The 54,110-nt window shown below is 67.4% G+C and carries 61 protein-coding genes (1 of these 61 cut by a window edge); 36 read left to right on the plus strand and 25 right to left on the minus strand.

Translation table 11 applies throughout. The features are described from left to right. Positions 1-67: 67 nt before the first annotated feature. The 13 genes from PKE80_RS00690 (at position 68) to PKE80_RS00745 (ending at position 8,950) form a co-directional block, all read left to right on the plus strand. The gene (locus PKE80_RS00690) at positions 68-994 is read left to right on the plus strand and encodes a heme o synthase (protein WP_271180858.1); all 927 of its coding nucleotides are present in this window, start codon (positions 68-70) and stop codon (positions 992-994) included. Positions 995-1,003: 9 nt separating this feature from the next. Continuing rightward, positions 1,004-1,117, plus strand: a complete 114-nt coding sequence (locus PKE80_RS25415; RefSeq protein WP_488168474.1) for a cytochrome c oxidase system small membrane protein — start codon at positions 1,004-1,006, stop codon at positions 1,115-1,117. Next, positions 1,117-1,704 carry a cytochrome c oxidase assembly protein gene (locus PKE80_RS00695; RefSeq protein WP_008831554.1) on the plus strand — a complete coding sequence of 196 codons (588 nt, stop codon included), beginning with the start codon at positions 1,117-1,119 and terminating at the stop codon, positions 1,702-1,704. The genes PKE80_RS25415 and PKE80_RS00695 overlap by 1 nt, the downstream gene beginning before the upstream one ends. Positions 1,705-1,786: 82 nt before the next feature. Further along, positions 1,787-2,608 carry a cytochrome c oxidase subunit 3 gene (locus PKE80_RS00700; RefSeq protein ID WP_008831555.1) on the plus strand — a complete coding sequence of 274 codons (822 nt, stop codon included), beginning with the start codon at positions 1,787-1,789 and terminating at the stop codon, positions 2,606-2,608. Positions 2,609-2,696: 88 nt separating this feature from the next. Next, positions 2,697-3,251, plus strand: a complete 555-nt coding sequence (locus PKE80_RS00705) for an SURF1 family cytochrome oxidase biogenesis protein (RefSeq protein ID WP_271180859.1) — start codon at positions 2,697-2,699, stop codon at positions 3,249-3,251. A 253-nt stretch (positions 3,252-3,504) separates the two neighbouring features. Continuing rightward, positions 3,505-4,908, plus strand: a complete 1,404-nt coding sequence (gene thrC, locus PKE80_RS00710) for a threonine synthase (protein WP_271180860.1) — start codon at positions 3,505-3,507, stop codon at positions 4,906-4,908. Continuing rightward, on the plus strand, positions 4,908-5,795 hold the full coding sequence (locus tag PKE80_RS00715) for a class I SAM-dependent methyltransferase (protein ID WP_069708866.1): 888 nt from the start codon (positions 4,908-4,910) through the stop codon (positions 5,793-5,795). The genes thrC and PKE80_RS00715 overlap by 1 nt, the downstream gene beginning before the upstream one ends. A 157-nt stretch (positions 5,796-5,952) precedes the next feature. Beyond that, the gene (locus PKE80_RS00720; protein ID WP_008830633.1) at positions 5,953-6,324 is read left to right on the plus strand and encodes a dihydroneopterin aldolase; all 372 of its coding nucleotides are present in this window, start codon (positions 5,953-5,955) and stop codon (positions 6,322-6,324) included. Then, positions 6,321-6,680, plus strand: a complete 360-nt coding sequence (locus PKE80_RS00725; protein WP_008830634.1) for a Rossmann fold domain-containing protein — start codon at positions 6,321-6,323, stop codon at positions 6,678-6,680. The genes PKE80_RS00720 and PKE80_RS00725 overlap by 4 nt, the downstream gene beginning before the upstream one ends. Then, positions 6,677-7,696, plus strand: a complete 1,020-nt coding sequence (moaA, locus tag PKE80_RS00730) for a GTP 3',8-cyclase MoaA (RefSeq protein ID WP_271180861.1) — start codon at positions 6,677-6,679, stop codon at positions 7,694-7,696. Before PKE80_RS00725 ends, moaA begins: the two co-directional genes overlap by 4 nt. 1 nt (position 7,697) lies before the next feature. Continuing rightward, positions 7,698-7,952 carry a MoaD/ThiS family protein gene (locus tag PKE80_RS00735; protein WP_271180862.1) on the plus strand — a complete coding sequence of 85 codons (255 nt, stop codon included), beginning with the start codon at positions 7,698-7,700 and terminating at the stop codon, positions 7,950-7,952. 1 nt (position 7,953) lies between these two features. Beyond that, positions 7,954-8,394 carry a molybdenum cofactor biosynthesis protein MoaE gene (locus PKE80_RS00740; RefSeq protein WP_271180863.1) on the plus strand — a complete coding sequence of 147 codons (441 nt, stop codon included), beginning with the start codon at positions 7,954-7,956 and terminating at the stop codon, positions 8,392-8,394. A 124-nt stretch (positions 8,395-8,518) separates the two neighbouring features. Continuing rightward, positions 8,519-8,950 (plus strand): hypothetical protein, encoded by a 432-nt coding sequence (locus tag PKE80_RS00745; protein ID WP_271180864.1) that lies wholly within the window; start codon positions 8,519-8,521, stop codon positions 8,948-8,950. A gap of 109 nt (positions 8,951-9,059) precedes the next feature. Here PKE80_RS00745 and PKE80_RS00750 read toward each other — a convergent pair whose 3' ends face one another. The 4 genes from PKE80_RS00750 to PKE80_RS00765 all read right to left on the minus strand — a co-directional run bounded on the left by PKE80_RS00750 (position 9,060) and on the right by PKE80_RS00765 (position 11,783). Then, positions 9,060-9,767, minus strand: a complete 708-nt coding sequence (locus PKE80_RS00750) for an HPP family protein (RefSeq protein ID WP_248005723.1) — start codon at positions 9,765-9,767, stop codon at positions 9,060-9,062. A gap of 16 nt (positions 9,768-9,783) precedes the next feature. Continuing rightward, positions 9,784-10,116, minus strand: a complete 333-nt coding sequence (locus tag PKE80_RS00755) for a hypothetical protein (RefSeq protein ID WP_069708871.1) — start codon at positions 10,114-10,116, stop codon at positions 9,784-9,786. A gap of 305 nt (positions 10,117-10,421) precedes the next feature. Beyond that, positions 10,422-11,000, minus strand: a complete 579-nt coding sequence (locus PKE80_RS00760) for a nitroreductase family protein (protein ID WP_271180865.1) — start codon at positions 10,998-11,000, stop codon at positions 10,422-10,424. 84 nt (positions 11,001-11,084) lie between these two features. Beyond that, positions 11,085-11,783 (minus strand): pirin family protein, encoded by a 699-nt coding sequence (locus PKE80_RS00765; protein ID WP_008830642.1) that lies wholly within the window; start codon positions 11,781-11,783, stop codon positions 11,085-11,087. Positions 11,784-11,898: 115 nt separating this feature from the next. Between PKE80_RS00765 and PKE80_RS00770 the strand changes: the two genes are divergently transcribed. Beyond that, the gene (locus tag PKE80_RS00770) at positions 11,899-12,813 is read left to right on the plus strand and encodes a LysR family transcriptional regulator (protein ID WP_271180866.1); all 915 of its coding nucleotides are present in this window, start codon (positions 11,899-11,901) and stop codon (positions 12,811-12,813) included. A gap of 40 nt (positions 12,814-12,853) precedes the next feature. After that, on the plus strand, positions 12,854-13,603 hold the full coding sequence (gene ygfZ, locus PKE80_RS00775; RefSeq protein WP_211149554.1) for a CAF17-like 4Fe-4S cluster assembly/insertion protein YgfZ: 750 nt from the start codon (positions 12,854-12,856) through the stop codon (positions 13,601-13,603). 22 nt (positions 13,604-13,625) lie between these two features. Here the strand turns inward: ygfZ and PKE80_RS00780 are convergent, their stop codons facing one another. The 4 genes from PKE80_RS00780 to rplU form a co-directional block, all read right to left on the minus strand. Next, complete coding sequence (locus PKE80_RS00780; RefSeq protein WP_008830645.1) at positions 13,626-14,189, minus strand: GNAT family N-acetyltransferase; 564 nt, start codon at positions 14,187-14,189, stop codon at positions 13,626-13,628. Positions 14,190-14,377: 188 nt separating this feature from the next. Beyond that, entirely contained in the window at positions 14,378-14,938 is a 561-nt protein-coding gene (locus PKE80_RS00785) for a GNAT family N-acetyltransferase (protein WP_271180867.1), read from the minus strand. A 282-nt stretch (positions 14,939-15,220) separates the two neighbouring features. After that, entirely contained in the window at positions 15,221-15,490 is a 270-nt protein-coding gene (gene rpmA, locus PKE80_RS00790; RefSeq protein ID WP_008828936.1) for a 50S ribosomal protein L27, read from the minus strand. Positions 15,491-15,514: 24 nt separating this feature from the next. Next, positions 15,515-15,811, minus strand: a complete 297-nt coding sequence (gene rplU, locus PKE80_RS00795; RefSeq protein ID WP_008828935.1) for a 50S ribosomal protein L21 — start codon at positions 15,809-15,811, stop codon at positions 15,515-15,517. A 250-nt stretch (positions 15,812-16,061) separates the two neighbouring features. Here rplU and PKE80_RS00800 point away from each other — a divergent pair, with 250 nt between their 5' ends. Further along, positions 16,062-16,604 (plus strand): hypothetical protein, encoded by a 543-nt coding sequence (locus tag PKE80_RS00800; RefSeq protein WP_271180868.1) that lies wholly within the window; start codon positions 16,062-16,064, stop codon positions 16,602-16,604. A 91-nt stretch (positions 16,605-16,695) separates the two neighbouring features. Continuing rightward, positions 16,696-18,021 (plus strand): dihydroorotase, encoded by a 1,326-nt coding sequence (locus PKE80_RS00805; RefSeq protein WP_271180869.1) that lies wholly within the window; start codon positions 16,696-16,698, stop codon positions 18,019-18,021. A gap of 24 nt (positions 18,022-18,045) precedes the next feature. Here the strand turns inward: PKE80_RS00805 and rarD are convergent, their stop codons facing one another. After that, entirely contained in the window at positions 18,046-18,933 is an 888-nt protein-coding gene (rarD, locus tag PKE80_RS00810) for an EamA family transporter RarD (protein WP_271180870.1), read from the minus strand. A gap of 254 nt (positions 18,934-19,187) precedes the next feature. On the opposite strand from rarD, the gene PKE80_RS00815 reads away from it, so the two are divergent. Together PKE80_RS00815 and PKE80_RS00820 are read left to right on the plus strand one after the other, a co-directional pair. Continuing rightward, positions 19,188-19,628 (plus strand): glycine zipper 2TM domain-containing protein, encoded by a 441-nt coding sequence (locus PKE80_RS00815; RefSeq protein WP_271180871.1) that lies wholly within the window; start codon positions 19,188-19,190, stop codon positions 19,626-19,628. A 251-nt stretch (positions 19,629-19,879) separates the two neighbouring features. Next, a complete protein-coding gene (locus tag PKE80_RS00820) occupies positions 19,880-20,593 on the plus strand; it encodes a hypothetical protein (RefSeq protein WP_271180872.1) in 714 nt (237 codons plus the stop codon). 123 nt (positions 20,594-20,716) lie between these two features. Here PKE80_RS00820 and PKE80_RS00825 read toward each other — a convergent pair whose 3' ends face one another. Beyond that, the gene (locus PKE80_RS00825; protein WP_036525909.1) at positions 20,717-22,162 is read right to left on the minus strand and encodes a succinylglutamate-semialdehyde dehydrogenase; all 1,446 of its coding nucleotides are present in this window, start codon (positions 22,160-22,162) and stop codon (positions 20,717-20,719) included. Between the two features lie 113 nt (positions 22,163-22,275). After that, positions 22,276-23,673 (minus strand): protein adenylyltransferase SelO family protein, encoded by a 1,398-nt coding sequence (locus PKE80_RS00830; protein ID WP_271180873.1) that lies wholly within the window; start codon positions 23,671-23,673, stop codon positions 22,276-22,278. Positions 23,674-23,749: 76 nt separating this feature from the next. Here PKE80_RS00830 and PKE80_RS00835 point away from each other — a divergent pair, with 76 nt between their 5' ends. The 5 genes from PKE80_RS00835 to PKE80_RS00855 all read left to right on the plus strand — a co-directional run bounded on the left by PKE80_RS00835 (position 23,750) and on the right by PKE80_RS00855 (position 29,454). Next, positions 23,750-24,628: an alpha/beta fold hydrolase gene (locus PKE80_RS00835; RefSeq protein ID WP_008828927.1), complete on the plus strand. Its 879-nt coding sequence runs from the start codon at positions 23,750-23,752 to the stop codon at positions 24,626-24,628. A gap of 14 nt (positions 24,629-24,642) precedes the next feature. Further along, complete coding sequence (locus tag PKE80_RS00840) at positions 24,643-25,770, plus strand: glycosyltransferase (RefSeq protein ID WP_271180874.1); 1,128 nt, start codon at positions 24,643-24,645, stop codon at positions 25,768-25,770. A 121-nt stretch (positions 25,771-25,891) separates the two neighbouring features. Next, complete coding sequence (locus PKE80_RS00845) at positions 25,892-26,680, plus strand: tetratricopeptide repeat protein (protein WP_008828925.1); 789 nt, start codon at positions 25,892-25,894, stop codon at positions 26,678-26,680. Positions 26,681-26,705: 25 nt separating this feature from the next. Continuing rightward, on the plus strand, positions 26,706-28,067 hold the full coding sequence (locus PKE80_RS00850) for an outer membrane protein assembly factor BamB family protein (RefSeq protein WP_271180875.1): 1,362 nt from the start codon (positions 26,706-26,708) through the stop codon (positions 28,065-28,067). A gap of 67 nt (positions 28,068-28,134) precedes the next feature. Further along, positions 28,135-29,454, plus strand: a complete 1,320-nt coding sequence (locus PKE80_RS00855) for a methyltransferase family protein (protein ID WP_271180876.1) — start codon at positions 28,135-28,137, stop codon at positions 29,452-29,454. Between the two features lie 179 nt (positions 29,455-29,633). On the opposite strand, the gene PKE80_RS00860 is transcribed toward PKE80_RS00855, so the two are convergent. Then, positions 29,634-31,007, minus strand: a complete 1,374-nt coding sequence (locus PKE80_RS00860; RefSeq protein ID WP_271180877.1) for a glutamate--cysteine ligase — start codon at positions 31,005-31,007, stop codon at positions 29,634-29,636. A gap of 69 nt (positions 31,008-31,076) precedes the next feature. After that, on the minus strand, positions 31,077-31,823 hold the full coding sequence (locus tag PKE80_RS00865) for a 16S rRNA (uracil(1498)-N(3))-methyltransferase (RefSeq protein ID WP_271180878.1): 747 nt from the start codon (positions 31,821-31,823) through the stop codon (positions 31,077-31,079). 130 nt (positions 31,824-31,953) lie between these two features. Between PKE80_RS00865 and ubiA the strand changes: the two genes are divergently transcribed. Beyond that, entirely contained in the window at positions 31,954-32,868 is a 915-nt protein-coding gene (gene ubiA, locus PKE80_RS00870; RefSeq protein WP_271180879.1) for a 4-hydroxybenzoate octaprenyltransferase, read from the plus strand. Between the two features lie 4 nt (positions 32,869-32,872). Here ubiA and PKE80_RS00875 read toward each other — a convergent pair whose 3' ends face one another. Continuing rightward, the gene (locus tag PKE80_RS00875; protein WP_271180880.1) at positions 32,873-33,244 is read right to left on the minus strand and encodes a VOC family protein; all 372 of its coding nucleotides are present in this window, start codon (positions 33,242-33,244) and stop codon (positions 32,873-32,875) included. A 113-nt stretch (positions 33,245-33,357) separates the two neighbouring features. On the opposite strand from PKE80_RS00875, the gene soxR reads away from it, so the two are divergent. Next, complete coding sequence (gene soxR, locus PKE80_RS00880; protein ID WP_370424440.1) at positions 33,358-33,780, plus strand: redox-sensitive transcriptional activator SoxR; 423 nt, start codon at positions 33,358-33,360, stop codon at positions 33,778-33,780. Here the strand turns inward: soxR and PKE80_RS00885 are convergent. The 6 genes from PKE80_RS00885 to PKE80_RS00910 form a co-directional block, all read right to left on the minus strand. Next, complete coding sequence (locus tag PKE80_RS00885) at positions 33,777-34,058, minus strand: BrnA antitoxin family protein (RefSeq protein ID WP_069709299.1); 282 nt, start codon at positions 34,056-34,058, stop codon at positions 33,777-33,779. The two genes, soxR and PKE80_RS00885, sit on opposite strands and share 4 nt — an antisense overlap. After that, the gene (locus tag PKE80_RS00890; RefSeq protein ID WP_197524395.1) at positions 34,021-34,293 is read right to left on the minus strand and encodes a BrnT family toxin; all 273 of its coding nucleotides are present in this window, start codon (positions 34,291-34,293) and stop codon (positions 34,021-34,023) included. Before PKE80_RS00890 ends, PKE80_RS00885 begins: the two co-directional genes overlap by 38 nt. A 96-nt stretch (positions 34,294-34,389) precedes the next feature. After that, positions 34,390-37,830 carry a chromosome segregation protein SMC gene (smc, locus tag PKE80_RS00895; RefSeq protein WP_271180881.1) on the minus strand — a complete coding sequence of 1,147 codons (3,441 nt, stop codon included), beginning with the start codon at positions 37,828-37,830 and terminating at the stop codon, positions 34,390-34,392. Between the two features lie 27 nt (positions 37,831-37,857). Next, positions 37,858-38,619, minus strand: coding sequence for a DsbA family protein (locus PKE80_RS00900; RefSeq protein WP_271180882.1), 762 nt, complete (start codon positions 38,617-38,619; stop codon positions 37,858-37,860). Between the two features lie 189 nt (positions 38,620-38,808). Continuing rightward, on the minus strand, positions 38,809-39,546 hold the full coding sequence (locus tag PKE80_RS00905) for a thioredoxin domain-containing protein (protein ID WP_271180883.1): 738 nt from the start codon (positions 39,544-39,546) through the stop codon (positions 38,809-38,811). Then, positions 39,546-40,139 (minus strand): DUF721 domain-containing protein, encoded by a 594-nt coding sequence (locus PKE80_RS00910; RefSeq protein ID WP_069708886.1) that lies wholly within the window; start codon positions 40,137-40,139, stop codon positions 39,546-39,548. The genes PKE80_RS00905 and PKE80_RS00910 overlap by 1 nt, the downstream gene beginning before the upstream one ends. A 29-nt stretch (positions 40,140-40,168) precedes the next feature. On the opposite strand from PKE80_RS00910, the gene PKE80_RS00915 reads away from it, so the two are divergent. Genes PKE80_RS00915 through PKE80_RS00930 form a run of 4 tightly spaced genes read left to right on the plus strand, consistent with a single transcriptional unit; the run spans position 40,169 to position 43,911 of the window. Continuing rightward, positions 40,169-41,221, plus strand: coding sequence for an A/G-specific adenine glycosylase (locus tag PKE80_RS00915; protein ID WP_271180884.1), 1,053 nt, complete (start codon positions 40,169-40,171; stop codon positions 41,219-41,221). Then, positions 41,218-42,516: a serine hydrolase domain-containing protein gene (locus PKE80_RS00920; protein WP_271180885.1), complete on the plus strand. Its 1,299-nt coding sequence runs from the start codon at positions 41,218-41,220 to the stop codon at positions 42,514-42,516. The genes PKE80_RS00915 and PKE80_RS00920 overlap by 4 nt, the downstream gene beginning before the upstream one ends. Position 42,517: 1 nt before the next feature. After that, entirely contained in the window at positions 42,518-43,408 is an 891-nt protein-coding gene (gene nudC / locus PKE80_RS00925) for an NAD(+) diphosphatase (RefSeq protein WP_370424436.1), read from the plus strand. After that, the gene (locus PKE80_RS00930) at positions 43,405-43,911 is read left to right on the plus strand and encodes an STM3941 family protein (protein WP_271180886.1); all 507 of its coding nucleotides are present in this window, start codon (positions 43,405-43,407) and stop codon (positions 43,909-43,911) included. Before nudC ends, PKE80_RS00930 begins: the two co-directional genes overlap by 4 nt. Here PKE80_RS00930 and PKE80_RS00935 read toward each other — a convergent pair. Together PKE80_RS00935 and mgtE are read right to left on the minus strand one after the other, a co-directional pair. Then, on the minus strand, positions 43,908-44,303 hold the full coding sequence (locus tag PKE80_RS00935) for a DUF1489 family protein (RefSeq protein WP_069708889.1): 396 nt from the start codon (positions 44,301-44,303) through the stop codon (positions 43,908-43,910). The two genes, PKE80_RS00930 and PKE80_RS00935, sit on opposite strands and share 4 nt — an antisense overlap. 139 nt (positions 44,304-44,442) lie before the next feature. Next, positions 44,443-45,846, minus strand: a complete 1,404-nt coding sequence (gene mgtE / locus PKE80_RS00940; RefSeq protein ID WP_271180975.1) for a magnesium transporter — start codon at positions 45,844-45,846, stop codon at positions 44,443-44,445. Between the two features lie 305 nt (positions 45,847-46,151). Between mgtE and PKE80_RS00945 the strand changes: the two genes are divergently transcribed. The 3 genes from PKE80_RS00945 to PKE80_RS00955 all read left to right on the plus strand — a co-directional run bounded on the left by PKE80_RS00945 (position 46,152) and on the right by PKE80_RS00955 (position 48,392). Beyond that, positions 46,152-46,622, plus strand: a complete 471-nt coding sequence (locus PKE80_RS00945) for a peptidylprolyl isomerase (protein WP_008831009.1) — start codon at positions 46,152-46,154, stop codon at positions 46,620-46,622. A gap of 116 nt (positions 46,623-46,738) precedes the next feature. After that, the gene (locus tag PKE80_RS00950) at positions 46,739-47,797 is read left to right on the plus strand and encodes a L,D-transpeptidase family protein (RefSeq protein ID WP_271180887.1); all 1,059 of its coding nucleotides are present in this window, start codon (positions 46,739-46,741) and stop codon (positions 47,795-47,797) included. Positions 47,798-47,912: 115 nt separating this feature from the next. Next, complete coding sequence (locus PKE80_RS00955; RefSeq protein ID WP_008831011.1) at positions 47,913-48,392, plus strand: hypothetical protein; 480 nt, start codon at positions 47,913-47,915, stop codon at positions 48,390-48,392. Between the two features lie 130 nt (positions 48,393-48,522). On the opposite strand, the gene PKE80_RS00960 is transcribed toward PKE80_RS00955, so the two are convergent. The 3 genes from PKE80_RS00960 to PKE80_RS00970 are packed head-to-tail and all read right to left on the minus strand — an operon-like array spanning position 48,523 to position 50,402. After that, on the minus strand, positions 48,523-48,726 hold the full coding sequence (locus tag PKE80_RS00960) for a hypothetical protein (protein WP_008831012.1): 204 nt from the start codon (positions 48,724-48,726) through the stop codon (positions 48,523-48,525). Then, entirely contained in the window at positions 48,726-48,902 is a 177-nt protein-coding gene (locus tag PKE80_RS00965; RefSeq protein ID WP_271180888.1) for a DUF4169 family protein, read from the minus strand. The genes PKE80_RS00960 and PKE80_RS00965 overlap by 1 nt, the downstream gene beginning before the upstream one ends. A gap of 12 nt (positions 48,903-48,914) precedes the next feature. Next, positions 48,915-50,402 carry a helicase HerA domain-containing protein gene (locus PKE80_RS00970; protein ID WP_008831014.1) on the minus strand — a complete coding sequence of 496 codons (1,488 nt, stop codon included), beginning with the start codon at positions 50,400-50,402 and terminating at the stop codon, positions 48,915-48,917. Positions 50,403-50,765: 363 nt separating this feature from the next. On the opposite strand from PKE80_RS00970, the gene adh reads away from it, so the two are divergent. The 3 genes from adh to PKE80_RS00985 all read left to right on the plus strand — a co-directional run. Next, positions 50,766-52,286: an aldehyde dehydrogenase gene (gene adh, locus PKE80_RS00975; protein WP_271180889.1), complete on the plus strand. Its 1,521-nt coding sequence runs from the start codon at positions 50,766-50,768 to the stop codon at positions 52,284-52,286. 271 nt (positions 52,287-52,557) lie between these two features. Beyond that, positions 52,558-52,986 (plus strand): DUF779 domain-containing protein, encoded by a 429-nt coding sequence (locus PKE80_RS00980; protein ID WP_271180890.1) that lies wholly within the window; start codon positions 52,558-52,560, stop codon positions 52,984-52,986. 62 nt (positions 52,987-53,048) lie between these two features. Then, positions 53,049-54,110, plus strand: partial view of an FIST N-terminal domain-containing protein gene (locus PKE80_RS00985; protein ID WP_008832867.1) — the 5' portion only. Its footprint extends 114 nt past the window's final position; 1,062 of the gene's 1,176 nt are visible here — the first part of the coding sequence; its start codon is at positions 53,049-53,051; its stop codon lies off the right edge, out of view.

Consider the following 54,110-nt stretch of genomic DNA (forward strand, 5'->3'; position numbering starts at 1 on the left):
CACCGGATGGGGCTGAGACGTTCTGGCACTCGCCTGAATCGGTCCCCGGGTGTATGGGCGGCCCATCATGACCCCCACGAATTCGATTCCTGCCACCACTTCGGCACCTGCCGATTGGCGCGACCTGATCGCGCTGACCAAGCCGCGCGTGATGAGCCTGGTGATCTTCACCGGCCTGTGTGGCCTGCTCGCCGCGCCCGAAAGCATCCACCCCGTCCTCGGCTTCACCGCCATCCTGTGCATCGCCATGGGCGCAGGCGGTGCGGCCGCGCTCAACCAGTGGTGGGAGGCGGACATCGACGCCGGAATGAAGCGCACCGCCAAGCGCCCGTTGCCGCAAGGACGGCTCGACCGTACCACCGCGCGCGACTTCGCGGGTATCCTGTGCGCCGCATCGGTGTTCCTGATGGGCTTCGCGATCAGCTGGCTGGCTGCCGCGATCCTCGCGATCTCGATCGTCTACTACGCCGTGATCTACACGATCTGGCTGAAGCCGCGCACGCCGCAGAACATCGTCATCGGCGGCGGCGCGGGCGCGTTCCCACCGCTGATCGGCTGGATCGCCGCGACCGGCCACATCTCGACGATGCCGGTCGTGCTCTTCGCGATCATCTTCTTCTGGACGCCGCCGCACTTCTGGGCGCTCGCGCTTTTCGTGAAGACCGAATACGCCAAGGTCGGCATCCCGATGATGCCGGTCGTCGCGGGCGAACGCTCGACCCGCCGCCAGATCCTCGCCTACGCCGTGCTGCTGCTGCCGCTCAGCGCGCTGCCATGGTGGCTGCCGGGCAAGGAACACGCGGGCGCGATCTACGGCATCTCGGCGCTGGCGCTCTCCACGGTGTTCCTCGCCCTCTCGATCCGCGTCGGCCTGCGCACGCGCAGCGGCGATGACGATGCCATGAAGCCCGAGAAGCAGCTGTTCGCCTACTCGGTGCTCTACCTTTTCGCCCTGTTCGCCGCGCTCGTGGTCGATCGCTACATTCCGCTTTGAGGACGTTCCATGACCGAGAAGACCATCGAACAGATCCGTCGCAGCCGTAACCGCGCCCTCGGCCTCAGCCTCGCGGCCTTCGTGGTGCTGGTGTTCTGCATCTCCATCGTGAAGATGGGCTGATGGCGGGGAAGGGCGAACCCCGCTCCAACCGCAAGGTCGCGCTGACGGCCGCTTCGGCGGCCTTGGCAATGCTCGGCCTCGGGTTCGCGTCGGTGCCGCTCTACCGCATCTTCTGTCAGGTGACCGGCTACGGCGGCACCACCCAGCGCGCGGACGAGGCCAAGGCGGCCACCGTCAAGGACAGCGGCCGGACGATATCGATCCGCTTCGACGCCAATGTCGAGCGCAACATGCCTTGGCAGTTCAAGCCGCTCCAGCGCACCGACACGGTATCAATCGGCGCCCGCGACATGGCGCTGTTCTGGGCCAAGAACGACAGCGACAAGACCGTCACCGGCACCGCCAGCTTCAACGTCGAGCCCGAACAGGCCGCGCGCTACTTCAACAAGATCCAGTGCTTCTGCTTCACCGAGCAGACGCTGAAGCCCGGCGAGGAAGTGCGCATGCCGGTGCTCTATTACGTCGATCCGGCGATCCTGACCGACCCGGACAACAAGGACGTGCAGCAGATCACGCTGAGCTATACCTTCCACGTCACGCGGGTGGAGGACGCAAAGGCACTGGACCATCCGCGCACGGGCAGTTAAGCGAAGTACCAAGAACCGTCGGCCATGATAAAACAGGGCGGCAGACGGCACACGAGATTGGATGAACGGGGACGAAGGCACCATGGCAGGTACGAAGAACCACGATTACCACATTCTTCCGCCCGACATCGCGCCTCTGGCGACGACCATCGGCGCCTTCACCTTCACCACCGGCATGGTGCTGTTCATGCACAAGATGCCCGGCGGCCATTTCGTGCCCTGGGCCGGGCTCGCGATCCTGCTGGCCTCGATGTTCATGTGGTTCTCCAAGATCGTCAACGAGGCGCACGCGGGCGATCACACGCCCGTCGTCCAGCTGCACCAGCGCTACGGCATGATCCTGTTCATCGCTTCGGAAGTGATGTTCTTCGTCGGCTGGTTCTGGGCCTTCTTCGACTTCTCGCTGTTCCCCTCCGAACTGGCGGACGTCATCGGCGGGCAGTGGCCGCCCAAGGCGATCGAGGCGGTCATGGACCCCTTCGCCCTGCCGCTGCTCAACACGCTGATCCTGCTGTGCTCGGGCACTACCGTCACCTGGGCGCACCACTCGCTGATCCACGGCGATCGTGAAGGGCTCAAGAAGGGCCTGTGGGCGACGATCCTGCTCGGCGCGCTGTTCTCGTGCATTCAGGCCTACGAGTACATGCATGCCCCGTTCGGCTTCGGCGGCAACACCTACAGCTCGGCCTTCTACATGGCGACCGGCTTCCACGGCTTCCACGTGATCGTCGGCACGATCATGCTGATCGTCTGCCTCAAGCGCACCTACAACGGCGACTTCACGCCCCGCCAGCACTTCGGCTTCGAAGCGGCGGCATGGTACTGGCACTTCGTCGACGTGGTGTGGCTGTTCCTCTTCGTCGCGGTCTACATCTGGGGCGGCTGGGGCTATCCCACGCATTAATTGGCCCACGCACTGATCGAACAGATCGTTCATTCCGAAAAGGCAGCCGAAGACCGCTTCGGCTGCCTTTTTCGCATCAGGACCTGACATGCGCCGCATCCCCGTCTTCGCGACCCTCATCGTCCTTGCCGCCGTGGCGGTGATGATCGCGATGGGCTTTTGGCAACTGCGCCGCCTCCATGAAAAGGAAGCGCTGCTGGCCCACTACGCCGCCGCGCAGAAGAACCCCGCGCCCGTCGAGTGGACATCCCGAGGCGTCGGCAAGGACCTGCTCTATCGCCGCGCCCATCTCGTCTGCGCGGGCGTAGGCGACCGCAGCAGCATCGCCGGAAGCAACGCCAAAGGGGAGCCCGGCGTGGCCCAGACCGCCGAATGCACGCTGCCGGGCGGTGGCAGGGCGCTGGTGGTGATGGGATGGTCGCTCCAGCCCAACGCTGGAGCATGGCAGGGCCGAGACGTCACCGGCATGATCGCCCCCGGCCCGCGTCTTGTGGCGATGCCTGCGGTTGGCGGACTGGAGGAAAACGCGATCCCTGATCCGGCGGATCTGCCGAACAACCACTTGTCGTATGCGGGGCAGTGGTTCTTCTTCGCGGCTACGGCGTTGGTTATCTACTTTCTGGCGCTCAGGAAGAGGAAGTAGGAAGTCCTGGGGCCCCCCATATACCTTTGGCGCCCCAGACCCCCATACCGTCGTCGTCGGGCGCGCAGCAGCCTCAGCCACACATTGCGCCGCAGGCTGTTTTGTCTCCCGGCTCATCGTGGGCGCGGGAGGAGGCTGCGCGCGTCACCTCGACGGTTAAGGGGTCTGGGGCGATGGCCCCAGATTCATTTCTTTCCTTCTTCACACCCTTCACGCTCTTTTCATTTCCCGCCTTCACGGCTAACCGCGCCCGATGGACTATATCAGCACCCGCGGCAGCGCTCCGGCGCTTGATTTCGAAGGCGCGACGCTTGCCGGCCTCGCATCGGATGGTGGCCTTTACGTTCCGCGTGAGTGGCCGCGTTTCTCGGCCGAGGAAATCGCGAGCTGGGCGGGGCTTCCTTATGCCGAGCTGGCCGCCAAGGTCATGGCGCCGTTCGTCGCGGGCAGCCTCACCGAAGAGCGCCTGCTGGAGCTGACCACGGCAGCTTACGGCCGTTTCGCGCATGACGGCGTAACGCCGCTCAAGCAGCTCGATTCGCAGCAGTGGTTGCTTGAGCTGTTCCACGGCCCGACGCTGGCGTTCAAGGACGTGGCGCTGCAGTTGCTGGGCCTGTTGTTCGAGGAGTTCCTTGGCCGTTCGGATCGCAACCTGACGATCGTGGGTGCGACCTCGGGCGATACCGGGTCTGCGGCGATTGACGCGGTTGCGGGGCGTGCGAAGGTGGACATCTTCATGCTCCACCCCAAGGGCCGCGTTTCGGACGTGCAGCGCCGCCAGATGACGACGGTGCTGGCGCCCAACGTGCACAACATCGCGCTGGAGCACGCCAACTTCGACGACGCGCAGGCGATCGTGAAGCGCGTGTTCAATGACAAGGGTATGACCGACCGCTTCGCCATCGGCGCGGTGAACTCGATCAACTGGGCGCGCCTGATGGCGCAGGTCGTGTACTACTTCGCGGCCGGGCTGCAGCTTGGCGCGCCGCATCGCAAGGTGGCGTTCTCGGTGCCGACGGGCAACTTCGGCGACGTTTTCGCGGGCTATGTGGCGGCGCAGATGGGTCTGCCGGTCGAGAGGCTGATCGTCGCGACCAACGTGAACGACATCCTTCACCGCGCGCTGGCCGAGGGCGATTACTCGCAGGGGACGGTGACGCCGACCGCTGCGCCGTCGATGGACATTCAGGTGTCCTCGAATTTCGAGCGCCTGCTGTTCGACCTCGGGGGGCGCGACGGCAAGGCTCTGGCCGAGCAGATGGCCGGGTTCGAATCGACGAAGGCGATGCAACTGACCAACGCGCAGCGTGAGGGCGCCTCGGCGCTGTTCTCGTCGGCCCGTGCCGATGCCGACGAGATGGCCTCGACCATCCGCAGGGCCTACGAGGCGACCGGCGAACTGATCGACCCGCACACCGCCTGCGGTCTTTTCGCCGCGCGCACGGCGGGCATCGACGCGAGCGTGCCGGTCGTCACGCTGGCGACCGCGCACCCCGCCAAGTTCCCCGAGGCCGTCGAGCGCGCCACCGGCCAGCGCCCGACCCTGCCGACCCGCGTGGGCGACCTGTTCGAGCGTGAGGAAAAGTACGAAACGCTGCCCGGCACCTTCGAGGCCGTGACCGAATTCGTGGCGGCGCACGCCAGCCCGAAAGTCTGATGGCTGAGCTTGTCACAGAGCCGCTGATCCTCGCCGGAGAGGGTTGGGCGGATTACGGCCTCGTCGATTCGGGCCACGGACGCAAGCTGGAGCGCTACGGCGACTACCGCTTCGTGCGCCCCGAACCGCAGGCGATGTGGACTCCGCGGAGCGAGCATTGGGACGCCCATGGCGAGTTCGTGCCTGGTTCGGACGAGGACGGCGGTGGCCGCTGGCAGTTCGACAAGGCCGTGCCGCGCGATGGCTGGCCGCTGGCGTGGAACGAAGTTTCGTTCACCGCGCAGTGCACCCCGTTCCGTCATCTCGGCTTCTTCCCGGACATGGCGCCGGTGTGGGACTGGATGCGCGGGATGCTGGCCGGGCGCACCGATGCCAGCACGATGAACCTGTTCGGCTATACCGGCGTCGGCACTCTTGCGCTGTCGGCCCATGGCCCGGTGACGCATGTGGATGCGTCCAAGAAGTCCGTCGCGCAGGCGCGCGAGAACGCCGCTCTGGCGGGGCTGCAGGACCGCCCGGTGCGCTGGATGATCGACGACGCGGCCAAGTTCGCCGCGCGCGAAGTCCGGCGTGAGAAGCGTTACGACGGCATCATCCTCGACCCGCCCAAGTTCGGGCGCGGCCCCACCGGCGAGACCTGGCGTCTGGAAGAGCACCTTCCGGGGCTTCTCGCCGATTGCCGCAAGCTGCTCGATGCCGACAGCCGGTTCCTGTTCCTGACGGTCTATGCGGTGCGCATGTCTTCGCTGGCGCTGGCCGGGCTGATGGACGAGCTGTTCGCCGGACTTCCCGGGAAGATCGAGCATGGCGACCTGTCGGTGCGGGAAGATGGCGAGGGGCGGTTGCTGCCGACCGCGATCTTCGCGCGCTGGTCGAACCCGGCGTAAGGCCCACCCCTGCCCCCTCCCGCAGGCGGGAGGGGAATGAGAGCAAAGCCCTTCGCCCTCCTGCATGCGGGAGGGCCGGGAGGCTTGGCCCGCAGGGCCTAGCCGGACGGGGTGGGCATTCCCATCCGCGCCGCCATCCCCTAAAGGCGCCCACATCATGGCCGATTCGCTGATCCTTGAAGTCGCCGATTTCGAGCAGGATGTCCTCACCGGCATCTACTCGGAGGAAACCGGCAAGCCGCAGCCCCTGCGTTTCACCATCACGGTGAAGCTGCGGCCCGCGGACCACTACGCCCCCGACACGCCGCTGACGGCGAGCAAGAACTACATGGACCTCAAGTTCGCGGCGTCGGAGGCGCTGCCACAGGGCGTCCACTTCAAGCTGATCGAGGCGGTCGCCGATCACGTCTGTGAGACGCTGTTCCTGCAGGACGAGCGGGTCGAGGCGGTGACGGTGAAGATCGTCAAGCTGGCGCTCACCGAGGTCAACGAACTGATCGGCATGACCCTGACGCGGGAACGTCGTTGAACGAGTTGCTCCATCTCGGGCCGCTGTCGGACGACGCGCTCGAGGCTGCGGCCGATTTCCATGCCCGCCTGCTGCCCGGGATCGAGGCGACGCTGTCGGGCGGCGCCGATCCGCTGACGCTGGTTTTCCTGCCCGCGAATCACGAGCATCGCGCCTGGCGCCTTGCCGCCGTGCAGGGCCTTGCCCGCCGCTTCGCACCTTCGCGGGTCAATGCCGTCGAGAGCGACGCCGGAGCAGGTGGGCGGGAGGCTGTGGCGGCGGCGCAACGCTGGCTCGATGGTGCAGGCGGTGTGACGGGACAATTACTACCGCTCAATGGCAAGGGCGCGGGCGGAGTGCTATATCCGTCCGAATGAGCACGCCGCAGCCCCTCGTCGACCAGTTCCAGCGCAGGATCACGTACCTGCGCCTGTCGGTGACCGACCGCTGCGACTTGCGCTGCGCCTACTGCATGCCGGAGCGGATGACGTTCCTTCCCAAGAAGGACGTGCTGACGCTCGACGAGATGCACGACCTTGCCCTCGGCTTCATCGCACGCGGTATCACCAAATTGCGGCTGACCGGCGGCGAACCGCTGGTCCGGCGCGACATGATCGACCTCGTCCGGGCGCTCGGCCGCCGGATCGGCGCGGCTGACGGGCAGGGTGGGCTGGAAGAGCTGACCCTCACCACCAACGGCACCCGCCTTGCCGAATTCGCCGACGATCTGCGCGCGGCGGGGGTGCGGCGGATCAACGTTTCGCTCGATACCCTCGACCGCGAGGCTTTCGCGCGGCTGACCCGGCGCGATTCGCTGCCGCAGGTGCTGGAGGGGCTGGCGGCGGCGAAGGCGGCGGGCCTGAAGGTCAAGCTCAACACTGTGGCGCTCAAGGGCATCAACGAGCACGAGATCGCCGATATCGTCGCCTGGGCGCACGCGCAGGGCTTCGAGGCGACGCTGATCGAGGTCATGCCGCTGGGCGAAGTGGAGGAAGACCGCTTCGACCACTACCTGCCGCTCGTCGCGGTGCAGGAGGATCTGGCCCGGCGCTGGACCCTGACGCCGAGCGGGCACCGCACCGGCGGCCCGGCGCGTTACTGGGACGTCGCGGAAACCGGCGGACGGCTCGGCCTGATCAGCCCGCTGACAAACAACTTCTGCGAGGGCTGCAACCGCATCCGCGTCACCGCGACGGGGCAGCTCTATGCGTGCCTCGGCGGCAATGAGCAGGTGGACCTGCGCGCGGCGCTGCGTTCGGACGATCCGCAAGGCGCCTTGTCGGCGGCGCTGGACACGGCGATGCGGATCAAGCCTGAGCGCCATCACTTCGCGATCGACGGACGCGGCGAGGCGCCTGCGCTGGCGCGGCACATGTCGATGACGGGTGGGTGATATGAGCGCGAAACTGGTGTTCCTCGGACGGCTTGAGGAGCTGGCGGGGACGGATGGCATCAGCGTCGATGTACCGCTCGGCTGGGCCGCTCTGCTGGCGCATCTGGAGGAGCATTACACGCCCGATCTGGTCGAGACCGTCGCCGGAGTGCGGGTGAAAGTCGCGCTCAACGGCGCGCTGATCGCCGAAAAGGGCGGCGTGGTGCTGGCAGAGGGCGACGAACTGGCCTTCCTGCCGCCGGTTTCGGGTGGCTGACATGTCCGACGTTCGCCTGCTGACGTCCGGCTTCGATCCGGCAGCGGAACTGAGCGCCTTCACCGCCGCGCACCCGCAAGCGGGCGGGATCGTCAGCTTCCTTGGGCAAGTGCGTGAGGGCGCGGGCTGCGAGGCGCTGGAACTGCGGCACTATGACCCGCTGACGCTGCCCGCGATGCAAGATCTGGCGACGCGCGTGCGCGGGCGCTGGGCGCTTGACGGGCTGCTGGTGATCCACCGCAGCGGGGTGATGCTCCCGGCCGAGCCGATCGTGCTTGTTGCCGCCGCTGCCCGGCACCGGCGCGATGCCTTTGCGGCGGCGGACTTCGCGATGGACCACCTCAAGAGCGAATCGTGGTTCTGGAAGCGCGAGAAGACCGGCGGCCAATGGCGCTGGATCGAACCGCGGGAGCAGGACTTCGAGGATATCGCGCGCTGGTGACCCCGTCGTCCCGGATAAAGTCCAGGACGACGAAATTTCTTCTCTCCGGCGGGGGTTTTGACCCGCATCAACGAATCATGGCGCGAAGGCGCGCATATGCCGATCACCCAAGGAGATCAGCATCATGTCCCAACGTCTTACCCGGCAGCAGCTTCAGGGTCTGGCTACGGTCACGGCCGTTCCCGCCCGCACGCCAATGCATTTTGGAGTTGACCGCAGCTTCGGCCTGCCGACCGGCTTCTATGTCGCCACGGTCGCGCTCTACCTCGCCTTCATCGGTGTCATGGCCGCCACGTTCATGAACCCGGAACTGGCCATCCCGATGGTCATCTTCGCCGGGTTGGTTCTCATGGCGTTCGGGCTGGCCGGGCACTGGGTGAAGATGAAACCCCACAACGATGCCGCCGCGCCAACATGGGGCCAGCTTGCCGCACGCGGCATCGACACTCTGAACGGAAGGCTCACGGCGGGCGAAGCGGCCGTCCAGGTTCTCACGCTACCCGTGCTGATCCTGTGCTGGGGCCTGGCGGTCGCGATCATCGTCGCCTTCACCTGACGCGGGGCCTGCCTGAATCTGGTTCACCGGGCTGGGAGCCCTTCAGGCAGACTGCGTCGGAAAGTTCGGGGAGTCCCACCCTTCTGGCCGGGGGGTGGGACTTTTCGCGTCAGGACGCCCGGCGTCGCAGCACCGCCTGCACGAAGGCGTCGAGATCATCGACGTCCACGTCGAGCACTTCGTCCCATTCCTCCAGCACCGCGACGACGTCCTCACGCGTGGAGACGGGAATCGGCGGGGGCGGCGCGACATGCGGCCAGGCGTGACCGGTGAAGTTGTTGTAGAGCCAGCCGAAGCTGCACAGCACCAGCACGTTGGCGCCGATCGGGATCATCAGCGTCGCGTCCCACGGCACCTGCCCGCCCGCGCCGAGCGCGCAGAGCAGGGCGCAGGCACCGCCCGGCGGATGGAGGCAGCGGGCCACCGACATCGCCGCGATGGCAAGCCCCACCGCGATGCTCCCGCCCAGCCACGGATTGCCGATCAGGTGCCCGATCGAAATGCCGATCGCGGCCGAGAGCAGGTCTCCGCCGATCACCGACCACGGCTGCGCGAGAGGGCTCGCCGGAACGCAGAACACCAGCACCGCCGAGGCGCCCAGCGGCGCGACGAGGAAGGGCAGGGCGTGGGCCTGATGCCCGCCGAGCAGGGCCCATGTCGCGAAGCCGGAAAGCGCGATCCCCAGCGCCGCGCCGATCGCGCCGCGCGCCCAGCCCAGACGGCCGAGGGCGTGGAGGCGCAGGGAATGAATGTGCCGGACCATGGCGGCGCTATGGCGCAGAGCGGTGCGGGTGACGAGCCCGGATTTGCCTCGCATTGCGATAGGCGGGCTATCAGAACTTCAGCTTGTAGCGCACCATCGCCCGGTTGCTGACTTGGCCGCTGCCCAGCGTCGCGGAATCAAGCTCGACGCCGAGCGAGGAGTTTTCGCTCAGGCCCATCTGCGCGCGGGGCAGGCCGTCCGGCGTCTCGTAAGTATCGGGAAGCGGACGCAGGCGCTCCTTTTCCGGGTTGGTCGCGCAGACGACGATTTCTCCGGGGCGGCCGACCGGGCAGCGCGGCTTGACGGCATGGAGATCGACCGTCCCGTCCTGCGGCATCTGCGCAAGGTCGAACAGCGGCGCTGCGATCGCGGGCGGTTCGGGCGGGAGGTCGGCGATCGGCATGGAGAGCAGGAGGCCATGCGATCAAGGCGATTTCAGGGCGGCGGGAAGATCAGGGCGCGATGAGACTGGATGTGAGTGAGAGCCGCCTGTCTCCCCTCATCCGTCATTGCGAGCGCAGCGAAGCAATCCAGGGCAGCACTGCACCGCCCTGGATTGCTTCGCTGCGCTCGCAATGACGAAGGGTGGGTTTGATCACATGCCATCGCGTCTTGGCGGGCGAATCAAAAAGCCCGGCCCTCCGTTGGGAGGACCGGGCCGATGGGCGCCCGCACTGGAGGGGGGAGGGGGTGCGGGCGCCGAAAGGATCAGGCGAACTTGCCGGCCTTGGCGATCTCGGCCAGCGGCTTGCGGTCGCTGGCGACTTCGCGCGACTGCAGGAAGTCGGGCAGGACCGACTTGTCACCCTGCTTGCCGATGGCGAAGGCGGCTTCGAGGCGATGGTCTTCCGGGATGCCGAGCGCGGCTTCGGCCTCGCCGAACTTCAGGCCGGTCATGCCATGGGTGTGGTAGCCCAGCGCCTGTGCCTGGATCGCGGCGAGCACCCAGGCGGCGCCAGCGTCGAAGCTGTGGCTGTGGTTTTCGGAGTTGCCCTTGTCCGAGCGCATGAACTTGTCGGAGACGACATAGACGATCGCCGAGGCTTCCTTGGCCCAGCCGGCGTTGAAGTCGATCAGGCCCGACAGGAACAGGTCCCAGTTCGCGTCGCCCTTCTTGGCGTAGAGGAAGGTCCAGGGCTGCACGTTGTAGGCCGAGGGCGCCCAGCCACCGGCTTCGAGGATCGCGTCGAGGTCTTCCTGCGGCATCTCGCTGCCGTCGAAGGCGCGGGGGCTCCAGCGGTCGACGATGAGCTTCTCGATCTTGGGATTGGCGATACGTCCGGTCATCGAAATATGTCCTTGTCTGCTAAGGGCTTAGGGAGAGTGCGCAAGCAGGGGGGCAATCCTTTCGAATCACCCCCCCGCGCTATGTCAGGCTGCGTCCACCAGCACCAGTTCCGCGTCTTCGAGAGCGGTCACGGTGATCGTGTCGAGCCCAGTGATGGCCACGCCGTCGCGGGCATTGGCTTCCACGTCACCGACCCGGATGCGGCCGGTGGCGGGGACGAGGTAGCTGTGGCGCGCGGCGTCGGTGGCGTAAGTCACCGTGTCGCCCGCCTTCACCGTCGCGCCCAGCACGCGCGCCTCGGCGTTGATGTGGAGGGCGTCGTCGTCCCCGGCGATGCCGCTTGCCAAGGTCACGAACTGGCCCGAACGGTCCTCCTTGGGGAAAGGACGGGCGCCCCAGCTCGGCTGCTCGCCGCGGCGGTCTGGGATGATCCAGATCTGGAACAGCGTCGTCGCCTCGTCCTCGAGGTTGTACTCCGAGTGCTGGATGCCGGTGCCGGCGCTCATAACCTGGACGTCGCCCGCGCCGGTGCGGCCGGTGTTGCCCAGGCTGTCCTTGTGCGTGATCGCGCCGGTGCGGACATAAGTGACGATCTCCATGTCGCGGTGCGGGTGCGGCGGGAAGCCGGACCTGGCGGCGATGGTGTCGTCGTTCCAGACCCGCAGGCGCCCCCAGTTGGTGCGCGCCGGATCATGGTAGTCGGCGAAGGAGAAATGGTGGCGGGCATCGAGCCATCCGTGATTGGCGGCGCCGATGCTCTCGAAGGGACGCAGTTCGATCATGGGGCACTCCTTTGTATGCGTTAGGTGCCGTTAAGGCCCTGTTGAGTGCCATGTAGCCCTTGCGTGGCTATCGCGAAATTGTGATAAACTCGGCTGAATTATTCAGGAAAGTTGAATGGTCGACGTCGTTTCGCCCAGTCTCGATCACTTGCGGTGCTTTCTGGCCGTGGTGGAAGAGGGCAGTTTCAATGCAGCCGCCAGGCGACTTGGCCGCGCGATTTCGGTGGTCAGCTACGCCATCGCCCAGCTCGAAAGCCAGCTCGACGTGCGCCTGTTCGACCGCGAAGGCTCGCGCCGTCCGCAGTTGACCGAGGCCGGTCGCGCGCTGTTGTCCGAGGCGCACGCGATCTCCGACGACGTCGACGCCCTGCTCGCCAAGGTCCGCAGTCTGCGGCAGGGGCTGGAGGCGGAGCTGTCGCTGGCGGTGGACGTGATGGTGCCGGGCAACGTGCTCGCCCGCCTGTTGCGCGACTTTCAGGTGCGTTTTCCGACGGTTCCGCTGCGCCTCCACATTGAGGCGCTGGGCGCTGTCGCCGCGCTGGTGCTCGACGGGCGCGCGACGCTGGGTATCGCCGGGCCGGACATCATGGACCTTGCGGAGATCGAGCGCGAGACGATCGGCTCGGTCGAGATGGTTCCCGTCGCCGCCCCCGACCACGCCCTCGCCAAGTTCGAGCGGATCGAGCCGGGCGAGACGCGCAAGCACCTGCAACTTGTCCTGACCGACCGTTCGCCGCTGACGGAGGGGCGCGATTTCTCCGTGTTCAGCCCGCGCTCGTGGCGTCTGGCGGACCTCGGCGCCAAACATGCGCTGCTCAAGGAGGGCATCGGCTGGGGCTCGATGCCGCGCCATGCCGTGAGGGCGGACCTCGAGGCAGGCACACTCGTGGAACTGAAGCTGCCCGAGCGGTCCGCGCTCGATTACGCGCTCGTGGCGCTGTGGCGCAAGGACAGCCGGCCCGGCCCCGCCGCCGTCTGGGTGCTCGACGAAATGCGCGAACGTCTCGCGAAATGTCCATCGACCAAGTGAGGGTCTTGCGGGGCGGTTCGGGCTACTCCACTTAGGGCGCATGACCGCTACCCGCCTGTTCGACCGCGCCGTGATCCGGCTGTCCCCGCGCCCCGATTCGAATGAGAACGTCGTCGATTTCCTGCAGGGTCTCGTGACCTCGGACGTGGCCGGAACCCTGCCGGTCTGGACGGGACTGCTGACGCCGCAGGGCAAGGCGCTGTTCGACTTCATCGTCTGGCCGGGCGGCAAGGGGCTGCTCATCGACTGCGAGGCCGAAGTCGCCGACGCGCTGGTGAAGCGCCTGTCGATGTACCGGCTGCGCAAGGCGATCGACATTGCCCGCGACGACCGGCTCGCCGTGCACTGGCGTCCGCACACGGGCGACGGCGCCGCTCCGGACCCGCGCCTCCATGCCCTTGGCGAGCGCTGGGTCGCGGTGGTGGATGCCACCGATCCGGCCGAGGAAGAGACCGGCGCAGACGCCGCCTGGCGTGCCCACCGTCTGGCGCTTCGGGTGCCCGAAGGGCGTGCGGAACTGGGCGATGGTGAAACGCTCTGGCTCGAATGCAACGCGGCGGACCTACACGGCGTCAGCTTCACCAAGGGCTGCTACGTCGGGCAGGAGAACACCGCGCGCATGAACTGGCGCCAGAAGGTCAACCGCCGCCTCGTGGTGGTGCCGCTGGCCCGTTCGGACGACAAGCGCCGCCGCGCCGCCTACCCCGAACTGGGGCTCGCGGTGGACCACTTGCGGGTGGAGGACATCCCGGCCGACGTCATGCCCAAGTGGATTGCCGCAGAAGCCTGAGGCAACGCACCGGAGCAGCCTGTCAGGCGGCTCCGGCCATTTCCATGCGCGGGCTCAGGCGCCGGTCGAGATCGGCGACGTAGATGCGCGCCGGATGCTCCATCGCCCGCGAGGCGCTGTAGCGCGACCGTACCTGCCCGGTGTCGTGGAAGCCGGCGCTTTCCAGCACCTGCTGCGTGCCCCGGCTGTCGGCGAAGTGGCTGGCGATGACCCGCAAGTGGCCGAGCGAGCGCGCCTGGTTAACCACCGCGCGCAAGGCCTCTCCGGCATAGCCGCGACCCCGATATCTCGGGACGATCCAGTAGCCGACCTCGATCTCCTTGGCGCCGAGCGCGCTGTCGCTCCGACCCAACCCTATACTTCCGACCAGTTGCGGCCCGCCGGGCGCGCGCAGATACATGAAGAAATGGGGAAGGCGCGGATCTCGCGGCCGGTCCAGATAGATGCGCAGTTCCTCCGCCGAACGGGGCAAAGGAGCCACGCCGACAGTGCGCTGAACGTCATCGTCCGAAAGAGCCTCGACAAGATCGTCGAAGTCTTCCGGCCATGCCGGTCTCAAAAACAACCTCTCCGTGCGGACGAACATTCCACGGTTCTCCGTCGTGCTAGTGCCCTGCGACTCGGATCATGCACGCAAGTCGGCGCAGATGCACGCAGTTTGGTGCGAATCCTTCGCGATCAGCGATGAAATCGTCGCAGGCGCCGGTTAACCGGATATGAGAACGGCGCCAGGGGATTAGCCCTAGCGCCGTTTTCAGTGGTTAATTGGAGGGATCAGGCCGCGCATCGGCGATTCATCGAATCGCCGCCGCCGCAGTCGGCCGGGCTCTCGAACACGATCTCGTGCTCGCGTGAGGGGCTGGCATAGCCCCGTGCCCGGCTGAAACGCTCGGCAACACGACCTGTGCGGCTGAAACCGACCTTCTCGAGCACCCGGCCCGATGCGGCATTGTCGACGAAGTGGTGCGCCACGACGCGGTCGTGGCCGAGTGCGCGGGTCAGCGACAGCAGGGTGCGGGCGGCCTCGGTCGCATAGCCGCGTCCCTGTTCGTCGGGCGTGATCCAGTAGCCGAGGTTGACCTCGCCATCGAGCATCGACAGGCCGCAGCCGCCGACGATACGGGCACCTTCGGCACCGGGCGCGGTGACGAGGAAGCTGGGAAGGCGGTGATCCTGCGGCTTTTCGACGAAGGCGCGGGCGTCCTCGGCCGTATAGGGCCAGGGCACGCGGGCGAGGTTGCTCACGACGGCTTCATGGCCGATCCGGGCCATCAGCTCGTCGCGATCCTCCGGCCAGGCAGGGCGCAGGAACAGCCTTTCGCTGCGAATGAACATTTTCGTTACTCCAACCCCCGGCGCGCGCTTAGCGGGCCGGCGTGACACTGCAATTACGCCCGTGGTTACAAGGCGGTAATCGCAACAGATCCGAGGGGACGCGCGCCATCGCCGCCGCACCGTGCGCGGTGCAACCCGAAGTCGCCGTGTCGGTTCCCGGACACGCTGGAGGGAGATACGAAAAGAGGGAGACGGGCGGGGCCCTCTCCCTCATTCTGCTGATTCTCCTGGGAGAATCAGCGGGGCCATCCCGTCAGGATGGCCCTTACAGAGACCATCCGATTACTCGGCGGCTTCCGCCATGACGTCTACCGAGACGTACTTGCGGCCCTGCTTGCCGTCGTGGAAGCGCACGCGGCCTTCCGCGAGAGCGAACAGGGTGTGGTCCTTGCCAAGACCGACGTTTACGCCCGGGTACACGCGGGTGCCGCGCTGACGGACGATGATGTTGCCGCCGATCACTTCCTGACCGCCGAACTTCTTGACGCCGAGGCGGCGTCCTGCGGAGTCGCGACCGTTACGCGACGAACCGCCTGCTTTCTTATGTGCCATTGCTGGTTACTCCGAATTCTGGGGTCAGCCGACGGACACGATGCGCAGCAGGGTCATCTGCTGGCGGTGGCCGGCCTTGCGGCGATAGTTGTGGCGGCGGCGCTTCTTGAACACCACGACCTTCTCGCTCTTCGCCTGGGCGATGATCTCGGCGGCGACGGTCACGTTCGCGATGTCCGCGACTTCGCCGTCCTTGCCTGCGAGCAGGATGTCACCCAGGGTGATCTTGTCACCGGCTTCACCAGCCAGCTTCTCGACCGCGATCTTGTCTCCGGCGGCAACCCGGTACTGCTTGCCGCCCGTGCGCACAACTGCGAACATGGTGCCCTTACCTAATCTCAAAAATGCCCGAAACGAGCCGAAACAAACCTGCCCCGGCCGCTCAGGTCCCGAAGGACCATGGAACTTTTCGGGCGACGTGCCGACCGCCCCGCGTGATGCGAGGTGCCGGAAAGATGGGTGCCGTTAGGGTATGGGCCGATTCGTGTCAACCAAGGACTTGGCAAGGACTTGGCCGTTTCGGCGGTCCAAAGCCTCTCCCGCTTCGCGTCGGCCGTGCTATGGCAGCTTCATGATCCGCGCGAAAGTCCGTTTGACCGCCCCCGCCATCCTGTGCGGCGTTCTTTCCCTCGCCATGACGGCCTGCTCGTCTTCCGGTGGCTATCCCTCGCTGGCACAGCGCGACGTCGAACGCGTCAGCGGCACCGCCAGCGCCGCGCCCGGAGATTCGGGGCAGGCTGCTCCGGCGTTGCCCCCTGCGAGCGCCGATCTCGTCACGCGCCTTGCCGGCCTCGTGAAAATCGCGGAGCAGTCGGACCGACAGTTCCAGTCCAATCGCCCCGCTGCTGAGCGGGCGAGTGCTGCGGCAGGTTCTACTGGCAGCGATTCGTGGAGCGCTGCCAGCGTCGCCCTCGCGAAGCTCGAATCGAGCCGCTCCTCGGGCATGACGGCGCTTGCCGAACTCGACGTTCTCTATGCCGACGCGCGCGACAAGGCGCCGGTCGAGGAATCGCCCGAGGTCAAGGCCATCGCCGACGCCCGCGCGCAAGTCGCTGCGCTGCTCGATGCGCAGGACAAGGTGCTGGCGGGGCTGGCGGGCCGCCTCAGGACCTGACCGGCCGCCTCGACGGGATTGCCTTGAAAGCGGCGGGAGAGGGGCCTAGGTCGGCCTTCTTCGTGAAATTGTCGCAGAAAGGCCGTCCCAGATGACTGCAACCGCACCCGAACTCGTCCTTTCCGGCGGCACCGTCCATACGCCGAGCGGCCCGGTGGTCGCCGATGTCGCGGTGCGTGACGGCAAGATCCTCGGCGTCGGCTCCTACCCCGATGCGGCGAAGCGGATCGACTGCACCGGGCTCGACGTGCTGCCCGGCGTCATCGACAGCCAGGTCCACTTCCGCGAGCCGGGGCTGGAGCACAAGGAAGACCTCGAGACCGGCAGCCGCGCGGCGGTGATGGGCGGCATCACGGCGGTGTTCGAGATGCCCAACACCAACCCCAACACCGATACCGAGGAGCGCGTCCTCGACAAGCTGAAGCGCGCGCATCACCGGATGTACTGCGATCACGCGTTCTACGTAGGCGCCACGGCCGACAATGCGGTCGCGCTGGCGGACCTCGAGCGCATTCCCGGTACGGCGGGCGTCAAGATCTTCATGGGCGCCTCGACCGGCAGCCTGCTGGTGGCCGAGGACGAGCAGCTCGCCCGCGTGCTGGCCCACGGGCGTCGCCGCGTCGCCATCCATGCCGAGGACGAGGCGCGGATGAACGCGCGCAAGGACCTGCGGGTGGAGGGCGACCCCTCCAGCCACCCGGTATGGCGCGACGACGAAAGCGCGATGCTGGCGACGAAGCGCATCCTGCGCCTTGCCCGCGAGGCGCGCCGCCCGATCCACATCCTGCACATCACCACTCCGGCCGAGCTGGAGCTGATCGCCCAGCACCGCGATGTCGCGACCTGCGAGGTGACCCCCCAACACCTGACGCTGGCGGCCGAGGAAGCCTATCCCAGGATCGGCACGTTCGCGCAGATGAACCCGCCGGTCCGCTCGGCCGCGCACCGCGACGGGTTGTGGCACTGGCTGCGCGCGGGCGTGCCCGACGTGATCGGCTCCGACCACGCGCCGCACACGCGCGAGGAAAAGGCCAAGACCTATCCGAACAGCCCCTCGGGCATGCCGGGGGTGCAGACCTTGCTGCCGCTGATGCTCGACCATGTCGCCAAGGGGCGCATGACCCTAGAGCGGCTGATCGACATGACCTCTTCGGGCGTGCAGCGGGTGTTCGGTCTCGTCGGCAAGGGCCGCATTGCGGTGGGCTATGACGCAGACTTCACCGTGGTCGACCGCAAGGGCACTTTCACCGTGACCGAGGAATGGGGCGAGAGCCGCTGCGGCTGGACGCCGTTCGCAGGGATGGAACTGGAAGGCCGCGTCGTCGGTACGATCGTGCGCGGGCACTCGGCGATGTGGGAAGGCCAGCTCGCCAACGAGGCACAGGGCGAGGCGCTGCGATTCGCCGGGGCGCTCTGACCCCGGCGCCATCGCGCCGGAGGGTTACCCTCCCGTCCGGCGTGAAAGGATGTCCCAGCAGAATACGCCGACGGCCGCCCAGATGAAGGCGAAGCAGACCAGCTGGATCGGTCTCAGCGGCTCGTGGAAGATGAACACGCTCATCAGGAACAACCCGGTCGGCGTCACGAACTGGATAAAGCCCAGCACCGAGAAGGGCAGGGCGCGCGCGGCGGTGGCGAAGAGCATCAGCGGAATCGCGGTCAGCGGCCCGGCGCAGAGCAGCAGCAGGCTGATCCGCGTCGAGGAGCCCATCGCCAGCCCGCCCGGCGCCTGCATCTGCCACCACATCAGGGCGAGCGCGGGCACGAACAGCACCAGCGTCTCGACCGTCAGGCCCGGCAGCGCGGCCACCGGCGCGAGCTTGCGGGCCAGGCCGTAGCACGCGAAGCTCAGCGCCAGCATCAGGCTGATCCACAAGGTATCGAGAGCGCCCTTCGCCAGCAGCGCCACGCCGATCGTCGCGAGGGCCACGGCGATCCACTGTCGCCGCGTCAGCTTCTCCTTGAGGAAGACCGTCGCCGCAAGGATGTTCATCAGCGGATTGATGTAATAGCCCAGGCTGGCTGCGAGCACGTGGCCCTCCATGATCGCGACGACATAGATGAGCCAGTTCGCGCCGATCAGGAACCCGCTCAGCGCCAGCGTGGCGAGGGTGCGCGGGTTGGTGAGCGCCGCCCGAAGTGCCGCGCCTTGCCGCAACACGGCGACCGCGACGAGGCAGAACGGCAGCGTGCACATCAGGCGCCAGACGACCACCTCGAACGGCGCGACGTCCTTCAACAGCGCGAAGTAGAGCGGGAACAGGCACCAGATGCCGTAGGCGCCGAATGCCGGAAGCAGGCCGGAAACGGAAGGCGATTGCCGGGTCATTTGGCGGGGCATTGTCTCGGGCATCGGCTGCATATCTCTCCCGGCGGTCGAGGGTATCCGCCGTGCATGCCCCTTAGAAGGGCGCCGGAACGGGGGCAACCACTCGCTCCATCGCCTGTGCGCCAACGGCTCGTCGCAAAATCGAATCCTGACAGGCGCGTTGCGGTTCGTTCAGGATCGAAGGCTTAAAAATGAATGCGTAAGGCGGATCGACTCGGATGGCCGGTTCGCTTCCTTAGAAGAGGAGAGTTGAGATGAACGCATTCTTCAAGGCCTCGGCCATCGCCGCAGCCGCTGCCAGCCTGACCGTCGCACTGCCTGCTTCGGCCGCCATCGCCCCTTACGGCAACGGTTTCACCGCGCCGGGCGAACAGACCTACGAGCATGGCCGTGATCGCTATCGTTACTCGCGCGAGGATTATCGCCGCGGCTACGGCAATCGTGACAGCTATCGCTATCGCGACAACCGTTATCGCGATGATTATCGCCGCAGTTCGTGGCGCGGCAACGACGGCCGTTACTACTGTCGCCGGGGCAACGGCACCACCGGCCTGCTGATCGGCGGTGCGGGCGGCGCGCTGCTGGGCCGTGAGATCGACGGCGGCCGCGACCGGACCGTCGGCACCGTGCTCGGTGCGGCCGCCGGTGCCCTGCTCGGCCGCGAGGTCGACCGCGGCGGATCGCGCTGCCGCTAAGGCATTCGACAGAACAGCTTTCCCCGCACGTACGGCGACTTGCGGGGGAACCGTCCGGGCCTGAACGGCTTGGGCGGGAGGGCGCCCGCATTCGTGCGGGCGCCCTCAACCGCGTTCGTAATCCACGCTCCGCCGACCATCCCGAAATGGGACGAGGGGATTCCACCGCTGGCACCTTTGCGACTTTTCGCGTTTTCGTAAGCTATTGCGCGTAGCAGGAGCTTGCTGCCGCACCCGAAGGAACCGCGACGATGAAGACTCTGGCCCGAATGACCGTTCTGAGCCTGATGGGCACGATGATGCTTGCAGGCTGCGGCTCGGGCGACAAGCAGCCGGACCCGGCCGATACCGATCCAGCGCTCAATGGCGCGCTCGGCGACCAGATCATGGTCGATCCCGAGATGGCGGGGGATCAGGGCGCGGCTGTCTCCGCCGAGGGGCGCCGGATCACCGTCCCCGCGCAGGACCGCACGCCCGAAGCCATCGCCGCCGCCAAGAAGCAGGCGGCGCAGCTTGTCGGCGGCGCGCTCAAGCCCGCCCCCAGTCCGGCGCAGGGCGGGGGCGCGGCGCTTGCCGCCGGGGCTGCCACTGCCGCGCAAGTCGCTGCGGAGGCGAAGGTCGCCAAGGCGGACTGCTCGGCCAAGGTGCAGTATTCCAACACCTGGGCGGCCAAGCTGCCCGCCGAACTGCCGGTCTATCCGCGCGCCGCGGTGCAGGAAGCGGCCGGGATCGACGGTCAGGGCTGCGCGCTGCGCGTGGTCAACTTCGCGACGCCGGTGAGCGTCAGCGACGTGGTGAGCTTCTATTATACGAAGGCGCTGGGGGCGGGGTACGGCGCGGAGTACAAGATCGACGGTGGAGACAGCGTGCTGGGCGGGAGCAAGGGCGGCAAGGCTTACGTCGTCTACGCGCGCAAGCTGGACAGCGGGCTGACCGAAGTGGACCTCGTTGCCAGCGGGAAGTGAGAGGCACGCACCCAGTCCGTACCTCCCCGGTTCGTCATTGCGAGCGAAGCGAAGCAATCCAGGGCTGTTAAGCTCCGCCCTGGATTGCTTCGCTTCGCTCGCAATGACGAGTGATGGGCGCTTCTACCGCAACCCCACACCGATTACCGCGCGCGGTTGCTCCATCTCGCCCGAAGCGACCGGATAGGCGCAGTAATCCGCCGCATAGAACCCGGTCGGCCGGTGATTGCCCGAAAGCCCCACGCCGCCCATCGGCGCCGCATGGCTGGGGCCGATCGTAGGCCGGTTCCAGTTGACGATTCCGGCGCGCACGTTGGCCCAGAAGCGGTTGTACTCCTGCGGCGTGCCCCCCACCAGCGATGCGGCGAGGCCATAGCGCGAGGCATTGGCCTGCGCGATCGCCTGATCGAAGTCCGACACCCGGACCACCTGCAGGATCGGCCCGAACAGCTCGACGTCGGGGCGCTCGGCCATCGCGGTCACGTCGATGATCGCGGGGCTGAGGAAGGGCGCGGTCTCGTGCGTGCGGACGAGGTGCTTGATCGCGCGGCCGCCGTGGCTGAGCAGGTAGAGGAAGCTCTCGGTCAACCCGTCGGCGGCGGCATTGTCGATCACCGGTCCCATGAAGGGCGCGGGCTCGTCGAAGGGCGCACCGACGATCAGGCGGTCGGCGAGCGCCTTCACCTCGGCCATCAGCGCGTCGTACATCGTGTCCTTCACGATCAGGCGGCGCGCGGCGGTGCAGCGCTGGCCGCTGGTGGCGAAGGCAGACTGGACGACGATCGCGGCGGCGTCGGTCAGCTTGGGTGTGTCCCACACGACCATCGCGTTGTTGCCGCCCATCTCCAGCGCGACCATGCGGTCCGGCCGGGCCGCCAGCCTGCGGTTGATGGCGATCCCGTTGGCGGCAGATCCGGTGAACAGGACGCCGTCGATCCCCTCGTGCGCCACGTAAGCCGCGCCTTCGGCCGGGCCGCCGGGCGCGAACTGGACGGCGGCGGCCGGAACGCCCGCGCGGTGGAAGCAGCGGGTCAGCATCTCGCCGGTCGCGGGTGCACGTTCGCTCGGCTTGAAGATCACTGCGTTGCCCGCGATCAGCGCGGGTACGATGTGCGCGTTGGCAAGGTGCGCGGGGTAATTGAAGGGGCTGAGCACCACCAGCACGCCATGCGGCTTGTGGCGCACCGCCATCGCCCCCTGCAGCGCCGAATCGAGGCGACGCTGGGCCGTCCGCTCGGCGTAGGAGCGGATCGAGACCTCGACCTTGGCGATCACCGAATCGACCTCGGCGCGGGCTTCCCACAAGGGCTTGCCGACTTCGCGGGCGATGCAGGTGGCGAGCGCCTCGGCATCCTTGCGCACTTCGTTGGCGAATCGCCGCAGCAGTTCCATGCGGGTGGAGAGCGGCTGGGCCGCCCACGAGGGCCACGCGCGCCGCGCACGCGCGACCGTCTCGTCCACGTCGGCCACCGGGCCGCGCCAGACTTCCGCCCCGGTGGCAGGTTCGTGGGAGACGATCTCCGCCCTGGTATCGGGCCGGCTATCGGCCCTCTGGAGTTGTGCGGTCACGAAATCATCTGGTCCCAACGCGGTGCGGCTGCAGAAATACGGCTAATGACCCGTTAGCTTATAGGGTTCGACATTTCATCCCAATCGCACAGGTATTCCTACCGTGGCGTAAATCATTGGGGTGTAAACGGTGCCTTTCCAAGTTGTTCGCCTAGCCTGCGGATCTGCGCGACTTTGGCGTCCAGTTCGCTCCAGTCGTCATGCGCGTCGATCGCGGCCCAGATGCGTTCGACCTCGTCGATGAGCACGCCGGGAGGGGCGCTTTCCTGCCAGAACCGATCTTCCGTCGCGGCGGCGGGGGCATAGCCGGACAGCAGCGCGCCGAAGTCGCCGGCACCGGCATTGCGGCCACCGCGATGGAGGAAGAAGAACTGCTCGGGCGCCAGGCCGCTCTCGACCATGCTGCGCTCGGCGGCCTGAACCAGCGCCGTGTCGGCCTCCGCCCCCCGCGATTCTATGCCGAGGCGCCAGGTGAAGCGGCGGCACAGCGCCTGCTGGTAAAGTGGCCCGAACCGCTCGAGCGCGGCGACCAGCGGCGCGGTTTCGGCCAGCGGGCGCAGCGCGATGGCGAGTTGCTGGCAGTTCCAGAGCAGCGCTTCGGGCTGGCGGCCGAAGGCGTAGAGGCCGGTGCGGTCGAAGTAGGCGGCGGTGAAGCGCGGATCCCATTGCGGCGCCCAGCGCCAGGGGCCGTAATCGAAGCTCTCGCCCGAGATGTTCATGTTGTCGGTGTTGAGCACGCCGTGGACGAAGCCCGCCACCATCCACGCGGCGGCAAGGTCGGCCAGCCGCTCGACGACCTGATGGAGCAGGATCACTGCGGGTTCGTCGCGTCCCGGAGCGTCCTCGGGTGGCAGGCTGCCGGGGTAGGTTTCGAGGCTGTAGTCGACCAGTGCGGCCAGATGCGCGGTCTCCTCCAGCACGTAAAGGCGCTGGAAGCTGCCGATGCGGATGTGCCCGTGCGACAGGCGCACCAGCACCGCCGAGCGGGTGGGGGAGGGCTCGTCGCCGCGCCACAGTTCCTCGCCGGTCTCGACGACGGAAAAGGTCTTGCTGGTGTTCACGCCCAGCGCTTCCAGCATCTCGGTGGCAAGGATTTCGCGCACCGCGCCCTTCAGGGTCAGCCTGCCGTCTCCGTCGCGGCTCCATGGCGTCTGGCCCGAACCCTTGGTGCCTAGGTCGAGCAAGCGGCCCGCTCCATCGCGCATCTGCGCGAAGAGGAAGCCGCGCCCGTCGCCGAGGTCGGGGTTGTAGTTGCGGAACTGGTGGCCGTGATAGCGCAGCGCCAGCGGCTGCGGCAGATTGCCGGGAAGCGGCTGGAAGTGCCCGAAATGCGCCGTCCAGCGCGCCTCGTCGAAACCGTCGAGGCCCACCGCGGCCGCCCAGCGGTCATTGCGCCAGCGCAATTGATGGCGGGGGAACGCGGCGGCATGGACCGGGTCGCCGATCCATTGGGCGATCGTTTCGATTCGCGGATCGGGAAGATAGGGCGCGGGTTGCGGATCGCTTGGCATCGGGCGATAGTGGGGACCGCCCGGCCCGCTAGCAAGCCGGGTATTTTGTTGAATCTGATGAGGTCGCCGCCCGCGCATGAAGGTTTTCGAAGATCGCTTCTGGTCGAGCCGCGACGGTCTCAAGCTCCATTTCCGCGATTATCCCGGTCCCGCAGAGGGTGAAACCGGCTTGCCGGTGCTGTGCCTCCACGGCCTGACCCGCAACGCGCGCGACTTCGACGTGCTGGCCCCGCGCCTCGCTGCCAATCCCATTAGGGGACGGCGCGTGATCTGCCCTGACCTGCGCGGCCGGGGCGACAGCGAATATGCGAAGGATTCGGCTACCTACACGCCGGTCCAGTACGGCGAGGACGTCCTCGCCCTGATTGAGCAGGAGGGGCTTGAGCGCTTCGTGGTCATCGGCACCTCGCTGGGCGGACTGATGGCGATGGGGCTGGCGAGCATCATCCCCGACCGGATCGCCGCCGCCGTGGTCAACGACGTCGGCCCGTGGCTGAAACCGGCGGGCCTTGCGCGGATCAAGGACTATGTCGGCCAAGGCCGCACCTGGCCCACCTGGGTCCACGCCGCGCGCGGGCTGGAGGAAGTGCAGGGCGCCGCGCACCCCGGACAGCCGCTGGATTTCTGGATCGGCATGGCCAAGCGGCTGATGACGGTCGGCGGCAATGGGCGCATCGTCTTCGACTACGACATGAAGATCGCCGAGCCCTTCCTCGCGCTCGACGTCAATGCCCAGCCGGACTTGTGGGCGGTGTGGGACGCGCTGGCGCAAGTGCCGGTGCTGGTGGTGCGCGGCGGACTGTCCGACCTGCTTTCTGCCCAGACGCTGGACGACATGCTGCGCCGCTCGCCGAATGCCGAGGGGCTGACCTTGCCCCACGTCGGCCACGCCCCGACGCTCGACGAGCCCGAATCGGTTGCCGCGATCGAGCGGCTGCTGGCCAGAGCGGCCTGAGCCAGAGACCGGCCTTGCGCCTTCTCCACCTCCATTCGAGCTTCGCGGCAGGCGGCAAGGAACTGCGCGCGGCAAGGCTGATGAACGTCTTCGGCCCCGGCGTCGCGCATACCGTCGTCTCCGCGCAGCCGGGCGCATATGGGGCGAAAGTCGCGCTCGACCCGGCGCTCACGGTCGATTTTCCGGGTGATTTTCCTAGCCTGCAGGGCCGCCCGACACCGCTTCGCCTGCTGCGCATCGCCCGCGCCATGAAGCTTTTCGACCTCGTCCTTACGTACAACTGGGGGGCGATGGACGCGGTGCTGGCGCACCGGGTCTGGGGCGGCGTGCTGGGCCTGCCGCCGCTGGTCCATCACGAGGACGGCTTCAACGAGGACGAAGCTGGCGGCCTCAAGCCCTCGCGCAACTGGTTTCGCCGCGTGGCGCTGGCGCGGGCTTCGGCGCTGGTGGTGCCTTCGCAGCGGCTGGAGGAAATCGCGCTCGGCGACTGGGCGCAGCCGCGCCCGCGCGTGAAGCTGATCATCAACGGCATCCGCACCGCCGCCTACCTCGCGCCGCCCCCGCCCGATGCGATTCCGGGGCTGCCCAAACCTGTCGGCGCGAAGTGGGTCGGCACTCTGGCGGGCCTGCGCGCGGTGAAGAACCTGCCCCGGCTGGTCCGTGCTTTCGCCACGCTGCCGCCCGAATGGCAGCTGGTGATCCTCGGTGAAGGGCCGGACCGCGAAAGAATCGCGCAGCAGGCACGGGAATCCGGCGTGGCCGACAGGGTGCATCTGCCGGGCTTCGTCCCCGATCCCTCGCGCGCGGTGGGGCTGTTCGATCTCTTCGCGCTGTCTTCCGACAGCGAGCAGTTTCCCATCTCCATGCTGGAGGCGATGGCGGCCGGGCTCGCGGTCGCCTCGCCCGCCGTGGGGGACGTGGCGGCGATGGTGCCGGCGGAAAACCGCAGCTTCATCACCCCGCCCGGAGACGACGCCGCGCTCGGCGGGGCTTTGGCGGAACTCGCGGCGGATGACGGGCTGCGCGCCCGCATCGGCGCGACCAACCGCGCGCTTGCCCAGGCCCAATACGATGAAAACACGATGATTCGCAGTTATGCCTCGACCTATGGCGCGGCGATGGGCAAAAGCGACTTTCCGTGACGCCGCGCTCATTCAGCGGCGCTTCACCGCGGGACGGGCACCGACATCCCCGTTGAAAAGCCCCACCCATCCGCTAAACAGCCCCGCAACCGTCCCGTTTTTCGCTAGAAAGCGCCCTATCTTGGCTCTGCCCCCCGACACCAATTCCGCCGCCGCAGCGCGTAACGCCGCCCAGCAGGACGTTTTCCTGCGTGAAGTCGACGACGCCGTGCGCCAGGACCAGCTCGAAGGCTTCATGAGCCGCTACGGCAAGCCGCTGATCGCCGTCATCATCATCGCCCTGCTCGCCTTCGCGGGCTGGATCTACTGGCAGCACCGCCAGACCCAGGAGCGCGAGGCGCGTTCGGAGGCCTATGTGCAGGCGCTCGACGCCCTGCAGTCGGAGAATCTCGACGCCGCCAAGGCCAAGCTGGCGCCGATCGCCGGCGCCGATTCTTCGGACGCGACAGTCGTGTCGGCCCGTCTGATGCTTGCGGGGATCGCGCTGCGTCAGGAGAAGAAGGCCGATGCGCTCAAGCTCTATCGTGAGATTTCGGCCGACGGCAAGGCACCGCAGGTGCTGCGCGACCTCGCCTCCGTGCGGGAAGTCGGCGCCGACTTCGACGCGATGAAGCCCGAGGACGTCGTCAGCCGCCTCAAGCCGATGGCCGCGCCCGGCAATCCGTGGTTCGGTCCCGCGGGCGAACTCGTCGGCATGGCCTACCTGAAGCAGAACAGGCAGGACCAGGCCGGTCCGCTGTTCGCCGCGATCGCCAAGGACGAAAGCGTTGAGGACGGCTTGCGCAGCCGCGCCCGCCAGCTTGCCGCCGTGCTCGGCGTCGATGCCGTGGACGACGTGGTGAACGAAAAGGGCGAGCCGCTCGACAAGCCGATTGCCAAGATCGTCCAGCCCGCCGAAGTGGCGAACTGAGAACATGACACGTGAGGACATTCGCATGAACGCAGCCCGCAACACGTCGTCTTCGCGCGCGAAGAAGGTCGTGCCGCTGATCGCCCTCGCACTCGTCGCGGGCCTGTCCGGCTGCAAGATGTTCGGCGGCGGCAAAGGCCCGGCCAAGACCCCGACCGTGGGCAACCGCGTGCCGATCCTGTCGCGCATCGAAAGCGGCGCCAAGGTCGACGCGACGCTCGGCGCGGTTTCGGTGATCCTGCCCCCGGCAGAGGTCAACACGACCTGGGCGCAGGGCGGCAACACCCCGAACAAGGCTTACGGCAACCTCGCGCTGGCGGACAACCCGACCAAGGTGTGGACCGCGCAGATCGCCGGTTCGACCAACCGCGCGCGCCTTGCGGCGGCCCCGGTCATCGGCGGCGGCAAGCTCTACGCGATGGATACCGAAGGCACCGTCCACGCCTTCGACGCGCAGAGCGGCGCGAAGCTGTGGACCAAGAGCTTCTCGGTTTCCGGCAACAACGCCAAGTCCGTGTTCGGCGGCGGGGTCAGTTTCGACGGCGACAAGCTCTACGTCACCACGGGCCTCGGCGAAGTCGCGGCGCTGAACGCGGCGGACGGCAGCCAGCTCTGGACCAAGAAGCCCGCCGGGCCGCTACGCGGTGCGCCGACGATCGGTTTCAACCAGGTCTTCGTGATGACGCAAGACAACCAGATCGCCGTGCTCAACGCGGCGGATGGCGCGACCATGTGGCAGGAATCGGCCTCGCTGACCCAGTCGGGCGTGTTCGGCGTCGCCTCGCCTGCGCTTGGGCAGGGCACGGTGATCGCGGGTTACTCGTCGGGCGAACTGGTGGCGTACCGTTACGAGAACGGCCGTCAGGTCTGGTCGGACGCGCTTTCGCGCACTTCGATCTCGACCGAAGTGGGCAGCCTCACCGACGTCGACGCCGACCCGATCATCGATCGCGGCCGTGTCTATGCACTGGGTCAGGGCGGGCGCATGGCCGCTTACGAACTGGTCACCGGCCAGCGCATCTGGGAACTCAACCTCGCGGGCATCTCGACGCCGTCGGTGGCGGGCGACTGGGTCTTCACGCTGGACGACCACGCCGAAATCCTCGCCATCGCGCGCGGCACCGGCAAGGTCCGCTGGCTGACCGAACTGCAGCGCTACAAGAACGCCAAGAAGCGCAAGAATCCGATATTCTGGGTCGGTCCGGTGCTGGCGGGCAGCAAGCTGTGGGTCGGTAACTCGCGCGGGCTCGTGGCCACCATCGATCCGTCGAGCGGCACGATGACGCCATTCACCGAACTCAGCGATCCGATTTCGCTGGCGCCTGTCGTGGCGAACCAGACGCTCTACGTCCTCGACGATTCGGGCCGTATCACCGCCTTCCGTTGAATCAGGCGGGGCGCAGATCGCATGAGGTTTGCGCCCCCTTAACCAATTCCCTCTACGCCCTGCGGCCATGAGCACCGCATCCACCCGCCGCCCGGTCAGCGACGTTTCCGCAGGCATGGGCCTCTCCGGCCTCGTCGCGCTGGCCCTGTGGATCCTGTTCTGCCGCAACTGGGGCTCGGTCGTCGATCTGCTCGGCCTGCAGGCCCCGCGCGAGCCGATGAGCGGCCCCTATGCTTCGCTCGCCACGCTGGCCTTCACCGGCGCCGCCATGACCGCATGGTCGCTGCTGGTCGACAAGGTGCACTTGCGCCCCTCCACCGGCATCGACTGGTCGCAGCGTCGCCCGCTCTCCGAAACGCTCGACATCTCGATCACCAAGCTGACCGGGCTGTGGATCACATGGGCGCTGATAGGCTGCTTCTACTTCCTGTGCCGATGGTACTGGGAGGGGCAGTATCTGTTCGCTATGGACGTGTTGAGTGCCGTTGTGGCACCCTTGTTCGTCCTCTCGGTGCCCTATGTCCTCTGGCTCGACCGGGTCATGGTCGAGCCGCGCGACGCCTCCTGGCACTTCGGCGCGATGCTGATCGGCCGCGAGCCATGGAGCGCCGAAGAGGTGAAGAAGCACTGGCGCGCCTGGGCGATCAAGGGCTTCTTCGGCGCCTTCATGATCTCGATCCTGCCCGGCGGCTTCGCCCGCGTGGTAGAGGCGGATTTCGGCGCGATCGCACACAAACCCGTGGAATTGGGCTCTCTGCTGATCGAGGCGCTGTTCCTCGTAGACGTGCAGATCGGCACAGTCGGCTACCTCTTCACCTTCCGCCCGCTCGACGCCCACATCCGCAGCGGCAACCCTTTGCTGGCGGGCTGGGTAGCCGCGCTGATGTGCTACCCGCCCTTCGTGTGGGGCACGATGGGCAATGCCAATGTCCTCGGCTACGAAGTCAACACCGGCGGCTGGGCGCACTGGATGGCGGCCTACAACGTGCTGCTGTGGGGCTGGGCGGCGATGATGGTGGTGCTGACCGCGATCTACGCCTGGGCGACCTTCGCGTTCGGCCTGCGCTTCTCCAACCTGACCTATCGCGGCGTGCTGACCAACGGCCCCTACCGCTTCACCCGCCACCCGGCGTACCTGTCGAAAAACCTGTTCTGGTGGACCTCGACGCTGCCGTTCCTCGTGACGAACGGATCATGGACCGACGCGATCCGCAACACCGTACTGCTGGGCGTGGTGAGCGGCATCTATTATTGGCGCGCTCGGACTGAGGAAGCGCACCTGCTGGCGGAAGACCCTAAGTATCGGGAATATTACGACTGGATGGGGGAGAATGCCTTCATCACCCGGAGTCTGGGGAAGATCGGGCAGAAGTTGAAGTTCAAGTAAGTCCTGGGGCCATTGCCCCAGACCCCCGAACTGTCGTCGCCGCGCGCGCAGAGCCGTCAGCTCCACATGGCGCCGCAGGCTATTTGTTTCCCGGCCCACAGTCTTGCATGACGATGCCGTGCGCGTGACCTCGACGGTATACGGGGTGCAGGGGGTGGTAAACCCCTGCATTTCCTGCCTTAAAACGTCTTGAGCGCGTAAACCTTGGAAAGATCCCCGCCCCATTCGCCATTATACAGGTCGAGCAGCCGCTCGGCCGGAACCTTGCCGGTCTTCACGATCTCGGCCAGCGGTTCGAGATAGCCCGTTTCGTTGTCTCCCGCCGAGTTCAGGCGGCCTCGTGCGGCGAGGCCCGAGCGAGCGATATCGACCACTTCGCCCGCGATGTCGCGCAGTGTCCCGCCGCCTGGGATCGGCGCGTCCAGCCCCAGCTTCGGCGCGGCAGAGCGCAGCGCTTCGCGGCCTTCCATGTCCCAGTCCTTGACCAGATCCCACGCCGCATCGAGTGCGCCCTGATCGTAGAGCAGGCCCACCCACAGCGCGGGCAGGGCGCAGATGCGACCCCAGGGGCCGCCGTCGGCGCCGCGCATTTCGAGGAAGGACTTCAGGCGCACTTCGGGGAAGGCGGTGGAGAGGTGGTCCTGCCAGTCCGACAGGCGCGGCTTCTCGCCGGGGAGCACCGAAAGCTCGCCCTTGAGGAAGTCTCGGAACGAGAGGCCGGCGGCGTCGATGTACTTGCCGTCGCGGAACACGAAGTACATCGGCACGTCGAGCATGTATTCGACGTAGCGTTCGTAGCCGAAGCCGCCCTCGAACACGAAGGGCAGCATGCCGGTGCGGTGCGGATCGGTGTCCGACCAGATATGGCTGCGGTACGAGAGGTAGCCGTTGGGTTTGCCCTCGGTGAAGGGCGAGTTCGCGAACAGCGCCGTCGCCAGCGGCTGGAGGGCCAGCGAAGTGCGGAACTTCTGCACCATGTCGGCTTCGCTCGAATAGTCGAGGTTCACCTGGATGGTGCAGGTCCGCAACATCATGTCGAGGCCCATCGAGCCCACGCGCGGCATGTGGTTCAGCATGATGCCGTAGCGCCCCTTGGGCATGATCGGCAGTTCTTCGCGCGTCTTGTCGGGCCACATGCCGAGGCCGAGGTAGGCCTTGCCCAGCTTCTCGCCGACCTGCTTCACTTCGGAAAGGTGGCGACCGGTCTCGGCGCAGGTCTGGTGCAGGTTTTCGAGCGGAGCGCCCGACAGTTCCAGCTGGCCTGCGGGTTCGAGACTGACGTTGCCGTCCGCGCCCTTGAGCGCGATGACGTTTCCGCCTTCCTCGATCGGCGTCCAGCCGAACTGGGTCAGTTCGCCCAGCAGGTCGCGGATGCCGCCCTTCTCGGTGTACGAAGGCGCGTGGTGGTCGGCGGTGTCGTAGACGAATTTCTCGTGCTCGGTGCCGATGCGCCACGCCTCGCGCGGCTTTTCGCCCGCGGCCATCGGCTCGGCGAGTTGGGACAGGTTTTCGATAACCGGATCTTCGCGATCCGAAACCTCACGAGTGCTCATGGGCGCGGAATTAGTGTGCCCTTCGGCGCCGCGCCAGAACTTTTTGTACCGGTCAGTCTAACATTCCTGTCATGTCCAATCTCCGGACATCGCCATCCATAGCCCGATGGCGGAAATGCAGGCGGTTTCGGCACGCAGGATGCGCGGGCCCAGCGTGATCGCGCGCGCCTGGGGATGGGCGCGGACCAGATCCCGCTCGGTATCGTCGAAGCCGCCTTCGGGGCCGACGAGCAGCGCGGCCGGGCCTTTGTGGGCGGCGAAGGTGGCGGCTGCAGGGGCGCCGCCCTGTTCGTCGGCGAAGAACAGCGCGCGGTCCTCGGGCCAGTCGCGCAGCAGGGCATCGAGCCGGGCCGGTTCCTCGACGCGCGGCAGGGCGGTGCGGGCGCATTGCTCGGCCGCCTCGGTGACGATGGTGAGCGCACGCTCGGGGTTGAGCTTGTCGGCCACGCAGCGCCGGGTGACGACCGGCTGTACGGCGGCGACCCCCAGTTCGGTCGCCTTTTCCAGCACCAGATCGAAGTTCGGCTTCTTGAGCAGCGCGGCGCAGAGCACGAAGTCCGGTACGTCCTCGCGCTCGCGCAGCTTCATGCGGACCGAGAGCACGACGTCGCGCTTTCCGGCGGAAATCACCTCGCAGGCCCATTCGCCGGTGGCATCGTCGCAGGCAATCACCGCATCGCCGGGGCCGACTCGCATGACCTTGCCGAGATAGTGCGCCTGCTGGCCCTCCAGTGCGATCTGCCCACCTTCTTCGAGCGGTCCGGGGACGAACAGGCGCGGCGCGGATCGCGGCGGCCAAGCGGGGGTTGCAGGCATCTTCAACGGGTTCCTCGGGCTGAAAGGCCCTTTTCGCGCCTCAGCGGGAAGGATGCAACGGTGGGCAAGCTGTGTTCACCAGACACGTTCGGGCATGACAGGACGCGCGCGATGCACTACTCATCGCGCGATGCTCGAACCTTCGCTCGTCCCTGACAGCCAGCATCGCGGGCTCGTGTCGATGCTGCCGCAGCCGTTTCGCGACTTCGCGATGCTGGCGCGATTCGACCGGCCGATCGGCTGGTGGCTGCTGTTCTGGCCTTGCGTCTGGGGCGTGCTGCTGGCGGGTGGCGAAAGCCGCTGGAGCCTGATCGCCTGGCTGCTGCTCGGCTCGATCGCGATGCGCGGCGCGGGCTGCGTGCTCAACGACATCGTCGATGCCGACCTCGACCGCCGCGTCGCGCGCACCGCGCAGCGCCCGGTCGCGAGCGGCCGCGTCAGCAAGGGCGCGGCCTGGACCTGGCTGCTGATGCTATGCGCCGTTGGGCTGGTCGTGCTGTTCCAGCTGCGCCCGCCCGCCCAACTGGTCGCGCTCGGCAGCGTCGGTCTTGTCGCCGCCTATCCGTTCATGAAGCGCATTACCTGGTGGCCGCAGGCGTGGCTGGGCATGGTCTTCACCTGGGGGGCGCTGGTCGGCTGGATCGAGATCCGCAGCGATCATCTGGAGGCGCTGGTGGCGCTCTACCTCGGCTCGATCGTGTGGTGCATCGGCTACGATACGATCTACGCGATCCAGGACATCGAGGACGATGCGATCGTCGGCATCCGTTCCTCCGCCCGGCGCCTCGGCGCGCGGGTGAAGGGCGGGGTCGGCGGCTTCTACGCCCTCGCGCTGGCGCTGTGGGCGCTGGCGTTCTGGGCGATGCGGCCGGACTGGGTGGCGCTCGTCGCGCTGGTGCCGATGGCGCTGCACCTCGGCTTCCAGGTCATGACGCTGGACCCGGCGGACGGCGAGAACGCGCTCGCCCGCTTCCGCTCCAACCGCGATGCGGGGCTGGTGATGGCGCTGGCCTGCTGGGTGGTCGGCAACGCCGGGGTGATCTGATTGCCTACTCGTAGCTGACCAGCTCGAATTCTATCCCGTCCCAGTCGAAGAAGTAGAACCGGCGGCCCGGATCGTAATCGGCGTGGTTGAATGGTTCGAGGCCTGCGGCAAGCACCACCTGTTCGGCCGCGTCGAGATCGTCGACCACCAGCCCCACGTGGTTCAGCGGCGCGCCCTTGCCATAGCGGCCGCGCTCCCGGCGGTCGGTATAGACGGCGATGTAGCTGAAATCCCCGCCGACGTGGATCGTCTCGCCGCCGTTGATGGCGGGCCCCCGCCAGCGTTCGTGCCAGCCGAGCAAGTCCTGCAGCAAGGCGGACGAACGCTCGATGTCGCTGACGGTGAGGTTGGCATGTTCGAGGCGGCCCTGGGCCATTCTTCTTTCTCCTGCGTCACCGGCGAATCGGCCGGCTTGGCAAAAGTGCAACCTCAACCTAACTTGAGATCAAGCGCTTTCGAAAGGATATCGATCTGGTCGCGGACCGCTTCATCACCATCGGCGAACTGGCGCGGCGCACCGGCGTCGCGGTATCGGCACTGCGTTTCTACGAGGAGAAGGGGCTGCTGCAGGCACTGCGCACCCCGGGCAACCAGCGGCGATTCCTGCGCTCCGACATTCGCCGCGTCAGCTTCATCCTGATCGCGCAGAAGCTGGGCCTCGCGCTGGCCGAGATCGAGCGCGAACTGGCCGACCTGCCGCAAGGCCGCACGCCGACATTGGCCGACTGGGAGCGCATCAGCCGCTCGATGCGTACCTCGATCGACGAGAAGATCGCGCTGCTCGAACTGACCCGGCGCAAGCTGGACGAATGCATCGGCTGCGGCTGCCTCAGCCTGACGAAATGCCGCCTCTACAACGCCGATGACGTCGCGGGGGCGCAAGGGCCGGGGCCGCGCTTCGTGCTGGGCTAGATCCCGAGCGCCTTGCGCAGTTCGGCGTTGATGCGCGACTGCCAGCCCTTGCCGGTGGCGCGGAACGCCTCGACCACATCGGGATCGAGGCGTAGCGTGACCTGCTTCTTGGGATTGGCGGCGAGTGGGCGGCCGATCGACTTGAGCGAGCCCGAGGCCGGGCGGATCAGCTGGTCGCCCTTGTAGATGGCGGCCATGCGGAACATTTCCTCGGTCCATTCGACGTCGTCGTCGTCCGGGTCAATCCAGGGTTCGGAAGCGGGCTTGATGTTCTCCATGATGCGCATGCCTTATCGTGATGATCCGACGGTTGCCGTCGCGCGGTGTCCAGACCAGCGATACGCGGCGACCATGGAGAAACCCGAAGACGCGATAGCGGGTCTCTCCGTAGTCCTTGCGATCGTCCAGAACCTGAACATGCGTATCTGCAAAGACCCTATGCGCATCGGCAATGTCGATTCCGCGTTCAGCCAGAATCTTCCGGCGCTTCGCCTCGTCATATTCAATCCGCAACGGCCCCGTCTCCAGCGTCTGCGGACGGTGATCGTTGGAGTCGGCTACGATGGGCCAGTTAAATTAAAGTAACTACAAAAACCCTGCCGGTCAACCTCACACCGCCGCCGCCAGCAGTTCCTCCGCGCCGCCGAGGTCCACACTGACGAGACGCGAGATGCCCTTTTCCACCATCGTCACGCCGAACAGGCGGTGCATGCGGCTCATCGTCACCGCATTGTGGGTGACGACGAGGTAGCGGGTGTCGGTTTCCTTCGTCATCGCTTCGAGCAGGTCGCAGAAGCGTTCGATATTGGCGTCGTCGAGCGGGGCGTCGACTTCGTCCAGCACGCAGATCGGCGCGGGGTTGGTCAGGAACAGGCCGAAGATCAGCGCCACCGCCGTCAGCGCCTGTTCGCCGCCCGAGAGCAGGGTCAGCGACTGCAGCCGCTTGCCCGGGGGCTGGGCGTAGATTTCGAGGCCAGCCTCCAGCGGATCGTCCGAATCGACGAGCGCGAGGTGCGCCTGCCCGCCCTGGAACAGCTGCTGGAACAGGCGGCGGAAATGGCCGTCCACCGCCTCGAAGGCGGCGCGCAGGCGTTCGCGGCCCTCGCGGTTGAGGTTGCCGATCGAGCCGCGCAACCGGTTCACCGCCTCGGTCAGTTCGGCCTTCTCGCTGACCGAGAGGCCGAGCTGCGCCTCGGCTTCGGCGAGTTCGTCGGCGGCGACGAGGTTGACCGGGCCGATGCGCTCGCGCTCGGCGGTCAGGCGGTCCATGCCGCTGCCTTCGGCCTCGGCGCCGCCGACTTCGGCAGGGGCGAAGGCGAAGCGTTCGGGGAGGACCGGCGGCGGGCACTGGAAGCGCTCGCCCGAGAGGCGGTTCATTTCGGTGCGGCGCTGGTCCTCGTGCTCGGCGCGGGCAGAGGCTCCGGCGCGGCTTTCGCGCGCGGCGGCGAGGGTTTCCTGCGCGGCGGAGAGCGCGGTGTCCGCTCGTTTCGCGGCTTCGGTGGCGGCGTTTACCGCAGCTTCGGCCTTGGCGAGTTCATCGCCGAGGCGCACGCGGATCGCCTCGCCCTGTTCGATCTGGGCCATCAGCGAGGGGGGCTTGGCGGCCATGATCGCGCGTTCGGTCTCGATCTCCTCCAACCGTCCGGCCATCTGCGCGAGGCGGTTCGCGGCATCGCCCGAGCGGGCCTGCCAGCCGCGAATGTCGGCGCGCTGGGTGGTGGTGCGCTCGCGCGCGACGGCGAGGGCCTGATCGTGGCCCGCGAGCGTCGCCATCGCGTGCTGCAGGGCCGAGCGGGCCTCGCCGTTGCGGGCTTGTGCGGCCTGCAGTTCGGCGCGGCCGGTGGCGGGATCGGGTAGCGCGGTGCGCTTCGCCTCTGCGGCGGCGACTTCGGCAGCCACCCCGCTGCGCTGGTCGGCGGTTTCTGCGAGGGTCGCGTCGAGTTCGGCACGGCGGGCCTGCTGGCGAGCGCGGGCATCCTCGGCCTGATCGACGGCGCGCAAGGCGCTGCGCTCGGCCTCGGCCGCCGAGGCGATGGCGCGTTCGGCGGCGATCACGCGGGAGGAGAGGTCGGCCAATTCCTGCTGCACGGCGGCCTGCTTCGCCTCGGCGGTGGTGACCGCTTCTCGCAAGGGGGGCAGCTTGGCATCGAGCTGCGCGAAGCGGTTCTCCGCTTCCAGCCTTGCGGCTTCGGCGGCACCTTCGCCGCGTGCGACGAAGCCGTCCCAGCGGCGCAGCACGCCCGCGCGCGTGACGAGCCACTCGCCGGGCTTCAGTGTCCGCGCATCGTCCGCCTCGACCACATGGACCAGCGCGAGGCGGGCCGCGAGTTCGGGCGGGCACTGCGCGACATGCGCGGCGAGGCTGTCGGAGACCGGGGCGGGGGTCTCGGCACCGGTCCAGAAGCGGCCGTCGGTGTTCGGCACGGCGCCCAGCGGGGCCTTGGCGTCGCGGCCGAGGACGGCGGCGACGGCGCGTTCGTAGCCGGGCGCGGCGCGTACCGCGTCGATGGCAACGGGCAGGCCATGCGCGGCTTTCGCCCCCTTCGCGCGCGCCTCGCGATCGCGGACGAGGGCGGCGTGCTCGCGTTCGATGCCGGTGAGGTCGGCGCGCGCGCCTGCCAGCGCCGAGGCGGCGGCGTCGCGGTCGGCCTGTAGCGCGGTCTTGCGCGCCTGCATGTCCTGCAGCCCCTCGCGGGAGCGGGCGAGGGCGGCGCTGGCCTCCTCTGCCTTGGCGCGGGCGGCGGCGATGGCGGTTTCGAGGTCGCCGAGGTCGGGCAGGGCGGCGACTTGCGCCTCGATCCGGGCGACGTCCTGCGCCACGCGGGTCTGCCGCGCTTTCGCCTGCGTTAGCTCGGCTTCGGCGATGCGCCATTCGGCCTCGACGCCTGCCTGCTTGGCGGTCGCCTGTGCGAGATCGAGTTCGGCGGCGCGGCTGGCCTGCTCGGCGCCGTCCACCATGTTGGCGAAGCGCGGGCGCTGTGCCTCATCGGCGGCGAGCTGCTTTTCGCCCTCGGACAACTCGCGCTCCAGCCGGGCGAGGGCCTCGGCGGCGTCGCGGGTGAGGCGGTCGGCGTCGTGGCGGTCTTCTTCCAGCCGGGTGCGCTGGCGGTCGAGGTCGGCGAGGCGCTGCTCGGCGGCTTCGAGCTGGCTGGTCAGCGTCGCCATGCGGTGGCCTTGCGCATTGGCATCGTCGCGGCGGTCGGCGAGTTCGTCGCGGGCCTCCGCCAGCGCCCCGGCGGCGGCGGCCTGCTGGCTTTGCGCTTCCACCGCGAGCGCCTGCGCCACGGCGACGCGCTCCTCGGACGCCTGCGCTTCCTTGCGAGCAGCATCGGCAGCGGCGGCGGCCTCGCGCCAGCGGGCGAAGACGACGCGGGCTTCGGCGAGGCGGATCTGGTCGGTCAGGGCCTTGTAGCGCTCGGCCGCTTTCGCCTGCCGCCGGAGCGTGCCGACCTGCTTGTCGAGGCCCGCCATGATGTCGTCGAGGCGGGCGAGGTTGGCTTCGGTGGCGCGCAAGCGCTGTTCTGCGTCCTTGCGGCGGACATGGAGGCCGGCGATGCCTGCGGCCTCCTCCAGCATGGCGCGGCGCTCGGCGGGCTTGGCGGCGATGACGGCGGCGATGCGGCCTTGCGATACCAGCGCCGGGCTGTGCGCGCCGGTGGCGGCATCGGCGAAGATCAGCGCCACGTCCTTGGCGCGCACGTCCCGCCCGTTGATGCGGTAGGCGCTGCCCGCGCCGCGCTCGATGCGGCGGACGACTTCGAGTTCCTCGCGCACGCCGTCGGCGCCCGGCGCGGTTTCCGCCTTGAGCACGACTTCGGCGAAGGCGCGGGGCGGGCGCTTGTCCGTGCCCGCGAAGATCACGTCCTCCATCCCGCCGCCGCGCATCGACTTGGGCGAGCTTTCGCCCATGACCCAGCGGATCGCTTCGAGCAGGTTGGACTTGCCGCAGCCGTTGGGGCCGACCACGCCGGTCAGCCCCGGGTCGATGCGCAGTTCCGCCGGCTCGACGAAGCTCTTGAAGCCGCTGAGCTTTAGCCGGTGGATGCGCATCGAGGTCGGGTCAGGCGATCACGCCGGTCAGCGCGCGCCTGCTTCCTTGAGCTTGGGCTCCAGCTTGTCCCACTCCATCGAACCGACGTTGTTGCCATTGATGATGAAGGTGGGGGTGCCGGTGACGTTGAACTGCTCGCTCGCCTTCTGCGTCTGGTCGGCGAGCGCCTTAGCCTTGGTGGTGTCGGCAAGGCAGGCGGCGGCCTGATCGCGGGCGATCCCACGCGAGGCGAAGAAGTCGGTCATGCCGGCGACCTCGGAGATGGCGGCGAGCTGCTTTTCCTTGGGCAGCGCGTCGATCGCGGCGAGCTTGGCCTTGTCGGCGCCCTGCATGTTCTCGAACATCTTGGGCTGCCAGGCCCAGAACTGCTCGCTGAGCGGGATCACCGCCTCGGTCGAGCCGCATTCGGCCAGCAGTGAGGCCGGAATGTCGAGCGCATTGAGCATGAAATAGCGCAGTTCGTAGCTGACGCGGCCGCTGGCGACGTAGTCGTCGCGCAGCGGCTCGAAGCTCTGCTGCGCGAACAGGGCGCAGTGCGAGCAGCTGAGCGCGCCGTATTCGACCAGCTTGATCGGGGCGTTCGGGTTGCCCATGCGGTAGCCGCCCTCGGCGGTCTTCTCGATCGTGTCGGCCCAGGACTTGCCTGCGGGCGCGGCGATCTTGGCGATCGGGGCGCCCGAGGTGGCACCGGCGGTGGGCTCGTCCTTCTTGCCGCAGGCGGCGAGGCCGAGGGCAAGCGGGGCGACCACGAGGCCGAGGGCAATGGTGCGGAAACGGGTGCGAGTCATCGGGAGGCGAATCCTTCGTGTGGATTTATCACAGGGCTAGCCCATGGAGGGGGGAAAACGAAGCGTGGACGGGGGTATTCCACAAGTGCGGCGTTGTGTTGGGACGCCCACCCCGCTGCGACTAGGCAGCAAGCTGCCAAGTCTCGCTCCCCTCCCGCATGCGGGAGGGGCCGGGGGTGGGCTCGTGGATCAGATGTTGCCCGCGCGCTGCTGGGCCTGCTTGTCGGTGATCGCCTTGGACACCGTCGCCCAGTCGTGCCCGTCGAGAAGGTCGCCGTTGAGCGTGAAGCTGGGCGTGCCCTGCAGGCCGAGCGCCTGCACTTCGCCCTGCTGGCCCTTGAGCTTGTCGAGCATCGCGGTGTTGGCGAAGCACTGGTCGGTCTGCGCGCGGCTGAGGCCCCACGAAGCGGTCTGGTCGTAGAAGCCGAGGTCGCTCGCCATGGCGCGCATGCGGGCGGGGAAATCGCCCTGATACCAGCGCTGCTGCTGTTCGCGGTTGGTCGCCTCGGCCTTGGCGAGCCACTTGTCCTGCGACGCGAAGAAGGCGTTGTGGCGCACGAAGAAGCGCTTGGGATCGCCGCAGTTGGTCAGCATGGCCACGGTTAGGTCGATCGGATTGCGCAGGAAGTTGGTCACCGTGACCGAGATCTGGCCCTTGGGCACCATGGTCAGGCGCAGCACCGGGTCAGCTTCCTTGTGGAAGTGGGCACAGTGCGGGCAGGTGTAGCTGACGTATTCGACCAGCTTGAGCGGCGCGTCCGGATTGCCGAGCCGGTGGCTGCCGTCGGCGGTGACGGCGGTGGCACCGGCCCAGTTTGTCGAGGCGGCGGGCAGCCCTTTCTTGGGCGCGGTGCCTTTGGGCGCGGCGGCCATGCTGAGAACGGCGCAGGCGGCAAGCGCCACGGCGCGAAAGACGGTCTTGGTCATCACTTGTCTTCCTGACTGTCAGGCTTGTTTGCACTTTGGCTTTCGGCGGCGCCCATGCTGCGCGCCAGCGATTCGAGCACCGCGCGAAGCTCCGGGTCGCCGATGTCGCGCAGCGATTCCCCAAGCTCGAACGGCACCGGTTTCAGCGAAGGCGGCGCGGATGGGCGCGGCTGCGTGGCAACAGGCGGCTTAACCTCGCCTTGCCGGATTTTCACCTTGGCGACCGCCTGGTAGCCGAAGAAGCGGTTCACCCGGTCCATGATCTCGGGGATCACATGCTGGATCATCGGCGAATGAGCGGGCACGACGACCAGTTGGAGGATGCCGTCGCTCTTCTCTCCGGGCGGGAAACGGATCGATTCCGGCGAGCAGACGCGGGCGTGGCGGGCGCCGACGATCTCGGGCCAGCGCGACACCACGCTCGACTGCACGAAGCCGAAGCGCCGGAAGGCGGTGCGGCCGACTTCGGGCATCAGGTCCGAGATCTGCCGCGCCTGTCCGCCGCGCATACGCTCGAACTGCTTGAGGCCCGTCTTGCCCTTGGCGGGACGTGGCTTCGATTCACCGGGGGATTTGCCGCTATTCCGTTCCATTGCCCGCGATCCAATGCCATAGCGGCGGCATGGACGCCAGTTCGGATACTGCAATCGCGGCGATGCTGCTCGACTGGTACGATGCGCACGCGCGCACCCTGCCGTGGCGCGCCGCACCGGGCACGCCCGCGCCCGATCCGTACCGGGTCTGGCTGTCGGAAGTGATGCTCCAGCAGACGACGGTTGCGGCGGTGAAGGACTACTTTGCCGCATTCACTACGCGCTGGCCGACCGTGCAGGCGCTTGCGGCGGCTGCGGACGAGGAGGTCATGGCGGCATGGGCGGGCCTCGGCTACTATGCCCGCGCCCGAAACCTGCTGGCCTGCGCGCGTGAAGTGGCGCGGCTCGGGCGGTTTCCGGATAGCGAGGAGGGCTTGCGCGCACTGCCGGGGCTGGGGGCTTATACTGCTGCCGCAGTCGCCGCTATCGCCTTCGGGCGCCGCGCGGTGGTCGTCGATGCCAATGTCGAGCGGGTCGTCTCGCGCCTCTTCGCGATCGAGGAACCGCTGCCCGGTTCACGGCCCGCTATCCGCGCAAAGGCCGACACCATCACGCCGCAGCGCCGCGCGGGCGACTTTGCGCAGGCGATGATGGATCTTGGCGCCACCGTCTGTACCTCGCGCAGTCCGCGCTGCCTGCTCTGCCCGATTTCGGGGCCTTGCGAGGCACGGCGCATGGGCGATCCCGCAAGGCTGCCGGTAAAGGCGGCAAAGAAGGCCAAGGCCGTGCGTCAGGGCCGCGCCTTCTGGATCGAGCGGGACGAAGCGGAAGTCTGGCTGGTCCGCCGTCCCGGCAGCGGAATGCTCGGCGGGATGCGGGCGCTGCCCGACGATGGCTGGGCGGCGCGTATCGACGGTTCCGGCGAGGGGCCGCTTACCGGGCCGTGGGAGAGCGCGGGCAAGGTCGGCCACGTCTTCACGCACTTTGCGCTGGAACTGAATCTGGCGGTTTACCTCGGTGACGGGTTCGAGGGGCTGGAAGATGGAGAATGGTGGCCGCTTGATCGGCTCGACGAGGCGGGGCTGCCCACGCTCTTCGCCAAGGCCGCGCGGCTCGCTCTTGCTGAGAAGGAAGACGCATGATCGATCGGCTCGAAGCCGCGCTGGACCGTCGAATGCTGCTGGGCATGGGGGCGGCTGCGGGGCTCGGGGCGATGCTGCCGCGGCTGGCGCGCGCGGCGCAGCAGCCCGAGCTTATCCCGCAGGTCCGCGCGGTCGTCGAGCGCTGGGTGGGACCGGGCAAGTTCCCCGGCATGGTCGCCTCGCTGGGCCTGCCGGGGCGCGAGCCGGAATATGTCGCGCGTGGCTCGGAAGGCTTCAACGACGCCGATCCGGTGACCGCTGACAGCCTGTTCCGCATCTATTCGATGACAAAGCCGATCACCGGGATGGCGGCGATGGAGCTGGTGGCGCAGGGCAGGATCGGCCTCGATCAGCCGGTGGCGGACGTGCTGCCTGAATATGCGCACATGATGGTGCAGGACGAATACGACGGCTCGATCACCACGCTGCACGCCGCGCCTCGGCCGATCACGATGCGGCATCTGGTCACGCATAGCTCCGGGATCGGTTACACGATCATCCAGCAGGGGCTGATCAAGACGCTGATGGAGGACAAGGGCCTCGTCGCCGGGCAGATCAGCCGGATGAAGCTGCCCGGTCTGTTCCGGGGAGAGCCGGTCAAAGGACTGGACCTGTTCGCGCGAGGGCTGGCGCAAGTGCCGCTGGTCGCCGATCCCGGCACGCGCTGGAGCTATTCGATGGGCCTCGACCTGATGGGCCGGGTGATCGAGGTGGTCTCGGGCAGGCCGTTCGACGCCTACCTTCAGGACACGATCTTCGGCCCCGCCGGCATGACCAGCACGGGTTTCCGGGTCTCGGCCGCCGACGCCCATCGCCTCACCACCAATTACGCGGCCGTCGGCGGCGTGCTGGCGCCGATCGACGAAGGGGAGACCTCGATCTACCTCGACAAGCCGGCCTTCCCCTTCGGCGGAGCGGGTCTCGTCAGCACTCCGCGCGACTACGACCGGTTCCTGCGGATGCTGGCGCAGATGGGCATGATCGACGGGGTGCGCGTGCTGTCCGAGAGTGCGGTGCGGATGGGCACCTCCAACCTGCTCCCGCCCGGCGTCCTCGTGCCCGAGATGTTCGGCGGTCCAAGCGGCTTCGGCGCTGGAGGGCGCGTCGGGCACGGGGCGGAAAGCGGGCTCTACGGCTGGTCGGGCGCGGCGGGGACGGTGGGCATGGTGGACATGGTCCGGGGCCTGCGCTCACAGATTTTCGTGCAGTTCATGCCGCCCAACGCCTTCGACCTCTTGCCCGAATTCCAGAAGGCCCTGAAGGCCGACGTGCTGGCGATCCTGGAGAAACACTGACGTGCTGTTGACTACTCCCGCTGCCCCCATCGCATTCGGCGGATCGCCGATCGACCGCGCCGACCACGTGCGTGGCGACCCGGAGGCCATCGCTGCACTGATGGGGCCGAGCGCGCGGCTGCTGAAGCTGGACGGCCTCGACCCGGTGATGACGGCGGAGGGCGGCCTCGTCTGGGGCAGCCTCGCCGATGCGGAAGGCGATGCGGAACTGGTGTTCCTCGGCCTCGAAGGCGGGCGCGGGTGTTTCGCGCAAGTGCTGCCGGGCATTCCCGCCGCCGGGGCGCCGAGCTGGAACGCGATGAATACGCTGGAGCCGGGTGAACTCGCGGCTTACGGCGGGGCGCGGGCGCTGGTCGGCTGGCATTCGCGGCACCGCTTCTGCGCAGTCTGCGGCGCGGCCACGGTGCTGGCCAAGGGCGGCTGGCAGCGCTCCTGCACCGGTTGCGGCGCCGAGCATTTCCCGCGCGTCGATCCGGTCACGATCATGACCGTCGAGCATGACGGCAAGCTGCTGCTCGGCCGCCAGCCGCGTTTTCCGGCGCACCGCTACTCGGCGCTGGCGGGCTTCGTGGAGCCGGGCGAGACGATTGAGGAAGCCGTCGCGCGCGAAGTCTTCGAGGAAGCGGGCGTGCGCGTGCGTGACGTCGAGTATGTCGCGAGCCAGCCTTGGCCGTTCCCCTCGTCGCTGATGATCGGTTGCCACGCCTTCGCCGACGACCCGGCCATCGTCATCGACGAGACCGAACTGGAAGACGTGCGCTGGTTCACCCGCGAGGAATGCGTCGATGCGCTCGAAGCGGTAGCCGTGGGCGAGATGGGCCGCGCTTTCGGGGCGCCACCGAAGCACGCGGTGGCGCATGTGCTGCTCAAGTGGTGGGTGGAGCGCGGATGACCGGGGCTTTCGTTGCACACCCCGCGCCGGGCCGTGTGGTTCTGCTTGTGCTTGGAGCGTTTGCTTTCGTAGCCATTGCGCTTTGGATGGTGGGCGCATTCGGTCCGCCGCCTTCTGTCGGGCGCCATTCGCCTGAGGTGACGCGCATCATCGGCTGGCTCGGGATCGTGTTCTTCGGGCTGGCCGGGCTCAGCGGCATCCGGCGGCTGATCGCAGGTGACGAGGAAATGCGCATCGACGCGCAGGGCATCCGCTGGACCCGCTGGTCCGACCGGACGATCCCGTGGCGCGAAATCGTTGATGTCACGGTCTGGCGGCACAAACGGCAGAAGATGATCATGCTGCACCTGCGCGATCCCTCGCGCTATCGTGGCCGGGGGATCATGGGTGTTCTAGCGCGCGGAAACCGGGCGCTGACGGGCGGTGACGTGGCTTTGGTGATGACGGCGATGGACCGCAGTTTCGACGAGGCGATGGCCGCGATCGCTCGGTTCAGAACCTAGACCAGCCCCAGCTTCGCCAGTTCGCGTGCCAGCTTGGGCGGCATGGCGTCGCTCGCCGTCTCGCCTTCGGCAAGGTCGCGCGGGGCGGCTTCCTCGGTCAGATAGCGCCAGCCCTGATGCGCGCGCTTGGGCTGGGTGACGACCGGGATCAGGCGCGGTTCGAGGTGGATGTGCCAGCGGCCGTCCTCGCGCTGCGAGAACCGTACGATCGGCGATCGGCCGATCAGCGCATGCTCGAAGATCCAGTAGAGCGAGCCGCCGATCATCTCCTCGTGCCGCTTGGGGAGATAGCGGGTGGTCATCAGTGCCTCATCCGGGTGGCTTTCCAGCCATGCGCGCAATGAGGCGGGGCTTTCGGCGGAGAAGGCGATCTTGGTCATGTTGAGCGGCATGGGTGGGAGATAGGGCTTTCCCGGAGGTCAAGAAAGACCCAGGCTGTTCTTCTCCATCGTCATTGCGAGCGCAGCGAAGCAATCCAGGGCAGTTCAGCGCCGTACTGGATTGCTTCGCTGCGCTCGCAATGACGATGGGTCAGGCCAGCCCCACCACCACCGCGAGGCCGAGGAACGAGAAGAAGCCCATCGTGTCGGTCGCGGTCGTCACGAACACCGCCGAGGACACCGCCGGATCGACGTTGAACTTGTCCAGCGCCACCGGCACGAGGATACCCATCAAACCGGCGACCAGGTTGTTGATGACCATGGCCGAGGCAATCACGGCGCCCAGCAGCGGGTTGGAGAAGATCAGCCACGTCCCCACGCCGATCAGCAGGCCCAGCGCGAAGCCGTTGGCCAGCGCGATGCGGATTTCGCGCAGGATCATCCTGACGGTGTTGGAATCGGTCAACTGGTTGGTGGCGATGGCGCGTACGGCCACGGCGAGGGTTTGCGTGCCCGCATTGCCGCCCATGCCCGAGACGATCGGCATCAGCACTGCCAGCAGCGCGAACTTCGCGATCGCCCCCTGGAACAGCCCGACGACCGAGGCCGCCAGCATCGCCGTGGCCAGGTTCACCACCAGCCATGTCAGACGTGCGCGCACGGTCAGCAGAATCGGCTCGTTGATGTCGCCGTCGCCTGCACCGGACAGCAGCAGGGCATCCTCGCCCGCTTCTTCCTGAATGATGTGGACGATGTCGTCGACGGTGATCTGGCCGATCAGGCGGCCCGCAGGGTCCACCACCGCCGCCGAGATCAGCGCGTACTTCTGGAAGCGCAGCGCGACTTCTTCCTGATCCATGTCGGCCGGGATCAGCGTCTGGTCGCGGGCCATGACGTCGTAGAGCGGGATGTTGCGCGGCGTGCGCAGGATCCACGAAAGCGAGCAGGTGCCGATCGGGCGGTGCATCGGATCGACGATGAACACTTCCCAGAACTCGGTCGGCAATTCGCGATGTTCGCGCAGGAAATCGATGAGATCGCCCACCGTCATCGATTCGTGGACCGCGACGAGTTCGCGGCTCATCAGACGGCCGGCGGATTCTTCGGGGTAGGACAGCGCCGACTCGATCGCGGCGCGGTCTTCCGGCTCCATCTCGGCAAGGACGGCCTGCTGGTCGGCCTCGTCGAGATCCTCCAGCATCGCGACGGCGTCGTCGGTGTCGAGCTGTTCGGCGATCTCGGCGACGACGTCGGCCGGAAGCGCTTCCATCAGCGCCTCGCGGACCCAGTCGTTCAACTCGGCAATGACTTCCGAGCCCATCAGGTCGCGGATCGCGCCGGCCAGCGTCAGGCGCTCGCGTTCGTCGAACAGCTCGAACAAGTCGGCGATGTCGGCGGGGTGGAGCCCTTCGACGAGGTCGTAGACGCGATCGGTGTCTTCATCGTCGAGCGCGTCTTTGACGCTGCGCACGAATTCGGGCTTGAGGCGGTTGTCCTCGTCCAGCGATTCGGATTCGGGCGCGTCCTGACGCACGGTGTCTTCCGTGTGGTCCATCGGGTCGTGCTTGAGGTCCGCGTCGCTCATGCGGGCCGGTCTACGCAGCTATCTCGCAATTGCAACAGGGCTTTGCCATGGTCACTCGGGACTGCGCGGGCTTCGACAAGTTCAGCCGTGACCCTTCGACAAGCTCAGGGTGAGCGGAGGTGGTGTAAACCTCCCAAACCCGCTCAGGCTGAGCCTGTCGAAGCCCCTTCGGCATGGTGCCGGTTCACGCCCCCTCGTGACATTGCCGCGCCATCGCCTATATCGGGCGCCAAAGTTTACCGGCGCGATCGCGCCCGGCCTCATGGAGACAGGCAATGGCTGACGAATTCCTCACACTCTCGCTCGATACCGGCAACGGCGAAGGCGGCGACGTCAAGATCAAGCTGCGCCCCGACCTGGCCCCCGGCCACGTCGAGCGGATCAAGGAACTGGCCGGCGAAGGCTTCTACGACGGCGTGAAGTTCCACCGCGTGATCCCGGGCTTCATGGCGCAGGGCGGCTGCCCCAACGGCACCGGCATGGGCGGTTCGTCCAAGCCCGACCTGAAGGCCGAATTCAACGCCGAGCCGCACGTGCGCGGCGTGTGCTCGATGGCCCGCACCAGCGCGCCGCACTCGGCCAACAGCCAGTTCTTCATCGTGTTCGACAACGCGACCTTCCTCGACAAGCAGTACACCGTCTGGGGCCAGGTCGTCGAAGGCATGGAGCACGTCGACGCGCTCCCCAAGGGTGAGCCGCCGCGCGAGCCGGGCAAGATCGTCAAGGCGACCGTCAGCGAAGGCTGATCGGTCCCGAAACGGAACATGTAAGGGCGGTCCCGCGGGGCCGCCCTTTTCGTTTGCGGAGCTTTCCCGGTTTCGGGGCGTTTTCAAAGCAACAGAACCATAACTTTGGGTGATGCTTGAAACGTCTCGTTCCCCTCAGCCTTTCGTGTTTCGTGCTGCTGGCCTCCTGCGGGCCGCAGACGGAACAGGCGAAGGCTCCCGCGAAGAGTTCCGACACTCTGGCTTTCGCCGATGCCCCCGGCGGCGGCGAGACCGAGGCGGCCGACAGCCTGCTGATGCGGGCGCAAGTGGCGCTCGACCGTGCCGGGTTCTCGCCCGGCGTGATCGACGGGAAGGACGGGCAGTCCTACAAGCTGGCGCTCGGCGGCTTCCAGGAAGCGCGCGGGCTTCCCCGTAGCGGACAGCTCGATCCGGCAACCCAGCAGGCGCTGTTCCCCGGACAGGGTATGGCGGCGACGCGGCTGGTGGTGATCCCCGATGCCTTCGCGCGCGGGCCCTTCACGCGCAACCTGCCGACCAGAACCTCCCAGCAGGCCGGCTTCGACCATCTCGGCTACCGCTCGCTGACCGAGGCACTGGCCGAGCGGTTCCATACCACCCCCGATACGCTGGTGGCGCTCAACGGCCACGGCACGAAAGTCGGTTCGGGCACCACGGTGCGCGTTCCCGCGATCGCCAACGTGCCCGTCGCGAAGATCGAGGGTGACGAGCGCGGCTGGTCCGACACGCTGCAGCGCCTCGGCGTCGCGGGCGATCAGCCGACAGCCGAGAAGATCGTCGTCGACAAGTCCGAGGGCACGCTGCAGGCCTTTGACAAGCAAGGTAAACTCATCGCGCAATTCCCCGTCACCACGGGCAGCGGCCATGATCCGCTCCCGCTCGGCAAGTGGGAGATCAAGGGCACCTCGCGCAATCCGGATTACCAGTACGATCCGGACCTGTTCTGGGACGCCAACAAGAACGATACCGCAAAGCGCCTCGCCCCCGGCCCCAATGGCCCGGTCGGCGTGGTATGGATCGATTTGTCCAAGGACCACTACGGCATCCACGGCACGCCCGAGCCCGCGAAGATCGGCCGCACCGAAAGCCATGGCTGCGTGCGCCTGACCAACTGGGACGCGGCGCGCCTTGCACAGATGGTCCATTCGGGAACCGAAGTTCTGTTCCAGGCGTGAAAACGGACGGGTCGAGTCCTTAACGGGGCAGGGCGAATCCGGGCCTCTTGTCCGCAAGATGCGTGGAATCTAGCCGATTGGCATCGTTTCCAAGGATACAGGGAGTCCCCCGCCCATGAAGATCCGCCTGATCGCCCTCGCGGGCATCTGCGCTTTTGCCGCAAGTTCCGCCAATGCGGCGACCGTCACCGCCGAGGCCAATGTCGCCCGCTCCGAAGGCAGCTGGGGCGGCGAACTCGCCGTCGGCGTGCCGGTTATCCAGGACGGTGGTTTCGCGATCACCCCGGCCGTCGGCGCGTTCTTCCACAAGCGCGACCATGACGGGTACTACGAGGACAACTCGCAGTGCTTCCGCCGCTCCAACGACGAGCAGGTCGGCGACGGTCATTGCGATAATTCGGGCACCAAGATCTTCGGCAAGGTGGAGGCGACTTACACGCTACCGATGTCGTTCACTCTTGGTCTCGGCGCGCGTTTCATCGGTAACGACCTGCGCGCCTACGGCACCGCCGCGATGCCATTGGCGCCGTTCCTCTCGGGCAAGGTGAACGTCGGCGATCACTATGTCGCGGCGGGTGTGCAGGCGAAGTTCTGATATCGAGGGGGCTTCGACAGGCTCAGCCTGAGCGGAATTGAGAGGTTTGCACTACTCCTGCCATTGGGAGGCCTACTCCAACCCCGCTCACCCTGAGCTTGTCGAAGGGTCGAAGTCCCCGCAGCCGAATTCAGCTTTCCAGCAGGTCCACGTAAGCCACCACATCGTTGTCGGTGGCGAGAAACAAGCCATCCTGCACGTCCTCGCTCTGTAGCGAGGCTATGCGCATGGCCTCGGACAGCGGGCCGTAGAACAGCGTGTTCGCCGCGCCGCCCTCGGCCCCGCCGTCGAGATGGTAGAGGCGCACGCTGGCGTCGTCATACGTGGTGCGCATCAGTCTTCCCGTTTGGCCCCGTCGAGGGTGCGATCGATCCGTGCGATCTCAGCCTGCGAGGCGGATTTCTCGGCCTTGGTGCGACCATGCTGGGCGCGGTTTGCCGCCGCCTTGGCCTTGTCGGCGGCGCGGGTTTTGGCCTTGCGGGCCATGCGCAGGTTGATGATCTCGGCCATGATGGCCCGACCTTACGCCTCGACCGGCGCGGTTGTCACGCCGAGATCCGGCAGGCCGACCGAGCGCTTGCCCGAGAAATCGGTGCGCACCACGATCAGGCCGTCCTTCTCCAGATAGTCGAGCAGACGCTGCACGCGGCGGGGCGAACTGGTGCCGTAGATCCGCGCGAGGTCCATGTCGTCCGGGCACGGCTTGCCGTCGATCGCGGCGCGGGCGATCACATAGAACGTCGCCAGCGCATCGTCGGGCACGTGCTTCGACAAGTTGATGAGGTCTTCCCAGCGCGCGTCGTCGGGGTTCTCGATCCCTGCGAGCGCGGCGGCGAAGCCCCGGCGGAACATCGTCGCGTCGAGGCCGCGCACCGAGATGCCCTTCATCCGGCAGCGGATGGTGAAGTCCTGGAACAGCGTGGTCGCGGACTGGAACGTGCAGTCCGGCTCCTCGGCCATCACGTTCATGATCTCGATCATCGCCGCGCGGGTTTCCTCGGCGCCGGGCTCGTTGCGCTCCCTTTCACGCTCGCGTTCGCGGGCCTGCGCGGTGGTGGGTTCGAGCAGTTCGGTCGCGGCGATGCGGCGGGCCAGCGTCTCGGCATCGTCCACACGCGGAGCGGGGCGGTGGAACTCGGGACGGTCCGGCTCGACGTGGAGATTGTCGTGCAGCAGTTCGCGCAGTTCCTCGGTGGTCGCCGTGGGCAGCGGGGCGAGGCCCGGCGTCACCGACTTCGCGCCGGTCTGCACCGTGCCGACGCTGACCGACACCGGCCGCCGCGCGATCGCAGGGCCAAGGCCCAGGAACTGCCCGCGCGCGAGGTCGCGGATCGTCTCGGCCTGCCGCCGCTCCATGCCGAGCAGGTCGGCGGCGCGGATCATGTCGATGTCGAGGAAAGTGCGGCCCATCAGGAAGTTGCTGGCCTCGGCCGCGACGTTCTTGGCGAGCTTGGCAAGGCGCTGGGTGGCGATCACGCCCGCCAGACCGCGCTTGCGGCCGCGGCACATGAGGTTGGTCATCGCCGCGAGGCTGACGCGGCGGGCCTCTTCCGAGACTTCACCGGCGGCGGCGGGGGCGAACATCTGCGCCTCGTCCACCACCACGAGCGCGGGATACCACTGCTCGCGCGGGGCATCGAACAGGGCATTGAGGAACTGCGCGGCACACTTCATCTGCTGGTCGATCTCCAGCTCGTCGAGCGCGAGGACCACCGAGGCGCGGTGCTGGCGGATGCGCGCGCCGAGGCGGGCGATCTCGGCCTCGCCATAGGCGGAGCCGTCGATGACGACGTGGCCGAACTGCTCGGCAAGGCTGACGAAGTCGCCCTCAGGGTCGATCACCACCTGCTGGACGATCCCGGCGCTCTCCTCAAGGATGCGGCGGAGCAGGTGCGACTTGCCGGACCCGGAATTGCCCTGCACCAGCAGGCGGGTCGCCAAGAGTTCCTTGATGTCGATCTCTACCGGCTCTCCGCGCTGGGCGGTGCCGATGACGATGTTCGCGCTCACGTCCGGGCTAGTGCCAAAGCGGGGGGCGGGGTGCAAGCGGGGCGGGGCGGTTATCCGGAAAGTTGCTTGCTGTACCTGCGCGCGCTTACGCCGCCACCCCCGCGTCGTTACTCCAACGTCGTCCCCCCCCACTTCGTCATTGCGAGCGCAGCGAAGCAATCCAGAGCAGTCTCAAGCCGCCCTGGATTGCTTCGCTGCGCTCGCAATGACGAAGTGGGGGGGGGGACGAGGCGCGACAAAGGGTGACCGCCCGATTCGCAGCACATCTCGCCCGCCATCGTCCCAAGGTACAATTGGCCCGGCCGCCCCATCGGCCCACATTGCCTGTCGAAACCCCATGGGGGTCAGGTTCGGAGATTTGGGATGCTGGAACAGGCGATTGGCAAATTCGCGGGCGAGTCGCTCATCCGCGAGAAGTTCGACAACTTCATCGGCGGCAAGTGGGTGGCCCCGGTCAAGGGGCAGTACTTCGACAATATCTCGCCGGTGACCGGGCAGGTCGTGTGCCAGGTGGCGCGCGGCACGGCCGAGGACATCGAACTGGCGCTCGACGCCGCGCACGCCGCCAAGGCCGCCTGGGGCAAGGCCTCGCCCACCGAGCGCGCGAACACCTTGCTCAAGGTCGCCGACCGCCTCGAAGTCAACCTCGACAAGCTGGCGCTGGCCGAGACGATCGACAACGGCAAGCCCATCCGCGAGACGACCGCCGCCGACATCCCGCTGGCGATCGACCACTTCCGCTACTTCGCATCCTGCCTGCGGGCGCAGGAAGGCTCGATCGCCGAGATCGACCACGACACCATCGCCTATCACTTCCACGAACCGCTGGGCGTCGTCGGCCAGATCATCCCGTGGAACTTCCCGATCCTGATGGCCGCGTGGAAGCTGGCCCCGGCGCTGGCAGCGGGCAACTGCGTGGTGCTCAAGCCCGCCGAGCAGACCCCGATGTCGATCCTGGTGCTGGCCGAGGTAATCGCGGACCTGCTGCCGCCGGGCGTCCTCAACATCGTCAACGGCTTCGGCATCGAGGCGGGCAAGCCGCTGGCGCAGAACAAGCGCATCGCCAAGATCGCCTTCACCGGCGAGACGACGACCGGCCGCCTCATCATGCAGTATGCGTCGGAAAACCTGATCCCCTGCACGCTGGAACTGGGCGGCAAGAGCCCGAACATCTTTTTCGCCGACGTGATGGATCACGACGACGACTTTCTCGACAAGGCGCTCGAAGGCTTCACCATGTTCGCGCTGAACCAGGGCGAGGTCTGCACTTGCCCGAGCCGCGCGCTGGTGCATGAATCGATCTACGACCGCTTCATCGAAAAGGCGATCGCGCGGGTCGAGGCGATCAAGTTGGGCAGCCCGCTGGACGCCGCGACAATGATCGGCGCGCAGGCATCGAACGACCAGCTGGAGAAGATCCTCAGCTACATCCAGATCGGCAAGGATGAGGGCGCCAAGGTGCTGACCGGCGGCGAGCGTGCCGCGCATGACGGTGAACTGGCGCAGGGCTACTACGTGCAGCCGACCGTGCTGGAAGGCCACAACAAGATGCGCGTGTTCCAGGAGGAAATCTTCGGTCCGGTGCTTGCCGTGACCAAGTTCTCGACCGACGAGGAGGCGCTGGAGATCGCCAACGACACGCTCTACGGCCTCGGCGCCGGTGTCTGGACGCGCGACGGAACCCGGGCCTACCGCATCGGCCGCGGCATTCAGGCCGGGCGCGTGTGGACCAACTGCTACCACGCCTACCCCGCCCACGCGGCGTTCGGCGGCTACAAGCAGTCGGGCATCGGGCGCGAGAACCACAAGATGATGTTGGACCATTACCAGCAGACCAAGAACCTGCTCGTCAGCTACAGCCCGAAGAAGCTCGGCTTCTTCTGATGGACCCAAGCCGCGTCATTGCGAGGCTTCCGGAGCGTGGTGTCGCTCTGGATTGCCGCGGGCCTTCGGCCCTCGCAATGACGAAGGCGGGAAGCAATATCGCCTCTTCCCTTTCGTCATTGCGAGCGCAGCGAAGCAATCCAGGGCGGTATTATCCATGGCTGCAGGCGCCAAGAGCTCTCAACCCGGCGTCCCGCCACCATAACGGCGCCGGATACCTCGAAACGGCGGATGGCCCCCACGCCATCCGCCGCTTTTCGGCGTCATGAGCATGGCCGATCTCCCCCCGCGCATCCTCGCCACACCGGCGGCGGAAGAATGGATCGAGCGGCTGCGCGCCATCCACGGCCCGCTGATGTTCCACCAGTCTGGCGGCTGCTGCGACGGCTCCGCGCCGATGTGCTTCACCGAGGGCGAGTTCCGTGTCGGCGCGCAGGACGTGCTGCTCGGCTCGCTCATCGGCAATACCCGCGTCTGGATCGGCGCGGCGCAGTTCGAGTACTGGCGCCATACCCAGGTCACCATCGACGTCGTGCCCGGACGCGGTTCGGGCATGAGCCTGGAGGCGCCTGAGGGCGTACGCTTCATCGTGCGCAGCCGCATCTTCACCGATGAGGAGAACGCGGCGCTCGAAGCGGCAGGTGACCCACTACGGGGCGATGATGCGAACGCGCTTGGCGGTGGGGGCGGTTCGGCCTAGACTTTCGCGCTTGGGTCACGGACCGCACCGAAGAGGGCGGCCGGAAGGAGAGGGACATGCGAATGGCAGCACAGATTCACGACGGTGACCGCCCGCTGGTGGCCTGTGCCTCGCACGCGCAGGACCCGGCTGATGCCGTCGCAGAACTGGTCGAGGCCATTGGCGGCGTGGAACTGGCAGGCGCGCTGCTGTTCTGCTCGCACCGCTACCCGCGCGAGGAACTGGCGCGCGTGCTCACCGCCCGGCTGCCGGGGGTGCCGCTGATCGGCTGCACCAGCGCGGGCGAACTCACCAGCCGGGGCTACGATACCGACAGCCTGCTGCTGATCGGCTTTCCCGCCGCCGGCTTTTCGATGGCTTCGCTGCGGTTCGAGGATCTCGACAACTTCGACCCCGTGACCGCGCAGGGCGCTATCCGCCAGCTCGTCGCGGGGGCGCGGCTGGACCACGGCGCGGCGGACGATCTGCATCAGGTGGCGCTGTTCTTCGTGGACGGCCTGTCGCACCGCGAGGAACTGCTGACGATGACCGCGCAGCATGCGCTGGGCGACGTCCAACTGATCGGCGGCTCCAGCGGCGACGGACTCTCGTTCCGCGAGACGGCGGTGCTGCACGAAGGGCGCTTCCACTCCGACGCGGCGGTGATCGCGGTGCTGACCAGCCGCCGCCCGATGCACGTCTTCTGCGCCAACCACTACCGCCCCGGCCCGGCCAAGATGGTCATCACCGAGGCGGACCCGGAAACCCGCACCGTCTACGAGATCAACGCCGCCCCCGCCGCCGAGGAATACTTGCGGCTTTCCGGCTCTCCGGGCGAGGAACTCGACGTCCACTTCTTCGCCGCGCACCCGCCGATGGTGCGCACCGGCGGCCAGTTCCACGTCCGCTCGGTGCAGAGCGCGAACCCCGACGGTTCGCTGACCTTCTATTGCGCGATCGACACCGGCGTCGTCCTGACCATCGGCGAGCCGGTGGACCGGCTGACCTGGATGCGCGAGCTGTTCCAGTCGGTCTCGCGCAAGGTGGGGGAGATCGACCATATCATCGGCTTCGACTGCGTGCTCAACCGGCTGGATGCCGAGGACCGCCAGATTCTGCGCGAAGTTTCCGACATCTATGTCGAG

The organism is Novosphingobium resinovorum, from assembly GCF_027922145.1.
Classification (GTDB): Bacteria; Pseudomonadota; Alphaproteobacteria; order Sphingomonadales; family Sphingomonadaceae; genus Novosphingobium; species Novosphingobium resinovorum.

Coding starts and splice junctions, on each gene's coding strand:
- PKE80_RS00690 (WP_271180858.1), top strand. CDS start 68: ATGACCCCCACGAATTCGATTCCTGCCACCACTTCGGCACCTGCCGAT.
- PKE80_RS25415 (WP_488168474.1), top strand. CDS start 1,004: ATGACCGAGAAGACCATCGAACAGATCCGTCGCAGCCGTAACCGCGCC.
- PKE80_RS00695 (WP_008831554.1), top strand. CDS start 1,117: ATGGCGGGGAAGGGCGAACCCCGCTCCAACCGCAAGGTCGCGCTGACG.
- PKE80_RS00700 (WP_008831555.1), top strand. CDS start 1,787: ATGGCAGGTACGAAGAACCACGATTACCACATTCTTCCGCCCGACATC.
- PKE80_RS00705 (WP_271180859.1), top strand. CDS start 2,697: ATGCGCCGCATCCCCGTCTTCGCGACCCTCATCGTCCTTGCCGCCGTG.
- thrC (WP_271180860.1), top strand. CDS start 3,505: ATGGACTATATCAGCACCCGCGGCAGCGCTCCGGCGCTTGATTTCGAA.
- PKE80_RS00715 (WP_069708866.1), top strand. CDS start 4,908: ATGGCTGAGCTTGTCACAGAGCCGCTGATCCTCGCCGGAGAGGGTTGG.
- PKE80_RS00720 (WP_008830633.1), top strand. CDS start 5,953: ATGGCCGATTCGCTGATCCTTGAAGTCGCCGATTTCGAGCAGGATGTC.
- moaA (WP_271180861.1), top strand. CDS start 6,677: ATGAGCACGCCGCAGCCCCTCGTCGACCAGTTCCAGCGCAGGATCACG.
- PKE80_RS00735 (WP_271180862.1), top strand. CDS start 7,698: ATGAGCGCGAAACTGGTGTTCCTCGGACGGCTTGAGGAGCTGGCGGGG.
- PKE80_RS00740 (WP_271180863.1), top strand. CDS start 7,954: ATGTCCGACGTTCGCCTGCTGACGTCCGGCTTCGATCCGGCAGCGGAA.
- PKE80_RS00745 (WP_271180864.1), top strand. CDS start 8,519: ATGTCCCAACGTCTTACCCGGCAGCAGCTTCAGGGTCTGGCTACGGTC.
- PKE80_RS00750 (WP_248005723.1), bottom strand. CDS start 9,767: ATGCGAGGCAAATCCGGGCTCGTCACCCGCACCGCTCTGCGCCATAGC.
- PKE80_RS00755 (WP_069708871.1), bottom strand. CDS start 10,116: ATGCCGATCGCCGACCTCCCGCCCGAACCGCCCGCGATCGCAGCGCCG.
- PKE80_RS00760 (WP_271180865.1), bottom strand. CDS start 11,000: ATGACCGGACGTATCGCCAATCCCAAGATCGAGAAGCTCATCGTCGAC.
- PKE80_RS00765 (WP_008830642.1), bottom strand. CDS start 11,783: ATGATCGAACTGCGTCCCTTCGAGAGCATCGGCGCCGCCAATCACGGA.
- PKE80_RS00770 (WP_271180866.1), top strand. CDS start 11,899: ATGGTCGACGTCGTTTCGCCCAGTCTCGATCACTTGCGGTGCTTTCTG.
- ygfZ (WP_211149554.1), top strand. CDS start 12,854: ATGACCGCTACCCGCCTGTTCGACCGCGCCGTGATCCGGCTGTCCCCG.
- PKE80_RS00780 (WP_008830645.1), bottom strand. CDS start 14,189: ATGTTCGTCCGCACGGAGAGGTTGTTTTTGAGACCGGCATGGCCGGAA.
- PKE80_RS00785 (WP_271180867.1), bottom strand. CDS start 14,938: ATGTTCATTCGCAGCGAAAGGCTGTTCCTGCGCCCTGCCTGGCCGGAG.
- rpmA (WP_008828936.1), bottom strand. CDS start 15,490: ATGGCACATAAGAAAGCAGGCGGTTCGTCGCGTAACGGTCGCGACTCC.
- rplU (WP_008828935.1), bottom strand. CDS start 15,811: ATGTTCGCAGTTGTGCGCACGGGCGGCAAGCAGTACCGGGTTGCCGCC.
- PKE80_RS00800 (WP_271180868.1), top strand. CDS start 16,062: ATGATCCGCGCGAAAGTCCGTTTGACCGCCCCCGCCATCCTGTGCGGC.
- PKE80_RS00805 (WP_271180869.1), top strand. CDS start 16,696: ATGACTGCAACCGCACCCGAACTCGTCCTTTCCGGCGGCACCGTCCAT.
- rarD (WP_271180870.1), bottom strand. CDS start 18,933: ATGACCCGGCAATCGCCTTCCGTTTCCGGCCTGCTTCCGGCATTCGGC.
- PKE80_RS00815 (WP_271180871.1), top strand. CDS start 19,188: ATGAACGCATTCTTCAAGGCCTCGGCCATCGCCGCAGCCGCTGCCAGC.
- PKE80_RS00820 (WP_271180872.1), top strand. CDS start 19,880: ATGAAGACTCTGGCCCGAATGACCGTTCTGAGCCTGATGGGCACGATG.
- PKE80_RS00830 (WP_271180873.1), bottom strand. CDS start 23,673: ATGCCAAGCGATCCGCAACCCGCGCCCTATCTTCCCGATCCGCGAATC.
- PKE80_RS00835 (WP_008828927.1), top strand. CDS start 23,750: ATGAAGGTTTTCGAAGATCGCTTCTGGTCGAGCCGCGACGGTCTCAAG.
- PKE80_RS00850 (WP_271180875.1), top strand. CDS start 26,706: ATGAACGCAGCCCGCAACACGTCGTCTTCGCGCGCGAAGAAGGTCGTG.
- PKE80_RS00855 (WP_271180876.1), top strand. CDS start 28,135: ATGAGCACCGCATCCACCCGCCGCCCGGTCAGCGACGTTTCCGCAGGC.
- PKE80_RS00860 (WP_271180877.1), bottom strand. CDS start 31,007: ATGAGCACTCGTGAGGTTTCGGATCGCGAAGATCCGGTTATCGAAAAC.
- PKE80_RS00865 (WP_271180878.1), bottom strand. CDS start 31,823: ATGCCTGCAACCCCCGCTTGGCCGCCGCGATCCGCGCCGCGCCTGTTC.
- ubiA (WP_271180879.1), top strand. CDS start 31,954: ATGCTCGAACCTTCGCTCGTCCCTGACAGCCAGCATCGCGGGCTCGTG.
- PKE80_RS00875 (WP_271180880.1), bottom strand. CDS start 33,244: ATGGCCCAGGGCCGCCTCGAACATGCCAACCTCACCGTCAGCGACATC.
- PKE80_RS00885 (WP_069709299.1), bottom strand. CDS start 34,058: ATGGAGAACATCAAGCCCGCTTCCGAACCCTGGATTGACCCGGACGAC.
- smc (WP_271180881.1), bottom strand. CDS start 37,830: ATGCGCATCCACCGGCTAAAGCTCAGCGGCTTCAAGAGCTTCGTCGAG.
- PKE80_RS00900 (WP_271180882.1), bottom strand. CDS start 38,619: ATGACTCGCACCCGTTTCCGCACCATTGCCCTCGGCCTCGTGGTCGCC.
- PKE80_RS00905 (WP_271180883.1), bottom strand. CDS start 39,546: ATGACCAAGACCGTCTTTCGCGCCGTGGCGCTTGCCGCCTGCGCCGTT.
- PKE80_RS00910 (WP_069708886.1), bottom strand. CDS start 40,139: ATGGAACGGAATAGCGGCAAATCCCCCGGTGAATCGAAGCCACGTCCC.
- PKE80_RS00915 (WP_271180884.1), top strand. CDS start 40,169: ATGGACGCCAGTTCGGATACTGCAATCGCGGCGATGCTGCTCGACTGG.
- PKE80_RS00920 (WP_271180885.1), top strand. CDS start 41,218: ATGATCGATCGGCTCGAAGCCGCGCTGGACCGTCGAATGCTGCTGGGC.
- PKE80_RS00930 (WP_271180886.1), top strand. CDS start 43,405: ATGACCGGGGCTTTCGTTGCACACCCCGCGCCGGGCCGTGTGGTTCTG.
- PKE80_RS00935 (WP_069708889.1), bottom strand. CDS start 44,303: ATGCCGCTCAACATGACCAAGATCGCCTTCTCCGCCGAAAGCCCCGCC.
- mgtE (WP_271180975.1), bottom strand. CDS start 45,846: ATGGACCACACGGAAGACACCGTGCGTCAGGACGCGCCCGAATCCGAA.
- PKE80_RS00945 (WP_008831009.1), top strand. CDS start 46,152: ATGGCTGACGAATTCCTCACACTCTCGCTCGATACCGGCAACGGCGAA.
- PKE80_RS00955 (WP_008831011.1), top strand. CDS start 47,913: ATGAAGATCCGCCTGATCGCCCTCGCGGGCATCTGCGCTTTTGCCGCA.
- PKE80_RS00960 (WP_008831012.1), bottom strand. CDS start 48,726: ATGCGCACCACGTATGACGACGCCAGCGTGCGCCTCTACCATCTCGAC.
- PKE80_RS00965 (WP_271180888.1), bottom strand. CDS start 48,902: ATGGCCGAGATCATCAACCTGCGCATGGCCCGCAAGGCCAAAACCCGC.
- adh (WP_271180889.1), top strand. CDS start 50,766: ATGCTGGAACAGGCGATTGGCAAATTCGCGGGCGAGTCGCTCATCCGC.
- PKE80_RS00980 (WP_271180890.1), top strand. CDS start 52,558: ATGGCCGATCTCCCCCCGCGCATCCTCGCCACACCGGCGGCGGAAGAA.